The sequence below is a fragment of the Lacisediminihabitans sp. genome, from assembly GCF_036404185.1.
Taxonomy (GTDB): domain Bacteria; phylum Actinomycetota; class Actinomycetes; order Actinomycetales; family Microbacteriaceae; genus Lacisediminihabitans.
Window position 1 is genome coordinate 1 of record NZ_DASWPB010000080.1, and the last position, 53,759, is coordinate 53,759.

Below are 53,759 nucleotides of genomic sequence, written 5' to 3' on the forward strand. Positions count from 1 at the left end.
GGCGATGATCTGGGCCGTGCGCCGCAACCCCACGGTGAACGCCCAGTGGACGGACTCGGAGATCATCGTCAAGCACTACGTGAACCTCGGCATCGCCGCGGCCACCCCGCGCGGCCTCATCGTGCCGAACATCAAGGAGGCGCAGGCGCTCCCCCTGCGCGCACTGGCCTCGGCGATCGAGCAGCTGACCATCACGGCAAGGGACGGCAAGACCCAGCCGTCGGAGCAGTCCGGCGGCACGATCACCGTGACGAACATCGGCGTCTTCGGCATGGACACCGGGACGCCGATCCTCAACCCCGGCGAGGTGGCCATCGTCGCCCTCGGGACGATCAAGCAGAAGCCCTGGGTGGTCGACGGCGAGGTGCGACCGCGCTTCGTCACCACCCTCGGCGCGAGCTTCGACCACCGGATCGTCGACGGCGACGTGGCGAGCCGATTCCTGGCGGACGTCGCGAGCGTCATCGAGGAGCCCGCGCTGCTGCTGGACTGACCGGCGGTTTCGTCCTCGGTCCGTCGCGACGCCGTTGCCGGTCGTGGATTGGCTGACGCGGGACGACGCTCGTGGCGGGAGAAACCATGTCGCGGCGGGGGTCGTGTCTCCCGCCGCGGTGGAGTTCAGCCGCCGCGAGAGGCGATTACTCCCGCCGCGACGTCGTGTCTCCCGCCGTCGCGACGGAGAGGGGCTCGTGTGACGTGCCGGTCTCGCTTGAGACTGCCATCGCCCTGACCAGCGGTTTCGTCCTCGGTCTCTCCATCGGGTAGCATTGCCGCTAAGTGATAATGATTATCACCGTCAGGTCTCCTGATACACCCTTGGATTGGATCGTGTAGCAGTGCGCGCACAAACAGTAATCGTCGGCGGAACCCTCGCCATCGGCCTCCTTCTCGCGACGGCGGGATGCTCGTCGTCGCCGGCATCCGCCGGCGGCAAGATCGTCGCCGTCGGGGCGGAGAACGAATACACCAGCGTCATCTCCCAGATCGGAGGGAAGTACGTCGAGGCGAGTTCGATCATGAGCAACCCCAACACCGATCCGCATACCTTCGAGGCCAGCGCCAAGATCGCCGCGACCGTGAGCGCGGCGAAGCTCGTCGTGCAGAACGGCCTCGGCTACGACGACTTCATGACGAAGATCGAGTCGGCATCGCCGAACTCCGACCGGGTCGTGGTGAACGCGCAGAAGGTCCTCGGCCTGCCCGACGACACCGAGAATCCACACCTCTGGTACGACCCGGCCACCATGCCCGCCGTCGGCAAGGCGATCGCCAAGGGGCTGTCGAAGATCCAGCCGGCGCACGCCTCCTATTTCGCCGCCAACCTGAAGACCTTCACCCGTTCGCTCGGCACTTGGACGGACGCGATCGCGGCCTTCAAGTCGGCGCATCCGGACGTGCCGGTGGCGACGACGGAACCGGTCGCGGACTACCTCCTGGACAGCGTGGGGGCAAACAACCTCACCCCGTGGACGTTCCAGGCGTCGATCATGAACGACACCGACCCCGCACCGCAGGACGTTGCGACCCAGGCGAGCCTGTTCACCGACAAGAAGGTGAAGGCCTTCCTGTACAACCAGCAGGTCACCGACGACATCACCACCACCTACCTGACCATGGCGAAGGACAACGGGATTCCCGTCGTCGGTGTGTATGAGACGATGCCTACCGACGGCTTTACCTACCAGACGTGGATGGAAGCCGAGCTCGACGCGCTGCAGAAGGCGGTCGTCGACGGCACCTCGACCGCAAAACTGTAAGACGATAGGCCTCATGCACAACGATTCCAGCGAGCAGGGCCAGAACACCGAAGCCCCCGACGACCTTCTGGTCGTCGGGGGTCTCGACGTCTGGCTCTCCGGCCGGCCGATCCTCCGGGACGTCGATTTCACGGTGAAGGCCGGCGAGTTCATCGGGCTGATCGGATCGAACGGCGCGGGCAAGACCACCCTCCTCCGGGTGATTCTCGGGCTGCAGCGCCCCTCGGCGGGGACGGTCACCGTCGGCGGCCGCCGACCCGGCAGGGGAGGAGAGGCCATCGGCTACCTTCCCCAGAAGGTGAGCCTCGACCCCGACCTGCCCCTTCGTGCCCGCGATGTCGTCGCACTGGGCCTCGACGGGCAGAAGCTGGGTATACCGCTCCCGTCCCGTGCGCGCCGCGAGCTGGTCGAGGAGATGCTCGAGGCGGTCGACGCCACCGCCTTCGCCGACTCCCGGGTCGGTCTCCTCTCCGGCGGCCAGCAGCAGCGGGTGCTGCTGGCTCACGCGCTGATCGGCAGGCCGCGACTGCTACTGCTCGACGAGCCGCTCGCGAATCTCGACATCCGCAGCGCGCAGGAGGTGGTCGAGCTCCTCGCGAAGCTGTCGAGGGAAAGGGGCATCGCCGTTCTGCTGTCGGCCCACGACATGAATCCCCTCCTGCCCGTCATCGATCGCATCGTCTACGTCGCCGGTGGCAGGGCCCTCAGCGGGACGACCGAGGAGGTCGTGCGGTCAGAGGTGCTCTCCGAGCTCTACGGCAGCAAGGTCGACGTGCTGCGGATCGACGGACGCGTGCTGGTGATCGCCGGCACGGAGGGCTACGACGCCCCCGGTGGCGGCCGCCCGTGAACGACATCCTCCCCTATGTCTTCGCGCCAGGCCTGTTCGAGAGCGAGCCGGTCAGGTCGGCGATCATCGTCGGCGCCCTCGTGGCCATCGTGTCTGGACTGGTCGGGGTCTTCACCGTCATGCGGAGGCAATCCTTCGCCGGGCACGCCCTGGCCGACCTCGGCGCGGTCGGCGGATCGGCCGCCTACCTGCTTGGGATCAGCCAGCTCTGGGGCTTCGTCGGCGCGGGCATCCTCGCGGCGGGGCTCATGGAGCTTGTCGGCATCAAGCGCGCCCAGGGGCGGGATGTGGCGACCGGCATCATCTTCGGGTTCGGCCTCGGCCTCACCGCCCTGTTCCTCTACTGGGACACCACCCTCGCCGGAAGCAGCAACGCCGCGGTCTCCGTGCTCTTCGGCTCTCTGTTCGTCCTCAACCCGGCGGTGATCCCGCTCGTGCTCGTGCTCAGCCTCATCGCCTGCGCGATCATCGTCCTGATCTACCGCTGGCTGCTGATCGATTCGATCAGCCAGGACCTGGCGGCCGTCAGGCACGTCCCCGTGCGGCTGACGGGCATCCTGTTCCTTGTCGCCCTCGCCCTCGCCGTCGAGCTGTCCGCGCTGACGATCGGCGCCATCCTCTCCACGGCCCTGCTCATCGGGCCGGCGGCGACGGCGTTCCGGCTGACGAAGCGGGTCGGGATGGCCGCGATCCTGGCTCCCGTCATCGGCGTGTTCTGCGCCTGGCTCGGCATCGTCGTCTCCTACGACAGCTATCACTGGTTCCATGCCGATCGGAGCTGGCCGGTGAGCTTCTGCATCGTGGCCGTCGTCTTCCTGGTGTACCTGGCCGCCGGGCTTCCGCGGGGACGCAAGGGGGTCGTCGCCCGTGTTCGCTAGCTTCATGATGAACACCTGGATCAGCGCGACCATCGTCGCGCTCATCGCCGGGATCGTCGGATTCTTCGTCGTCCTGCGCGGTTCCTCGTTCCTCGCGCACGCCTTGCCGCACGGCGCGTTCGCCGGCGCCGCGGGGGCGACGCTCATCGGAGTCAACCCGGTGCTCGGCATGGGGATCTTCGCCGTGGCCGGCGCTCTGACGGTGACGACGCTCGGGCGGCGTGGCAGGAACGACGTCGTCACCGCCCTCGCCCTGGTCGCCATGCTGGGACTCGGAGCCCTCTTCCTCAGCCTGGGCAGCCAGTATTCGGCGGAGGTCTATGCGCTGCTCTTCGGTCAGATCCTCGGAGTCAGCTCCACCCAGCTGCTCCCGATCCTCGTCCTCGGCATCGCCTGCGTGCTGGCCATCGCGATCGGTTTCCGGCCGCTCATGCTCTCCTCCGTGCTCCCCGACATGGCGGCGGCGAAGGGCATCGGCAACCAGGCGGTCGCCGTCTACTTCTCGCTCGTCGTCGCGCTGGCGACGGCGATGAGCGTGCCCGTGGTCGGCGCACTGCTCATGTTCAGTCTTCTCGTCGGGCCGCCTGCCGCCGCCCGGTCCTTCACCTCGAACCCGGGCAGGTCGATCGCCCTCTCCGTCGCCTTCGCGCTGGTGACGGTATGGGCGGCGATCGCCGCGGCCTATCTGTCCGACTGGCCGGTCGGGTTCTTCGTCACGGCGGCCAGCGCGCTGCTCTACGGGATCGGCCGCGGCTGGTTCGCCGTCCGGACGCGGTGGGCGCATGTATCCGTCCGCTGATCGTCCGTCACGCTGCCGGCGAACCGGCTGGTTTTTTGCGGGGCGGCCACCTAGCCTTGATGCCGACGAAAGGTCGCGGTACACGTGAAGCGCAACACCTGGCAGCGCGAGGCGGTTCGCGAGGCGCTCGGCACCAACGAGGGCTTCGTCAGCGCGCAGAGCCTGCATTCCAGTCTCCGGGAGGCCGGCTCCCCCATCGGACTCGCGACGGTTTATCGCGCGCTCGCGGACCTCTCCGTGGAGGGCGAGGCCGACTCGCTGCAGTCTCCGGAGGGCGAGAGCCTCTACCGCGCCTGCACGCCCGGCCAGCACCACCACCACCTCATCTGCCGCAATTGCGGGCTCACGGTGGAGATCGAGGCGGATGCCGTGGAGCGCTGGGCGCAGACAGTCGCCGCCGAGCACGGCTTCACCGAGGCCAACCACGTCGTGGACGTGTTCGGGCTGTGCGCGGACTGCACCGCGCAGGCCGCGTTCGCGCGGTCCTGACCGGATGTCCGGGCTTCCGCGCAGGGCGACGGTGGTCGTCGCATCCGTGGCGCTGCTGTTCGCCGTCACCGGCTGCGGCGCCTCGGCCCAGGACCAGTCCAAGGCCGCCGCGTGCGACGCGTTGCAGCGGTCGGTGAGCGCGGCCACGAGCGAGCTGAGCGCGAGCATGACGGACACCACCTCCGACCCGGCGAAGGCCGTCACGAGGATCGAGGCGGTCGCGACCTCCTTCGACAAGGGCCTCGGCGCGATCACCAACCCGGAGGTGAAGAAGGTGGGGGCCACCGCGGATGCGGCCCTCACGGCGATGGTGGCCCAGTTCACCTCGATGCTGGCCGATCCGGCGAAGGCGGACACGGTGACGCTCCAGGCGACCCTCGACGCCGTGGAGAGCGACTTCACGGCGGTCGGCGCGGTCTGCCCGGACTGAGCGCGCTTGCGTCGGCTCTCCGCCTTCCGTAGTATTGGACGCTGCTGGGCGTCATCTACGCTCGCCTGTGCACAGATCCCCTTTTGTTTCGTCCGGGGATCGTGTGCGCCGACAAGAGACCTTGGGTAGAGAGCCGCATCCTCGATGCGGAGCACCTCTCTACGGTAATGATGGAGGAAAGACCATGGCCGCAGTTTGCCAGGTGACCGGCGCCGTTCCCGGCTTCGGACACACCATTTCGCACTCGCACCGCCGAACGAAGCGCCGCTTCGATCCGAACGTGCAGAAGAAGACGTACTACGTGCCGTCGCTCAAGCGCACGGTCACCCTGACCCTGAGCGCCAAGGGCATCAAGGTCATCGACGCCCGGGGCATCGAATCCGTTGTCAAGGACATTCTCGGACGAGGGGTGAAGCTCTAATGGCGAAGCAGCAGGACGTTCGTCCGATCATCAAGCTCCGCTCCACCGCGGGCACCGGATACACCTACGTGACCAAGAAGAACCGTCGTAACGACCCAGACCGCCTGGTGCTGAAGAAGTACGACCCCATCGTGCGTCAGCACGTCGAATTCCGCGAGGAGCGCTAACACATGGCCAAGAAGAGCAAGATCGCCGCCAACGAGCGGCGCAAGATCGTGGTCGCCCGGTATGCGGCCAAGCGGCTCGAGCTGAAGAAGGCTCTCGTCGACCCCACCTCCACCGACGCCGAGCGCGAAGCCGCTCGTCTCGGCATCCAGAAGCTGCCGCGGAACGCCTCTCCCGTCCGCGTTCGCGGTCGCGACGCCATCGACGGACGCCCGCGCGGTTTCCTCAGCCAGTTCGGCGTTTCCCGCGTTCGTTTCCGCGATATGGCGCACCGGGGCGAATTGCCCGGTATTACCAAGTCGAGCTGGTAAATTACAGGCGGCTAGCAGGGCGCGAGCGCTGACAGCCGAATACCGACCCCGCAACAGAACTGTTCTCACGAGCAGGAATGTTTGTTCTGCAAAGCACAACGTCCGAGGAGGACTTCAATGGCTGACAAGTCACTAAACCGTACCGAGCTCGTCGCGGCAGTTGCCGCGGAGTCTGGCCTGAGCCAGGCCGCAGTGAACGGCGTCCTCGACGCCCTGTTCTCCACCCTGGCGACCTCGGTCGGCGAGGGCACCAAGGTCACGATCCCGGGCTGGCTCGCGGTCGAGCGCACCCACCGTGCCGCTCGTGCCGGTCGGAACCCGTCCACCGGTGAGGCGATCGAGATCAAGGCCGGTTACGGCGTGAAGGTCAGCGCCGGCAGCAAGCTCAAGGCCGCCGCGAAGTAACTCACATCGTTCGGGAGGGGATGTCGGCCAGAGGCAGGCATCCCCTCCCGCCGTTAAGCGCCGGTCGTTCCGCCCCGGCCGGGCTCGTTTAGGCTGGATGCCGTGCCGAGGCTCGTGAGGATCGCCGGGCCAGCCGCGCTGCTGCTGGTCGTCGGTCTCGTTTCCCTTCTCGCCGCCCTGCGCTTCGGCGGTGCCGCGGATGCCCCGCTCGTGTTCGATCCGGGTGCCGTCGTCCGCTACGGGCTCCCGGTGGCCACGATGCTCGTCAACCTCGGGGTGGCCGTCACCATCGGTTCGCTCGTCCTGGTCTGCTTCGCCCTGAGCGACAGGGAGAAGGAGTTCGTCCGCGCGCTCGACATCGCCGCAGCCGCAGCGGCCTTCTGGACCATCGCCTCGGCGGCGACCGGCTTTCTCACCTTCATGAACTACTACACGAAGCCGATCACCCTCGACTCGACCTTCGGCGCGGTGCTCGGCCAGTTCATCACGGGGGAGCAGATCGGCCAGGCCTGGCTGATCATCACCCTCGTCGCCGCGGCGGTGACGGTGCTGTGCTTCGCCGTGCGCAATCGCACCCTGCTCCTGTTCGTGACGTTGTTCTCGGGCGTCGGTCTCGTGCCCATGGCCCTTCAGGGCCATTCCGCCGACTCTGCCGGCCACGACGCCGCCGTGACCTCGCTCGGCCTCCACCTCGCCTTCGCGGCGGTCTGGCTGGGCGGCCTGCTCACCATCGTCCTCCTCCGCAGCTCCCTCGAGTCCGGACGAATCGGTCCGGTTCTCTCGCGCTATTCGAGCCTGGCGATCGTCTGCTTCATCGTCGTCGCGGCATCCGGATACGTGAATGCCGCCCTCAGGGTCGGGACCTTCGGCCAGCTGCTCACGCCGTACGGCATCCTCGTGCTCGTCAAGGTCTTCGCGCTCGGGGCGCTCGGCATCTTCGGGCTCATTCAGCGGAGATTCCTCGTGGCCAGGATGCAGAAGTCGGGGAACGGAGGCAGCCGCTTCTTCTGGGGTCTCGTCGCCGCGGAGCTCGCGTTCATGGGCATCGCCTCCGGGGTCGCCGCCGCGCTGGCGAAGACGCAGACGCCCGTCGGCACCAGCAGCACGCCGACGACCCCGGCGTGGATCCTCACCCAGGCACCGCTGCCGCCAGAGCTCACCTTCGCCAGGTACTTCACCGAGTGGAACTTCGACCTGCTCTGGATCCTCGTCGTGGGCTTCCTCGCCTTCTTCTATCTCGCCGGGGTCTGGCGACTGCGTCGGCGCGGCGACAGCTGGCCGTGGTATCGAACGGTGCTGTGGCTCGCCGGTCTCGCGCTGCTCTTCTACGTGACCTGCGGCGGGGTCAACCTCTACGAGAAGTACCTCTTCAGCGCCCACATGCTCGGCCACATGATCCTCGGCATGATGATTCCGCTGCTGCTCGTGCCGGCCGCCCCGGTCACCCTCGCCCTGCGGACGATCGCGAAGCGGACGGACGGCAGCCGGGGACCGCGCGAATGGATCATGCTGGCCACCCACTCGCGCGTGGCCGGCGTGCTCACCAATCCCGTCGTGGCTGCGGTGGTCTTCGCCGGATCGCTCTGGGCCTTCTATTACACGCCGCTGTTCAGCTGGGCGACCACCGACCACATCGGTCACACCTGGATGATCGTGCACTTCCTGATCGCCGGCTACCTCTTCATCCAGTCCATGATCGGCGTCGACCCCGTTCCGCGGCGTGCTCCCTATCCGCTCCGGCTGCTCATCCTCCTGGCGACCATGGCCTTCCACGCCTTCTTCGGCCTGTCCCTGATGACCGGAACCGGCCTGCTGCTCGCCGACTGGTACGGGGCGATGGGCCGCACCTGGGGTCCGAGTGCGATCGCCGACCAGCAGACGGGAGGCGGCATCGCCTGGAGCGTCGGCGAGATCCCGACCGTCATTCTCGCGATCGTGGTGGCCATCATGTGGAGCCGCAGCGATGCGAAGGACGCCAAGCGTCTCGACCGCAAGGCCGACCGCGACGGCGATGCCGACCTGATCGCCTACAACCGGATGCTCGCCGAGCGGGCCAGGCGCGACTAGCCCCCGACGGCCGAGGTCGTCACTCTGCTCCAGCCGGCCCCGCGCCGTCCCGCGCGCTCCGGACGAGGGGCAGGAACAGCTCGTCGAGGATGGACTCGATGCGGGCCCGGCCCACCGGTTCGAGGGTCATGAGTAGGTCGTGGCGCACCAGGTCGAACGGCATGGTGAGCACCGCGGGAGGGATCCGGCCCAGGTCGATCTCGGCGCGATCGTGAGCCCGCTGGTAGATGATCTCGGCGCGCGAGCGCGCCTGATCGCCCAGGATCCGATCGCGTCCCTGCGCGAGGGTCAGGCCGTTGCCGGCTGCGAGCCCGGAGAAGGCGGCGGTCGCGGCGACGGTGAAGAAGGCCGTGCGGATCTCGCCCATGCCGATCAGCGAGGCGAGCAGATCCCCACGCAGGCTGCCGGTGTCGGGGAGCTCCACCGGATGGCTGTTCCGGTAGTGCTCCAGGGCGGCGAGCACCAGCTCGTCCTTGTTCGCCCAGCGCCGGTAGAGCACCGCGATCCCGGTGTGCGCCCGCGCGGCGATGGACTCCATCGTCAGGCTGGTGTACCCGACCTCGACGAGTTCGTCCCACGCGGCATCGAGCAGCGCGGAGTGGAGCTGCTCGCCGCGCCGACGGCGGGCCGGCTCCGCAACGGGTGTGGTCACATCCCCATATTAGAGAGACTTGTGTTCCTTATCAAGGACGCCTAGTCTCATAAGAGAGCCATTCCACTCTTAATGAAAGCGATCAAGCCCATGACCGAGACGCGTGCGGAAGCCGAGACCAGATTGTCGCCACAGCTGCGGATGGCGGTGGTGGCGTTGATCGTCGGCGGGATCGCGGCGATCCTCGACTCGACGATGGTGACGCTGGCGATCCACACGCTGGCGGTCGATCTGCACTCCAGCGCCGACACGATCCAGTGGGTGACCACCGGCTTCCTGCTGGCGATGGCCGTCGCGATCCCGGTCACGGGGTGGGCGGAGCGTCGCTGGGGCGGCAAGCGGGTCTGGATGGCCGCGCTGCTGCTGTTCGTGGTCGCCTCTGTGCTGTGCGCGACGTCGTGGAACGATGCCAGCCTCATCGGCTTCCGGGTGCTGCAGGGCCTCGGTGCCGGGCTGATCTTCCCGCTGATGCAGACGCTCGCGGTGAGGGCGGCGGGCGGGCGGGTCAGCAGCAGGCTGATGGCGACCGTCAGCCTGCCGATCGCGCTCGGCCCCATCCTCGGTCCGGTGATCGGCGGGGTCATCCTCAACTGGTTGAGCTGGCGCTGGCTGTTTCTCGTCAACGTGCCCGTGATCGCGGTCGGGCTGCTGCTCGCCTGGCGGTTCCTGCCGAAGGACCGCCCCGAGTCCTCCGACGGGCGCCAGAGCCTGGACTGGGTCGGCCTCGCGCTGCTCGCGCCGGCACTGGCCGGCATCCTTCTCGGCCTGTCGCAGCTGTCCGAGGTCGGCGGCATCGGCCATCCGGCCGTGCTGGTGCCGCTGGTGGCCGGGATCGTCCTGCTGGTGGCGTTCGTCCTCTGGGCGTCCCGCTCCGGCGCCCGACAGCCCATCGTCGACATCCGGCTGCTGCGCCTCCGATCGCTCGGCAGCGCATCCACGGTCCTGTTCACCGCCGGGGCCACGATGTATGCCGCGATGTTCCTGCTGCCGCTCTACTTCCAGCAGCTCCGGGGCGACAGCGTGCTGGATGCCGGCCTGCTGCTCATTCCGCAGGGGATCGGCGCGCTCGCCTCGCGCTTCGTGGTCGGCGCGCTGGTGGAGCGGTTCGGCTCACGCGCCGTGACGATCGTGAGCTTCCTCCTCACCGCCGCCGCGACCGTCCCGTTCGCGCTCGCCGGACCCCATACCAGTCTCTGGTGGCTTTCGGTCGTGCTGCTGGTCAGGGGCCTCGGGATCGGCGCGGCGCTGATCCCGGCGATGTCCGTCGCCTACCAGGACATTCCGCCTGCGGACATCCCGCATGCCACCATGAACACCCGCATCACCCAGCAGGTGGGGGCCTCGTTCGGCACCGCGATCGTCGCCGTCGTCCTCCAGTCGCTCCTCGGACAGGGCGCGATCGGTGCCTTCCACGGCGCGTTCTGGTGGGCGATCGGCATCGCGGTCGTCGCGGTCATCCCCGCCATCGCACTTCCGAGCGGGAGGTCCGGCGGGGATCGCTGATCCCGCCGGACGGCGCGAGAATCGCGCCGGGCGATCGACGCGCCGACCCACACCGGCGGCAGTGCGGCTGCGACGCCCGCCCCCACCATGGCCACGATGGTGATGGCGGGAGAAAGTGGGTCACGGCGGGAGACGCGCCTCCCGCCGTGACCCACTTTTCCCGCCGCGACGGGCGGCCTCTCCCGCCGTGACGCATCATCTCCCGCCGCAGCCAGGCCAGGACGACCGTCCCGCGGGGGTTAGTCGTACTGCGCGGTGATGAGCGGGGTGCCGTCAGCTTGGAAGGTGATGAGGTAGCGCACGGTGAACGGGACGTCCTCGTCCAGTTTCGAGACGGTGCCGTCGAAGATCGACTTGACCGTCACCACGAGGTGGGCAGTGGCCGGTGTGTCCGGGACGAGCCAGCTCCCCGGCTGGTCGCCAGGGATGATCGTCACGGTCGGGTAGGTCACCATCGACCAGGTGGGATCGTCCTGGATCCGGTCGGCGATCTGTTTGCCCATCGGGCATCCGGTCGGCAGCAGCACCTTCTGGGTCACGCAGTCGGCGAGATACGTGTGCAGCTCCTTCTGCACCTCGCGCACGAAGGCCCGGTTCGCGCGCACGTCGACATCGGCGGCCACCGAGACGCCGACCCGATCGACGAGCACGGTCTTGGTGGTCGCCGTGAGGTAGGTCGACGAGTGGCCGAGGGCAACTCTGGACGGGACGAAGACGAGCAGCTTGTCCGGTCCTCCCGTGCCGGCGGGGGAGACGAGGTCGAGACCGTTCGCCGTGAACGCCGCGTCGTGCTGCGGGGTCACCTGCAGGATGCTGACCGGGCTCGTGACGAAGCGCCAGGAGGAGAAGAGGCCGAGCAGCGAGCCGGAACGCTCCACGTGGAAGGACGTGGTGCCCTTCTCGGAGCCGAAGGCATAGCCGTAGACGACCGTGTGCGTTCCGTCGCGGTTGCCCGTGTCGCTGACCAGATGGATGTCATCGAAGTGCTCGAGGGCGGCGGGGGCGGTCAGCTCATCGGTCGCCTGGTCGGAGCGGAGCACGCCGTTCGTCGCGAGCACCCCGTCCGTGTCGCCCCTGGAGAGGGTGTGCAGATAGGAGCCGACGAAGCCCTTCGCGCTGTAGAGGGTGAGATTGAGGGTCAGGACCGTGGTGACGAAGGCGGCCACGAGGATGACCAGGAGCACAAGCCACCTGACGAGTACTCTGCGCTCCATTCCCACATCCTAGGCTCCCGTCCTTTCCCCACGGCGCCCGCGCGGGCCGCGACGGATGCGCGGCCCGGGTAGATTGGGACGAGGCGTTCGGCGACATCAGGAGGGGTTTCTCGTGGGCGGTTTCCAACTCTCCGCCGAGCAGGCCGCGGTCTTCGACACGATCGAGAACACGAGGGAGAACATCTTCGTCACCGGTCGTGCGGGCACCGGCAAGTCGACACTGCTCAACCATCTCTCCTGGAACACCGACAAACAGGTGGTCATCTGCGCGCCGACCGGGGTGGCGGCCCTCAACGTCGGCGGTCAGACCATCCATTCGCTGTTCCGCCTGCCCATCGGGGTCATCGCCGACCACGAGATCGAGCAGAGCGCAGAGCTCAAGAAGCTGCTCAACACCATCGACACGCTCGTGGTCGACGAGGTCTCGATGGTCAACGCCGATCTCGTCGACGCCATCGATCGCAGTCTGCGACAGGCGAGGCAGCGGCCGCTCGAGGCCTTCGGGGGTGTGCAGGTCGTCCTGTTCGGCGACCCGTACCAGCTCGCCCCCGTTCCCGGCGACGTCGATGAGCGGGCCTACTTCGCCGACCAGTACCGGTCCATGTGGTTCTTCGACGCGAAGGTCTGGCAGGAGACGGAGCTGCGCATCTTCGAGTTGACGACCATCCATCGTCAGCACGAGGCGGAGTTCAAGTTCATGCTCAACGCCGTGCGGCACGGTCAGGTCACCGCGGAGATCGCCGCCCGCCTCAATGAGACCGGGGCGCGTCCCGCGCCGACGGACGGAACCATCACGCTGGCGACACGCAATGACACGGTCAACCGGATCAACGCCGCGGCACTGGCCCGGCTGCCGGGCAGGGTGCTCACCGCGAAGGCCGAGATCACCGGGGAGTTCGGCGGACGGGCCTATCCGGCCGACGAGTCGCTCGAGCTCAAGGTGGGGGCACGGGTGATGTTCCTCCGCAACGACAGCGGCACGGACGGCGGTCAGCGCTGGGTGAACGGCACGGTCGGCACGGTGACCAAGATCGCCTCGACGGTCTTCGTCGAGGTCGACGGCGAGGTGCACGAGGTTCAGCCGGCGATCTGGGAGAAGTTCAAATACACCTACTCGCCGACGACCAAGCAGCTCCGCAAGGACATCGTGGCGGAGTTCCAGCAGTTCCCCCTGCGGCTGGCCTGGGCGGTCACCATTCACAAGTCGCAGGGCAAGACCTACGACAGGGCCATCGTGGACCTCGGTTCCGGCACCTTCAGCGCCGGCCAGACCTACGTCGCGCTCAGCCGGCTCACGGAACTCGAGGGCCTCTACCTGAGCAGGCCGCTTCGCCCGTCGGACATCCGGGTGGATCCGGATGTGCAGCGCTTCATGAGCGGGGCCGTTGCCGTGCCAGGGATCGACGCCTGAGCGTCCCCTGCGCCTAGCGAGACCCCTCGCGGGCGAGCGCCGGCCGGTCCGTCGTCTCGGTGCCGAGGCCGACGCAGAGCAGGAACACCGCGCTGCCGAAGTGCAGGACATGGTCGACCGGCCCGAGCGCCAGCACGTTCGCGGCCGTTCCGGCGACGAAGAGGCCGAAGATCCCGAGGACGAGAAAGAAGGTCCCGGCGGTCGTGTTCGCCGTGCGCGCTCCGCGCCCGGTGAGCCCGGCGACCAGGAGCGCAACGCCCACGACGAGATGGAGGAGATCCTGGGCGAGGTTCACCTCGAGAACGCCGAACAGGAGGCCGTGCGAGGCGACGAGCAGCCCGAGCAGACCGACGGCGAGATAGACGGCGCCGACGATGGTCGCCAGCAGGCGATTGGGGGATGTTGGCACAAAATCTACGGTAGCCGGTCATCCGTCGGCGGCACCATGGGATCATGCCGATCATCCCCGATACAAAAGACTGGACCTGGGTCCTCGAAAGACCGTGCCCCGAGTGCGGCTTCGATGCCTCCGGTATCTCGGGCACCGATGTGCCCTCGATCCTCCGGGCGAACGCCGCCGCCTGGCCCGTCGTGCTCCGGCGGACGGATGTCGCGGTGCGGCCGGACGAGACCACCTGGTCCCCGCTGGAGTACGCGGCGCATGTGCGGGACGTCTTTCGCGTCTTCCATGCCCGCCTTGGCCTCATGCTCGACCAGGACGATCCGCTCTTCCCGAATTGGGACCAGGACGAGACCGCCGTCGCGGAGCGCTACAACGAGCAGGATCCGGCGGTGGTCTCCGCGGAGCTGCTGGAGTCGGCGGAGAGGCTCGCCGCCGCCTTCGGCTCCGTTCCGGACGATTCGTGGCCGCGGCCCGGTCGTCGAGGCGACGGGGCGAGCTTCACGGTGGCGACCCTGGGGAGATATCTGGTCCACGATCCGATCCACCACCTGTGGGACGTCCGGGGTTAGTCGACCAGGTGCTCCTCGAGGAAGGACGCCGTGCGCACGAAGGCCAGCTCCGCCGCGGGGACATCGGTGGTGCGCGTGACGGTCGCGTTGGCGAAGGAGTGCACGGTCCCCGGATACACAAAATCCCTCACCGGGGTGCCGTGGTCCTTGAGCCGGTCGAGGAAGGACTCCGGGTCGTCGCCGTCGCCCCACTCGTCCGTCTCGGCGAACTGGAGCAGCACGGGGCACGGGATGACACCGTGCTGATCGGCCCCGAGGGTGGCGTAGTAGGCGACCACCGCATCCGTCGCACCCCCCTGGGCGTGAAGCAGGGCGAGCCAGCCGCCGAGCGAGAAACCGACGACGCCTATCCTCTGCGAGCCCTGGGCACGCGCGGTCTCGACGATCTCGTCGAGGATCGCCAGGGCCGTCGCCACGTCCAGCCGATTCATCAGCTCGCTCGCGGTGGCCTCGTCGATGGTCGCCACACCGTCGTAGAGGTCGGGGACGACCACTCGGTAGCCTTGATGTTCGAGGCCCTTCGCGTAGTTCTCGAGCCAGGGCAGGCGTCCGTACCAGTCGTGAACGAGCACGATCAGCGGATCTCCCGGTCGCCCGTAGTACAGCGGCACTCCCGGTGACGGGATGGGAACCAGCTCCGTCATGCTCCGCCGCCTCTCGTCACCGCCCGAGGAATCGCTTCCGCCTCAACGATAACGTCGAGGAGGGGCGTGGTCGATCGACCACGCCCCTCCTGTGAACGGGGATCACGAGGTTGCGATGCCGGTTTTCACTACTGGCGGCCAGAGGCGCCGAACGATCTCCTGGAATTCGAGGTCGACCAGATGGTCGTCGGAGTACACGATGTCGGCGAATCGCTCATCGACCGGCTCTTCGATCGTCGAAGTGCAGACCTTCATCTCAATCACCGTCCTTCAGTCGTGGGAGGGATTCCCCCCGAACTCGGCAGCGCGCCGGAACGGGCGTCACGCGTCGATCTTCTGCTGCTCCTTACCCGCGTGCCGCGTGCCGCTGCTGATCTCGATCTTGCGCGGCTTGGCGTTGGCTGCGATGGGAACACGCAACGTCAGCACACCCGCGTCGTAGTGGGCCTTGACGTTCTCGGTGTCGAGAGTGTCGCCCAGAACGAGCTGACGGCTGAAGACGCCCCACGGACGTTCCGCGGTGACCGCCTCGGACGCATCGGGGAGGTTGGCGAACCTCTCCGCCTTGACGGTGAGCACGTTGCGCTCGACGTCGATGTCGATCTTGTCCTGGTCGACGCCGGGAAGATCGAGCTGGACGACGAATTCATCACCCTCTCTCCACGCGTCCATCGGCATGGAGCTCGGCCGGGTGGCCGTCCCGAAAACCTGCTGGGCGAAGCGGTCGAGCTCGCGGAACGGGTCATTACGAATCAACATTGTTAACTCCTCCAATCGGTCTCAGGTTGTTGCCGATCTGTGTCGGCTGATATAGATTTTTATAACTCCGATTCGAATCGGGTGCAAGCCGTTTTCAGCGAATCTGAAGATTGAGATTGGGGGAGAGGTGATGACAGCGAGCGCCGACGATGAGCTCGTCAGCGGCCTGTACGGCATCACCGCCGCCGCCGAGCTCGTGGGTCTCGGTGAGCAGACACTGCGGCTCTACGAGAGCCGGGGCCTGCTCACCCCCGCGCGGACGGCCGGGGGAACCCGGCGCTACTCGGAGTCGGATCTCGCCGTCCTGCGCCGGGTGACCGGCCTGCTCGAGCTCGGGCTGAACCTCGCCGGAGCGGCGATGGTGATGCGGCTGGAGTCGGAGAATGCCCGCCTGCGCGCGGAGATCGAGCGCGGGCGCCCCGGATCGGGTCTCAGGCGCGCCGGACCGCGAGTTCGGCCCTGATCGGCCAGTCTTGATCGTCGAGGATGACCTGGGCGGCCGTTCCGGTGGTCGCGTTGATGACGATCGGCGCCATGAGGTTCATCGTCGTTCCGCTCTCTCTGGGGGTGGCCACAACTAGGACAAGCGGCCGATCCGCCGTCTCCAGATCGAGCGCGAGGCGCTGCCCATCGGAGAGGCGAGGGGAGTAGTCGGCCAGATGCAGGGATGCGTCGAGCAGGAAGAGCCGCAGGCTCTCGTCGTCGAGGGATCGGAGGGAGTAGAGGCCGTCCGCCCCGTCCACCCCGTCGAGCGAGAAGTCGACAAACGGATCGAGCCCGGGGGGAGCGGCGAGGAAGCGGAGCCGCCTGCTCATCGGAGGTAGTCCATGAGCGTCGGCTGCAGGGTGCGCGAGGTGACCGCGAGCGCGGCCTGATAGCTGACCTCCTGCTGCTTGAGCTGGATCACGATCTGCGAGAGATCGACGTCCTCGACGCTGGAGCGCTGCGACTCGAGGGTGTTCGTCGTCTGCAGGTTCGTGTCCTTCGTCTTCTCGACCTGGGCCTGGCGGGCCCCGACGGCGCTCTGCTCGCCCTGGATGGCGGTCATAGCGGTGTCGATCGCCGTCAGGCGCGACCCGACGTTGACCCCGGCGCGCAGGTCAGCCGAGATGCTGTCGATCAGTGCGAAGACCGAACTGGTTCCCGTCCCGAAGACGGCGGACCCGTCGGAATCCACCCGCACGGTCTGGTTGCTGTCGATGCGTCGGAGCACGGGACTCGTGGACCCGGTGTAGTCGAGGTCCGCGGTGAAGGCGGCACCGGCATCCGAGTCGCCGGCGAAGACGGTACGACCAAGATAGGTGGTGTTCGCGGTGCTCAACAGGTCATCGCGCAGGTCGTCGAGCTCCATGGCTATCGCCTCCTTGGCGGCGGGGTTCAGCGAGCCGTCGTTGGCTCCCTGGACGGTCAGGTCCCGCACCTTGCGGAGGATGTCGGTGGCGTTGGTCAACGCGCCGTCGATGGTCGCGAGCCATCCGGTGCCGTCGTCGATGTTGCGGCCGTACTGGGTCGTCGCGCTCTGGGCCGCGCGGATGCGCAGCGAATCGGCGGTCCCGGTCGGGTCGTCGGAGGGGACACCGATCTTCTTGAGGCTCGTCGCCGTGTCCTGCATCTTCGCCAGCGCCGCGGCGCTCGCCTGCAGGTTGCGCTGCGCGTTGAGGACGCGGGTCTGGCTGGTCACACGATTGATCATGTCGTCACCTTCCGACCAGTCCGGTGTGGTTGATGAGCACATCGAGCATCTCGTCGACGGCCGTCATCAGTCGGGCGGCGCCCTGGTAGGCGGTCTGGAAGGTGACCATGCTGATGTTCTCCTCGTCGATGTCGACGGACGCGTTCGCGACCTGGGCGTCGCTCGCGGCCGATGCGGCGGAGTCGGCGAGCGATGCGCGCTGGAGGGCGCTCTTCGCCGAGACGCCGATCTTGACGACGAAGGAGGACCACATCGAGTCCGGGGAGTCGGCAGCCGTCCCGAGCTGGGCGATCGCATCGGCCGTGGTGTTGCCGAGCGCCCCCTCGCCGCTGCCCGCGACCGCGATGCCCGTGGTGTCGGTGGGCACGACGGTCAGTCCGAGAGCCGCGGGACCCGTGGACGAGATGGCGAAGAAGTCGAGGTCGGTGGCTCCGGTGCTCGTCGCGCCGGTGCGATGGACGGCGTTGACCTGGTTCGCCAGGTAGGTGGCGAAGGAGTTGAAGCCGGCCGCCGCCTCCGCGATCTCCCCGCCGGTTCCCGTCGCGTTGGCCGGGGCGAGCATCGCCAGGGAGCCGGCGATCTCGCCGGACTCGACCGCGACGGGCAGTCCCGGTCTCGTCGCCCATTCGAGGGTGACCGGCGGGGTTCCCGTCATGGTCGAGCTGCCGCTCACCGCCACGGCGTAGGAACGGTCGCCGCTGACCAGCTGGTTGCCGCCGACGAGCACGTCGACGGTCCCGTCCTGGTTGGTCTGCACGCTCGCACCGGTGAGCGCCGAGATCGATCCGAGCAGGACGCTCCGCTTGTCGAGGAGCTCGTTGGCCGACCCGCCCGCCGCCAGCGTCGACCTGATCTGCGCGTTCAGATCGGCGACCTGGGACCCGGCATCGTTGAGCTCCTGCACCATCCCGTCGAGCTTGGTGCGCACCTGGCCCCACTGATCGTTCACGGCGCTGTATCCCGCCGCGATCTGATCGGTGAGCGCCGTCGCCTTCTGCAGAAGCACGCCTCCGGCGGCGACGTCGCCCGGGCGGTTCGACACGTCCCCCCATGCCCCCCAGAAGCCCTGCAACTGGGTGGACAGGCCGTCGTCCCCCGGCTCGTTCAGGGCGGCCTGAACGGCGGTGAGAGCGTTCGAGCGAACGGCGAGGTTGCCGGAGGTCGCCGCAGTGCTGCGCACCTGCGCGTCGAGGTACTGGTCACCCAGCCGGGCGATGCCGTCGATCGACACCCCCTGGCCGACCCCGACCGAGCCGCCGGAGAACAGGCCGACCCTGGCGAGGGAACCGATGGCGCTCGTGGTGACGCGCTGACGGGTGTAGCCGTTTGTGGTGGCGTTGGTCATGTTCTGGCCGACGACGTCGAGCCCCTGGCGCGCCGCATTGAGGCCGGACGCGGCGGCGTTCAGCCCGCTGAATGTGCTCATGCTGCCTCCGTCACAGGGTGAAGTCGAACATCTGGGCACCGCTCGCCGTCGCGGTGCCGCCGGTGGAATCGTAGGTGCCGTGGGCCTTCTCGCCGTCGGCCTGGTTCTCCTGGACGAAGCGGATGGCGGTGCGCAGGTAGTGCACGTTGAGGTCGCGCAGCTCGCGGATGTGGTTCGTCAGCTCCGTGAGCGCGGCGAGGTGGGAGTCGAAGATGTCGGACCATGGCCCCTCAGGGGCATGGGAGACGAGCTCGCGCAGAGTCGCGTCCTCCGGGGCGCCCCACTCCTTCGCGACGACCGCGGACTCGATGGTGCGGGCCAGCTCGGTCTCCTTCAGCCGGTCCATGACCTGTTCGACCTCGCGGGTGGCGTACTGAAGCCAGCGCGACCTGCCAGAGGCCAGGAGGAACTGCTCCTCTTCGAGCTTGAAGGCGAGCAGGTCGAGCAGCTCACGCTCTCGCCAGAGACAGCTCGACAGCTCGTTCGCGCTCATATCAGCTCCGGATCGGTCGTCGGTCAAAACGGACGTTCCATTGGATCGTTCGGCCGACCGCATCGCCCCACCTCCGTTCGGAGAGGACTATCGGCAACGATATCTCGCGAGTAAGGAATTCGTCGAGATCGAGAGTAATGGACGTGTCCGCACAAAGGCGGACACAAAAACGGATATGTACCGTGAACTGGGGGTAGAAGATCAGAGATATTCATCAGAAACGCTGGTTGCGGGGGTGTTGCCCCCCGATAGAGTGGCACCAGATCGAGTCGTCCCAACCCGTCGTCCCGATCGCAAACGCTTCACCGTCTCCCGAAAAGTGAAAACGTTTTTCAAATAATTGAACCGTTTTGATTTCGATGACCTGCCTTCGGGCAGCCACATACAACGTGATGGGTAGACGGAGCAAGAGACGTGGACAGAGCACAGCGCAACAAGCTGGTCGTGGACAACCTCCCGCTTGTCGGGTATCTCGTTTCCGAACTCTGGGCCAGGGCGACGCACCTGTCGAGGGACGACCTCGCGTCGGCAGGAGCCCTCGCCCTGATCACCTCGGCCGATGCCTACAACGGCGAGCTCGGCATCCCGTTCGGCGCCTTCGCCAGGAAGCGCATACTCGGCGCCTTCGCCGACGAGATGCGATCGAGCGACTGGGCCGGCCGCGGCGCGCGGCGTCGGATCAAGGAGACGATGGCGGTGCAGGAGACGCTCGTCGCCGCCCTCGGGCGCACCCCGAGCATCGACGAGATCGCCTCGGCCCTCGGCGTCGACCGGGCGGAGGCGCAGGCGGGCCTGGCCGATGCCGCCAGGAGCGTTGTGCCCCTGGACGACGCGGTCACCGACATCCTCGTCGCCGATACCGCCCTCCCCGAGGACTCCCTTCTCGCCGTCGAGCGGCTCGGCTACCTCAACGCGGCGGTCGAGGCCCTTCCCGAGCGGATGCGCTCCATCGTCAGGCAGATTTACTTCGAGGATCGTTCTGTCAAGGAGATCGCCGAGGATCTCGGCATCACCCATTCCGCGGTCTCCCAGCAGCGCGCGGAGGCCATCCGACTGCTCCGCGACGGCCTCGAGACCCATTACTCGGACTCCTCCATCAAACACATCCCTCAGTCGCGGGTCTCCACGGCCGCGCGGAGCGCCTACCTCATGAACGTGGCCAACGTGGCCATGAGCACGATGTCGCATGTGGCACGGGCGTCGAGGGAAGACTCCGCCGCCTCCTGATCGCGGTTTCGCAAAAAGCTTCCGCCGCCGCCTAACGCCGAGGGTGGGGCGTGCCGATAGCTAGTGGTGTCGGACCACGGATGGGCCGACGCGAAACGACCCAATCACGGAGGAAAACACCATGGGTATGCAGGTCAACACCAACATTTCGGCACTCAACTCGTACCGGAACCTCACCAACACGCAGAACGATCTGGCGAAGTCGCTCGAGAAGCTCTCGAGCGGTCTGCGCATCAACCACGCTGCGGACGACGCGGCCGGTCTCGCCATCTCCCAGGGCCTGCAGTCCCAGGTCGGCGGCCTCACGGTCGCCAGCCGGAACGCGCAGGACGGCATCAGCGTCATCCAGACGGCTGAAGGTTCGCTCTCCGAGGTCCAGACCATCCTGCAGCGTGTTCGCGATCTCGCCGTTCAGTCGGGCAACGACTCGAACAACTCCGATTCGCGCAACGCGATCCAGACCGAGGTCACGGCGCTCACCAGCGAGCTCACGCGGATCGGGACGTCGTCGAACTTCAACGGCACCAAGCTCCTCGACGGCGCGGTCTCGCTGACGTTCCAGGTCGGTGCCGGCGGCGTCGCTGCCGACGACCAGATCGCCGTCTCGACGACCGATGTCGGCGCCATCGCCACCGCGGTCGGCGGCCTCTCGTTCGCCAGCGCGACCGATGCCCTCGCCTCGATCAACACCATCGACACGCAGATCACCGCCGTGTCGACGGCCCGGGCGAGCCTCGGTGCTCAGCAGAACCGGTTCGAGAGCGTCATCCGCAACCTCAGCGTCTCCACGGAGAACCTGACGGCGGCGAAGTCACGCATCACGGACACCGACATGGCGGCCGAGATGGTCAAGTACACCCGCTCGAACATCCTGTCCCAGGCGGGCACCGCGATGCTCGCACAGGCCAACCAGGCCAACCAGGGCGTTCTCACGCTGCTGCGCTAAGCGGTCACGACCGGCGCCCGGTGGCCACCGCGACGAGAACCAGACCTCTCGAGACGATGGCTGCCGGGCGTCAACCCCACCTGCACGATCACCCCGGCTGCCCAGAGACGGAATCTAAGGAACAGGCATGGCAATCTCCCTCGACGGTCTGTCCAGCGGGCTGGACACCACGGCCCTCATCACCACGCTCATGCAGGCGGAGGCGCAGCCGCAGACGCTGCTCAAGGCCCAGGTCACCTCGACCACGGCGGAGATCGCCGCCCTGCAGGGCCTGAACACGAAGCTCGCCTCCCTCGCCGATCTGGCCACCTCCACCGCCAAGAAGGGCGCGCTCGACCTGTATGCCGCCACCAGCAGCTCGACGGCCCTGACCGCGACGGCGGCGGCCGGCGCATCCGCCGGCGAGCTCCAGGTCGTCGTGAGCGCTCTCGCCCAGAGACAGGTCGGTGTCTCCGCCGCGATGGCGACCTGGCCGTCCCCGTCGACGCTGACGATCGTCGGCCACGACGGCACGCCGGTGGAGATCTCTCCCGCATCCTCCTCGCTCGACGACGTCGTCTCCGCGATCAACGCCGCCGGCGCCGGTGTCACCGCGACCAAGGTCGCCTCGGGCACCGACGCATCCGGCACCAAGCTCTACCGGCTTCAGCTGTCGAGCACGACGACGGGCGCGGCCTCCTCGTTCACCGTGTACCAGGGATCGGCCGCCGACGTCGCGGCGGGCACCGCCGTCGACGTGCTGGCGGCGCCGGGAAGCGCCATCATCAAGACGGCCCAGGACGCGAAGCTCACGCTCTGGGCGGGAAGCTCCGCGGAGCAGGAGATCACCTCCTCGAGCAACACCTTCACCGACCTGCTGCCCGGGGTCTCGGTGAGCGTGACCGCCACCTCGACGGATCCGATCACCGTCGCCGTCGGCCGGGACGTCCAGCAGGTGAGCGCGGTCGCGAGCAAGCTCGTGGACGCGTTGAATCAGGTCTTCTCGACGATCACGAGTCAATCGGCCGTCGCGACGACGACGGCCGCGGACGGCACCACGAGCGTGACGGCGGGGGTCTTCTCCGGCGACACCACCGTTCGCGACATCAACGACAAGGTCATCAACGCCGCCTCGGCGCCGATCGACGGCCATTCGCCGTCCGAGTACGGCATCAGCATCACCAGCAGCGGAACGCTGACCTTCGACGCCGACAAGTTCGCCGCCGCCCTCGCCGCGGATCCCGCGACCGTGAACGCCGCTCTGCAGACGATCGCCTCGCGGGTGGCGGACGTCGCCACCACCGCATCCGACAAGTACGTCGGCACCCTGACCGGCAAGATCACCGGGGATCAGTCGCAGGTGACCCGGCTCAATCAGCAGGTGGCTGACTGGGACATCCGCCTCGCCAGCCGCAAGGCGACCCTGGAGAAGACCTACTCCTCCATGGAGGTCACCCTGAGCAACCTCAAGGCCCAGCAGGCGAACCTCACCTCCCAGCTCGCAGCCCTCACCACCTCGACGGAAAGCTCATGACCATCTCCGATCTCGGCGCGCAGCGCTCCCAGTACACGACGGACGCCGTGCTGTCCGCCTCTCCCGTCCGGCTCCTCACCATGCTCTACGACCGGCTGCTGCTCGATCTCGACCGGGCGAGGATCGCCCAGCCGAGGCAGGACTGGCCGGTCGTGTCCGAGAACCTCTTGCATGCGCAGGCGATCGTCGCCGAGCTGGCCGCCTCCCTCCAGGTGGAGTCCTGGGACGGGGCGAGCTCCCTCCTGGCGCTCTACCACTACTGCCAGAGCCTGATGGTCGGGGCCAACGTCCGTCGTGAGCTCGCCGGCATCGACGAGTGCATCGAACTGCTCGAACCGATCAGGCAGGCCTGGCACGAGGCGGCCGGGCAGCTCTCTGCCGCTGTCCCGCCGGTCACCGGCCTCTCCAGGGAGCTCGGCGTTGCCTGAGTCGCCCGAGGGCGGATGGCCCGCGCTGCTCGCGGAGATGGAGGCCTGCCTCGTCGCGGCGGAGGCCGAGCCCCGGCCGGACGGATTCGCCGCGGAGCCGGTCTGGACGCCGCCCGACTCCATCGGCCCGCTGCCCGTGGAACTCGCCGAGCGGGCGCGGGCGATCGTGCGGGCGCAGGCCGCCACGATCGCACTGATCGAGGATCGTCGCAGACAGATCGGGCGGCATCTGGTGGCCCTGCGCAGCATTCCCCTGGCCGGCGACGGAGGCAGACCGAGCTATCTCGACACGATGAGTTGAATTAATTCCGTCCGACGCCTAACGCCTGCGCGCCGGCGACCGATAGCTAATGGTGAGCACGGATCGCTCGCCCAAGGGCCATGGATCGGCCATTAGTTCTCGACGAACGGATTACCGTGCTCGATTCGGTCACATCTGCGGCATTGGGAAGCGCTCTGGATGCCCTGTCGCTGCGACAGCGCACCATCGCCGACAACATCGCCAACGTCAACACCCCCGGATACCACGCCAAGAGGGTCGTCTTCGAAGACGCCCTGGCGAAGTCGGTGGCGGGCGGCGACGGGCACGTCACGGGCCAGATCGCCCGGTCGCTCGAGCCGACCCAGCTCAATGGCAACAACGTCAATCTCGACACCGAGACCCTCTCCAACGTCGACACGGTGCTGCGATACCAGTTCGCCAGCCAGGCGGCGGGCAACGAGTTCGCCGCCGTCCGGGCAGCGATCAGGAGCAACTGATGACCTTCGACGCCATCGGCATCGCCGGCACCGGCCTGACCGTCGACCGCAAGTGGCTCGACGCGGTCTCCGACAACATCGCCAACATCAACACCGTGAAGTCCACCGACGGCGAGGCGTTCCGCGCGCGGTACGTCGTCGCCAAGGAGGGAGAGGGCAATTCCGGTGTCTACGTCGCCGGGACCGCCTACGGAAGCGCGGAGGGACGGGTCGTCTACGAGCCCGATCATCCGCTCGCCGACGCGGACGGCTACGTGCGCTATCCCGACATCGACCTCGCCTCGCAGATGGGACAGCTGATCATGGCGCAGCGCAGCTATCAGGCCAACGCGGCGGTCGTCGACCGTGCCAAGGAGAGCTACCAGGCCGCCCTGCAGATCGGACGCTCCTGATGACCATCTCGCCGATCTCGGCCGTGCAAGCGGCCATGAACACGGTGGCGGCTCCGAGCGCCACCGCCTCCACGGGGGACGCGGGTTTCGCCGCCCAACTCGGCGGCGCCGTCGACGACCTGCAGCAGCTGCAGTCGACCTCGAACGACCTGGCCATCAAGGCGGTCACCGGGAGCCTGGACGACATCCATGACGCGACCATCGCGGCGACCCGCGCCCAGGTGACTCTCGAGCTCGTCGCGGCCATCCGCGACAAGGGCGTCGACGCCTTCAACGAGATCATGCGGATGCAGGCCTGATGCCTCGGCAGATCGGCTCGATCCTGCGCAGGCTCGGGGCGGGCATCCGTGAGTTCACCGTCGCTCAGCGCACGGTGGCGATCATCGGCCTGGCCGTGCTGGTGCTCGGGACCGTCGCGCTCGTCAGCTGGATGGCCAGGCCGTCGTACTCCCCGCTGTTCTCGGGGGTGAGCGCCGCCGATGCCAACAGCATCGTCGAACAGCTGCGGACCGACGGCGTCCCCTATCAGCTCGGCGACGGCGGGGCCACGATCCTGGTTCCGGAGAAGGACGTCTACGACGAGAGGCTCAAGTCGGCCGCGGCCGGACTTCCCTCCTCCAGCACGGGCGGCTACTCGCTGCTCGACAAGATGGGGGTCACCGCCTCCGAGTTCCAGCAGTCGGTCACCTACAAGCGGGCCATCGAGGGCGAGCTGGCCTCCACCATCGAGGCGATGAAGGGGGTCAAGACGGCCGCCGTGCAGCTGGCGATCCCCAAGGACACGGTCTTCGTGGAGACGAAGACCGACCCGACGGCATCCGTGTTCGTCGACGCCCAGAACGGCGTCACCCTCGACGACGATCAGGTCCAGGCCATCGTCCACCTCACCTCCGCGTCGGTCGACGGGATGAAGGCGGAGGACGTCGCCGTCATCGACTCGAAGGGCATCGTGCTCTCCGCGGCGGGAGCGGACCCGTCCGGCGGTGCGGACAAGCAGTCCTCCGAGTACGAGACGCGGGTGCGCACGGCCGTGCAGTCGATGCTCGACAAGGTCGCCGGTCCCGGCAATGCGACGGTCGTGGTGGCCGCCGATCTGAGCGGGGAGTCCGGTCAGAAGACGGAGGAGACCTACTCGACGCCGACCGATGCGCCGGCGATCAACGAATCGCTCAAGAGCGAGGTCTCCGGTACCGGCGGGGCGGATTCGTCGACCGGCGTTCTCGGCCCCGACAACATCGCGGTGCCCAGCGACGCGGCCACCGACGGCGCCTCGACCTCGCAGGAGGTCGTGAAGAACAACGCGGTCAACAAGACCACGCAGTCGACGACCATCCCGGCGGGCGAGATCAACCGGCAGACGGTGTCCGTGGCGCTCAACTCCGCGGTCGCCGGCGATCTCAACGTCACGAACATCGAGCGTCTCGTGGGCGCCGCCGCGGGCATCGACACCACGCGCGGGGACCAGCTCAGCGTGCAGGTGGTGCCGTTCAACCGGGCCGGAGCGCTGAACGCGGCCAAGGAGCTCGCCGCGGCGCAGTCCGCCGCCAACGCAGACAGGATCGCCTCGATCGTGCGGACCGGCATCTTCGTACTGGCGACGCTCATCCTGCTGCTGGTGCCGCTGATCGTCTTCGCCCGGCGTGCGCGTCGTGGCACGGAGGAGACCCTCGAGGACACCGAGTCCACCGAGCTCGCCGAGCTGCGGGCCATGCTCAACGGTCAGACGGTGCCGATGGCGCTGCCCGAGCCGCCGGCACCCCAGCCCATGGTCTACACCCAGCTCGTTCCCGAGAACGGCGACGCCGATCGACAGCGGGCGGAGATCGACGCCCTCGCGACGAAGGATCCGAAGCGCACCGCCGAGTTCCTGCGCGGCCTCATGGACGAGAGACAGTCGGTATGAACGACGCGGTGACGCTCACCGGCACCCAGAAGGTGGCCGTCGTCCTGATGAACATGGACCAGGCCCGCGCGGCGGACGTCATGAAACAGTTCACCGACGCGGAGGCGGAGGAGATCGCGGCGGAGATCATCCGCCTGCGTCGGGTCGACCGGGTCGTCTCCGACGGCGCCATCCGCGAGTTCCACGAGCTCGTCACGGCGGGCGGACGCAACTCCCACGGGGGCAAGGAGTTCGCCGCGGGTCTCCTGGAGGCGTCGTTCGGCTCCGAACGGGCGGCCAGCGTGATGAACCGGGTGGCCTCCTCGATGGCGGGCAAGGCCTTCGAGTTCCTCGACACCGCGGAGCCAGGACAGCTCATGGCGCTGCTCGATGGCGAGCTGCCGCAGACCATCGCCCTGGTCCTCGCCCATCTGAGGCCGGAGCACGCCTCGCCGGTGCTCGCCGGGCTCGACGACTCGCTGCGCACCGACGTGGCGCAGTGCATCGGGACCATGGGGACGGCGACGCCGGAGGCGGTCAGGATGGTCGCCGACACCCTCAAGGTGCGCGCGGGAGCCGTCGTCACCTCGCGCGACGCCGACGCGGTCGTCGGCGGTGTGCAGCCGCTCGTCGAGATCATCAACCGCGCCGACGTCTCGACCGAGCACGCGGTGCTCGACGGTCTGGACAGCCGCGACCCCCAGCTGGCGGAGGACGTCCGTTCGCGGATGCTCACCTTCGCCGACCTGGTCAAGCTCGACCGCCGCGACGTCCAGCTGGTGCTCAGGGGGATCGACGCGAGCGTGCTCGCCATGGCCATGAAGGGGTCTCCGGATGCGGTGATCGAGGTCATCCGTGCGAACATCTCCGAGCGCAACCGCGAGATCCTCGAGGAGGAGATCGACGTGCTCGGTCCCGTGCGGATGCGGCAGATCGAGGAGGCGAGGGCGGAGATCGTCCGCGCCGTCAGGGATCTCGAGGCCGAGGGTGTCATCACGGTCCAGCGGGGGGACGACGACGAATATGTCAGTTGAGGCCACCTTCTCGGAGATGCACTTCCCGATGCTGCACAGCACGCACGATGCGGCCAGGGAGGCCGAGGCGCGGGCATCCGGACACGCCGCCGGTTACGCGGCCGGCCTGCGGCGCGCCGAGACGGAACTGACCGAGCGCGCGGCGCGGCTGGAGGCGGACTACCAGGAGGCCAGCGGGCGGGCGCTGGCCAGGCTCGATCGGGCGGTGGAGGTGCTCGCCGCCTCCGCGCGTGCCGTGGCGGCGAGTGTCGTCCCCGTGATCGCCCAGGCACAGGATGTCCTCGCCGACTCCGCCCTCGAGCTCGCCGAGGCGATCGTCGGCGTCGAGCTCTCCGATGCGCCGAGATCCGCCGCGGCGGCCGTGAGGCGAGCCCTCGGCACCGTCGACCCGGCCCTCGTGCAGACCGTGCGGCTCAACCCGGACGATCTCGAGACACTGGACGCCGCGTGGGTCGCCGCCGCAGGGGTGGTCTTCACCGGCGATCCGGAGCTCGCCCGCGGCGACGCCATCAGCGAGCTCGAGGTGGGCTACCTGGACGCCCGCGTCTCCTCTGCGCTCGCTCGCGCGCGCGCCGCGATCGGGGGAGAGGCATCGTGACCCTCCTCCTCGGACCCCGGTTCCCGACGGCGCTGGCGACCGCCCGGCCGGAACGGGTCGGTGTCGTCTCGTCCATCGTCGGACTGGGGCTCGAGGTCGCCGGCCTCGACCTCGCGATCGGGGAGCTCGTCACGGTCGGCGACACGACGACGGTGGATGCCGTGGTGATCGCGGCGACCTCGGCGGGCATCCGCTGCATGCCGCTCGGGCGGACCACCGGCATCCGGGCCGGGGCGCCGGCCAGGCGGAAGCGGACTCCGGCGCTCGTGCCGACCGGCCCCGCCCTGTTCGGGCGGGTCGTCGACGGTCTCGGGAGGCCCATCGACGGCAAGGGGCCGCTGCATGCCGCCGCCATGGTCGAGCTCGAGGGGGAGAGTCCGTCGGCCATGAACCGCGCCAGGATCGACACGCCGCTGGAGACCGGCGTGCGGGTGCTCGACACCCTGGCCACCCTCGGCAGGGGGCAGCGGCTCGGCCTGTTCGCCGGCTCGGGCGTCGGCAAGTCGTCGCTCCTGTCCATGGTGGCCAGGGGCACCGACGCCCAGGTGTCGGTCATCGCGCTCGTCGGGGAACGCGGTCGCGAGGTCAGGGAGTTCCTCGAGGACGACCTGGGCCAGGAGGGACTCGCGCGATCGGTCGTCGTCGTCTCGACCTCCGACGAGCCGGCCATGATGCGCCTGCGCGCGGCATCCCTCGCCACCAGGATCGCCGAGTCGTTCCGCGACGACGGTGCTGACGTGATCCTCATGATGGACTCGCTGACCAGGGTCGCCATGGCCCAGCGCGAGATCGGGCTGTCCGCCGGCGAGCCCCCGGCGACCCGGGGATACCCGCCGTCGACCTTCTCGCTGCTCGCCCGGCTGCTGGAGCGCGCGGGAACCGCCGAGGTGGGCTCCGTGACGGGCATCTACACGGTTCTCGTCGACGGCGACGACCACAACGAGCCGATCGCCGACGCGGCGCGATCCTTCCTCGACGGGCACGTCGTCCTCGACCGGAAGCTCGCGGTGGCCGGCCACTTCCCGGCGATCGACGTGCTCGGATCCATCTCCAGGGTCGCCTCCCGGGTGAACGGACCGGAGCGGATGCGTCTCGCCGCGGTGCTGCGCAGAACCCTCGCCGCCCGCCGCGCGGCGCAGGACCTGCTGGATGTCGGCGCCTATCAGTCCGGCGCCAATCCTCTTGTCGACGCGGCCGTCGAGCACGAAGAGGCCATCAACGCCTTCCTCCAGCAGCGTATGGACGACCAGACGCCTGCCACGGAGTCCTGGGAACGCCTGGCCGGTCTCGCCACCGCCCTGGGGGGTGTGTGATGGCCAGGCCATTCCCCCTCGCGGCGCTGCTGCGGCTGCGGCAGATCCAGCGGGATCAGGCCGCGAGCGACTTCGCGGTCGCCGACGCCCGATACCGGGAGACCACGGCGCGGGAGCGGCAGGCGCGCACCGCCCTCGGGGCGACCTCGGCCGAGGTGGTGGACACGAGCACCCTCATCGCGGTCGCGGCCTCGCGGGCCGCCGCGCGAAGCACGCTCGCGGAGCTGACCGCGCTCGACGGTGTCCAGCTCGAGCGCCGGGAGAAGACCGCCGCGGAGTTCGCGGCCGCGAGATCGAGATCCATCGGGCTGGAGAAGCTCGAGCAGCGTCACATCGAGACGGTCGCGAGCGGGGAACTCCTCGCCGAGCAGGCCGCGCTCGACGAGGTCGCATCGACCGGGTGGCAGAGGCGGACGGGGGAGGGCGCACGATGACGCTCATCGGCCTGCTCGGCGGACGGGCGACCCCGCCCTCCTTCGGAGCGGCATCGACGGGGCGCGGGACCGCCGCTGGCTTCGGCGCCGCCCTCGCCGCCGCGCTGCCTCCGGAGACCCAGCTCTTCGCCGTGGCCGCCGCCCAGGTCGAGGCCTTCGCGGAGGCCGGCGCGGCGCTGCCCGCGGACGGTCAGGGCATCGACTCGACCGGGGCGCCCGCGCCGGCGACGACCCAGGGGGCGACATCGACCGACGTCTCGCCCGAGGATTCCGCCGATCCGGCCGATCCGGATGCGTCGGCGCTCGCCGCGCTCCTCCTGATGACGCCGGTTCCCGCGGCACCCCAGCCGCCGGTCGCTCCACCGCCGACCGGCGCATCCGTCGATCCTTTGTTCTCGGCGTCTCCGACGGCGGCCGCCGCGACCCTCCCGCCCGCTGGCCCGATCGCGGGCGCCGATCCGACGGGCGGCGATCTCGTGCCGGGAACGCCGTCGACCACCTCGCCGACCATCCCGTCGACGACGGGCGCGGGGTCCGCGCCCGTCCCGCCTCCCTGGGCTCCTCCCGCGGCCGCCATTCCGGCGGCCGGCCCTCTCCCCACCCCGGCTCAGCGGGCGCCGGCCCAGCAGACGACGATCCAGCAAACGGCGGCTCAGCAGCCCGTGGTGCAGCAGCCGACGATCGGGCAGCCCGCGCAGTCTGCCGAGGTGTCCTCGGCGGCGTCGGCGGTGGTGAGGCCACCGAGGGCTCACGGCGACGAGACGGCCCCCTCGATCCCCGCCACGATGGCGGTCGGCTCCACGACGGTCACCGCGCCGCCCGGACGGACGGAGCGCCCGACGACGGTCGCGGAGAACCCGCCGCTGGTGGCCCAGCTGGCCAAGCCGATCTTCACGCTGTCGAGCGCGGCCGGCGGAGAGCACACGCTCACGGTGAAGGTCGTCCCGGAGAACCTCGGCCCCGTGACCGTGCGGGCGCACATCGGGCCGGACGGTCTGCGGGTCGAGCTGTTCGCCCCGAGCGACCTCGGACGGGAGAGCCTCCGCTCGATCCTCCCCGACCTCAGACGCGACCTCGCCGACCAGGGATTGCCGGCGACCCTCGACCTGTCCTCGCAGAACCAGCCATCCGACCGCGGCGGCGACGGCGCGGCGCGGGAACGCATCCAGCCGGAGCGAGCGGAGCCGCACGCCCCGATCCTCGGGGGAATCACCCCGGCGGACCCGGTCGCCGGCCGGATGCCGGCGGGCGACGACTCCGCCCTCGACGTGATCGTCTGAAAGTAAAGGAAACGAGTATGACCGACCCCATCTCATCCGCCTCGTCGACCGGCCTCTACACGACCACGACGACGCGCACTCCCAAGCAGACCATGGACTCCGAGGTCTTCATGCAGCTCCTCGTCACCCAGCTGCGCAACCAGGACCCCAGCTCGCCCATGGACACCAACCAGATGATCTCGCAGACCACCCAGCTGTCGATGATGGAGGCGATGACGGAGCTCTCGGCGACGAGCACGGAGGACTTCTCCCTGCAGATGCGCATCGCCGCGGCCGGCATCGTCGGCAAGCAGGTGAGCTATCTGGACAAGGACGGGAAGTCCGTCACCGGCACCGCCAGCAGCGTCTCGTTCGCCGGCGCCGTCCCTCAGGTCACCGTCGGCGGCGTGGACGTCGCCCTCGATCTCATCTCCGGCATCACCGCATAGTCGGCCTCACCAGCACCGCTCACTCGTCACACAAAGAAAGGCAGCTCCCATGCTCCGCTCGCTCTACTCCGGCATCTCCGGGCTTCGCTCGCACCAGACCATGCTCGACGTCACCGGCAACAACATCGCCAACGTGAACACCACGGCGTTCAAGGCGTCCGCCGTGCAATTCCAGGACACCCTCTCGCAGCTGTTTTCGGGTTCCGGCGGCGCCCAGGACGGGGTCGGCGGCACCAACCCGGCCCAGGTCGGCCTCGGGGTCAGGGTCGCCGGCATCTCCACCAACTTCGCCCAGGGCTCCGCGCAGTCGACCGGCCGGGCATCCGACCTGATGATCTCGGGCGACGGCTTCTTCGTCACCCGATCCGGCGACCAGACCCAGTACACCAGGGCGGGCACGTTCGACTTCGACGGCGCCGGCAACCTGGTCGCTCCGGACGGCTCGATCGTGCAGGGCTGGTCCGCGACGGACGGCGTGATCAACGAGAGCGGCCCGCTCAGCAACATCGTGCTGCCGCGCGGGGTCATCGCTCCGGCCGTCACCACCACCTCCGCGACCTTCACCGGCAATCTGCCCCAGGAGGCCGCGGTCGGCACCGCGCTCGTCCGGGACGTCCCGGCGTACGACTCCACCGGAACATCCCGCACCGTCACTCTCACCTTCACCCGCACCGCCACCGGCTGGGACGTCGCGGGCGCCGATCCGGCGGGTCCGACGGGCACCACGGCCCTCGCATTCACCGACGGGGCCCTCACCACCGGCGGGACGTTGACGGTCGGCGGCATCGCGGTGGACCTCAGCAAGCTCACGGGCTACTCGGATCTGACCACGGTCGCCGTCTCCGACCAGAACGGCCGCGCCGCCGGGACCCTGCAGTCCTACGCGCTGTCCGCCGACGGCACCCTCGTCGGCTCGTTCAGCAACGGCACCTCCCAGGCGCTCGGTCGGGTCGTCCTCGCGACCTTCCCCAACCCCGGTGGGCTGGAGAAGGCGGGCTCGTCGTCCTACGTCGCGACCTTCAACTCCGGTGATGTGCAGATCGGTGCGCCGGGATCGGGAAGCCTCGGCAAGCTCACCAGCGGGTCGCTCGAGATGTCCAACGTCGATCTCTCCCAGGAGTTCACCAACCTCATCGTCGCGCAGCGCGGCTTCCAGGCGAACGCCCGCATCATCACCACCTCGGACGAGATGCTGGAGGAGCTGACGAACCTCAAGCGCTGACCCGGAAAAGCCGACCGACCAACGTCATTCCTATGATTGCGGTGTGGGGATGAGTCTGGTGAGCGCGCACCGCGGGGAATACGGGCTCATGCCTGCCGTCCTGGCCGCGATCGCACTGGGCCTCGGCTTTCTGTGCGGCGTTCTCTATCTGATCCTGTTCTCCGGGCAACAGAGCCACACGCTCGTGAGCTTCTTCGCGCTCGGCGCGGAGGTGTTTGCGGGACTCCTCGGCGCGTTTGTTGGTGGAGTGGCCGCGGGCGGGGCCGCGTTGGGCCACTACGTCATGAGCCGGCTTGGCCGCGGGTCGGTGCTTTCTCGCAGCCTCGGTGTGGCGCTCGGTTCCGGGCTGGTGGTCGTCCTGGTCCTCGATCTCGTGCTTCTGCCGGGGTCGATCGGCGCCGGCGGGGAGGGCAGCTCCCCGTCGTTTCTCGAATTTGACTCCGTGGCCTTCGTCATCGTTGCGGGAACCAGCGCGCTCGCTTTTGGTCTTGGCCTTGCGTGGAGGAGGACACACCCGAAGGCGGCGGCGCCGGCCACCTGACGCCGATGTCTGTCAGGGATTGCCCTCACGGCCCTGTTCGCCGCGCGTCGTCTCTCGCGACCACCCGCTGCCGTCCAGGTCATAGACGATCCGGGTATGCCTGCGGTCGGGAGAGCCCTGCCAGAACTCGATCCGGGTCGGTTGGATCCGCCACAGCACCCAGTCTCCCGCCGCTATCGTCGCCCGGGCCGCGGGTGAACGAGCTGCCAGATCGGCATCGCTCTCCGCCCGGGACGCCTCCTCTACGGGGCCACGCACCCGCACCGCGCGAGCGAGCGGCTGCCACCAGAAATTCAGCGCGGCGGCAGGATGCGATACGAGCTGCCCGCCCTTCCGGGAAGAGCGTTGACCCGCGACAGCCCATCCCCGTTCGCTCACGTCTTTGAGGAGGAGGGTGCGCGCGTCCGGCAGGCCGTCGGCGTCCACCGTGGCGAGGGTGGTGGCCTGCGGTTCGGGAACCTGCGCGCGCGCGGCGTCACCGATCCAGGTCAGAAACAACTCGACGGGATCGTCCGGTAGTGCCCCAAGGTCGAGCCGTGGCGGTGTGCCGAGAAGGGATGGCTGTGCTCGGAGCCAGTCGGCGACAGTGCTTGCGTCCATGCCGTCATCATGCCGCCGCCCCGTCCTGACGATCCGAGACACGCCAAGGGCGGGCTACGACCGCGAGGCCTTGCGCCCAGATGCCTTACCGGCCGAGCCCGGCTGCCGATAGTCCCCCGTAGCGGTCCAGGACGGGCCGATTCGGCTCAGCAGGGATGCGCTCATGATCGTTCTCACACGACTGAACGACAGTCAGTTCGCGATCAACCCCGACCTGATCGAGCGCATCCACTCCAATCCGGACACGACGCTCGTGATGGTGGACGGCGCCAAGTACATCGTCACCGAGTCGATGGCCGAGGTGATCGATCGGATCAGCCGTTATCGGGCGACCGTGATCGCCCTCACCAGGGAGATCTCGGAGAACGGCCCGGTTCCCGGTCCGCGGATCCTCGGCCTGGTCGACGATCCCCCGCACACGACTTCACCGCGACAGAGGAACGTCTGATGGATCCCGCGACCCTGATCGGCATGGCCATCGCCTTCGGCGCGCTCGTCGGCACGCTCGCGATGGAGGGCTCCACCATCTCGGCGATCCTGCTGCCCGCGCCGATGCTGCTCGTCTTCGTCGCGACCATCGCCGTCGGCATCGCGAGCGGGACCATCCGCGACCTGATGCTCGCGGTGAAGGCGCTTCCTCGCGCCTTCGTCGGGAAGCCCCCGAAGCCGCACGAGACCATCGACCAGGTCGTGGCGTTCGCGGAGAAGGCGCGTCGGGAGGGTCTGCTCTCGCTCGAGCAGGAGGCGGACAACGAGGCGGACCCCTTCCTCAAGAAGGCTCTGCAGAACATCGCGGACGGAACGGACGGCGAGGAGCTGCGCAACCTGCTCGAGGACGAGATCGCCACCCGCACGGCATCCGATCGTGTCGCGGGGAAGTTCTTCACGACCCTGGGCGGCTTCGCCCCGACCGTCGGGATCATCGGCACCGTCGTCTCGCTCACCCACGTGCTCGAGAACCTGTCGACGCCCGGCAAGCTCGGACCGCTCATCGCGGCCGCCTTCGTTGCGACCCTGTGGGGCCTGCTCTCCGCCAACTTCCTCTGGCTGCCGATCGGCTCGCGCCTGCGCAGGCTCTCCGACCTCGAGGCGCAGCGGATGACCCTGCTCATGGAGGGGGTGCTCGCCGTGCAGGCGGGCAGCCAACCGCGGCTGCTCGGCGAGCGGCTGCGTGCGATGGTGCCCGCGAACGCGCTGCCGAAGCTGTCGAAGGCCGCGTGATGGGGCCTCGACGCCGCCGGAGGGAGGACGACGAGGAGCCGGAGCGGGACGAGCGCTGGATGGCCTCGTACATGGACATGGTCACCGTGCTCATGTGCATGTTCATCGTGCTGTTCGCGATGTCGACGGTGGACGCGCATAAGTTCGACCAGCTGCGCAACTCCCTCGCCACCGGTTTCGGAGTCGAGGACGTCGGGAAGATCGACACCGCGAAGGGGACGGTCGTGCCGCCGAGCCAGGTCGACAAGGATGCGCAGGGCTTCGATCCGGGGGAGGCGGCGCTCGCGGAGGTGCAGACCCTCGAGGATCTGGAGCAGAGGCTGAGCGCCGCGCTCGCGGCCCAGGGGCTCGCCTCGAGCGTCCAGTATCAGGTCGACGAGCGGGGGCTCACCGTGCGGCTCGTCGACGGCCAGACCTTCTTCGAGACGAACAGCACCACCCTGGTCGGGATGGCGACCAGGGTGCTCGACACCATATCTCCCATCCTCGCCGCGACCCCGAACGACATCTCGGTGGAGGGGCACGCCGACTATCGGCAGTCCCAGGCGCCGTATCCCACCAACTGGGAGCTGTCGTCCGGCCGCGCCGTGCAGGTCCTGCGCCGCATGGTCGAGTTCGGCGGGGTCAGCGACCGGAAGATCGGCGCGGTCGGGTACGGGTCGTCGAGGCCGCTCACCGACGGGAGCAGCCCGGAGGCGCTCGCCCAGAATCGCCGGGTCGACATCGTGGTGCTGTCGAACGCGCCGGAGTCCGTGCGCGCGCTCATCCCGGACGTCGTCAGCGGGAAGCTCGTCGTCCCGCAGAAAAAAATCCTGGATTTCGTCTTACCGAAGGGACCGCCCAGCCGATAGTCCACTTCGTGACAGGTCTGGAACACACGGTGATCGGCGTGCCCGGGAGGACGGCCGCGACGATCGAGCGGTACGACTTCCGTCGGCCGACCACGCTCGCGCGTGAGCACGCCAGGGTGCTCGAGCTCGCGTTCGAGACCTTCGCGCGCCAGTGGGGCACCCAGCTCACGGCGAAGGTGCGCGTGGTCTCGCAGGTCGGCTGCGAGCAGGTCGTCATGCAGACCTACGACGAATACGCGGCGAGCCTGCCGCTCAGCACGGCCATGGTGCTCTGCACGATCGAGGGCTCCGAGGCGAAGGCCGTCATCCAGCTCCCCACGTCCGCGGCGCTCACCTGGGTGTCCTACATGCTCGGCAGCACCCACGCCCAGTTTCCTCCGGAGCGCAAGTTCACCCAGATCGAGCAGGCCCTGGTCCGCGGCCTCTTCGAGGACTCGCTCGACGACCTGCGGTATTCGCTCGGCTCCCTCCTGGTGGATGCGATCAGCGTCGACGCGATCCAGTACAACTCCCAGTTCGCCCAGGCTGCCGCGACCTCCGATCTCATGATCGTCGCGTCGTTCGCGATCCGGGTGGGCGACAGCTCGACGAACGCCACCCTCGCGCTTCCCGCCGAGGTGCTGCTCCGCCAGCTGGGCGAGCGGAACCCGACCAGCAGCACGGCGAACGCGGCCGGTCTCGTGACGGCCCAACTGGCCAGGGTGCCCGTCGACGTCGCCCTGCAGTTCGCGCCGGCGACCGTGCGCCCGGGGGAGGTCCTGGGGCTCGCCGTCGGAGACCTGCTGCGCATCCCCCATCCCCAGCATCGCCCGCTCGACGTCACCGTCGACGGCCAGTCCCTCGCTCGCGCGGCGGTCGGATCCAACGGATCCCGCCTCGCCTGCGTCATCGTCACCACCGAGGAGAACCAGTGAACGAGAACCGCGAATCCGAGATGCTGGCGGCCGCTGCGGACGCGCTCGCCGCCCTGCTGCCGAGCGCGGAGTCGCTGACGGCCGGTCCGCGACAGCGGCCCGCCGACGGGATCATCCCGCCCGACGAGGAGACGGTCTCCGCCGGCCTGTCGACCGCCGTCGTCGCCTCCTTCGTCGGCGAGGTCTCGGTCGACCTGGCCGTCGTGCTCGGCGACACGGAGACGATCCTGCCGGCCGCCGGGAGCGAGCCGTCTCAGGTCTCCCTGGCCGACGTCCTTCGACCAGCACTGAACGCCGCCGCGGCGGAGCTCGGGACGGGCGTGCTCGGCGAGGTCCGGGTGGAGGACGCCTCCGCCCTCTTCGACGACGAGGAGACGGCGATCTTCGCGCTGTCGACCGATGGCCGGGTGGCCGGATGGTTCGGCGCGCGCCTCCGCCGGAACGGCGTGGTCGCCGGGGCGCACCCGATCAGCCAGGAGGCGATGATCGGCAAGCTGGGGCGCATCAACAACGTCGAGATGACCCTCACCGTCGAGATCGGGCGGACGCGGATGGCCGTCAGGGACGTCCTCGCGCTGGAACCGGGGGCGGTGATCGAGCTCGACCGCTCCGCCGGCGCACCGGCCGATGTCCTGCTCAACGGCCGGATCATCGCCCACGGCGAGATCGTTGTGGTCGACCAGGACTACGCCGTGCGGATCACCAAGATCCTCGATGTCGCGGAGGGCCTCGTCTAGGTGGACACCATCTTCGTCGTTCTGCGGGTCATCCTCTCCCTGGCGGTCATCGTCGGGCTGCTCTGGATCGTGCAGCGGCGGGTCACGAGGGGGACGAAGGCGGGGCGTTCGGCGAAGCTCGTGAACGTCGTCACCAGGCAGGGCATCGCCCAGAAGGCCTCCGTCGTGGTCGTCGACGTCGAGGGCGTGCGCTACGTGCTCGGCGTCACCGAGCACTCGGTGACCGCGCTGAACATCGTGGGGCTCGCGCCCGATCCTCCCGAGGAACACGACGCAGGCGCCGGTGTCCGGGAGGACAGCGCCGCGGCCTTCGGTGCGATCCTCGAGGACACGAGGACCGGCCCCGCGCATCTGTCCGTCTCGCGGGCCGAGCTCAGGACGCGCCGGGCACCGACGGGCCCGCTCGACGGCTCGATCGTGTCGCCCGCCACCTGGAGACGTGCGGCCGCCGCCCTGCGTCAGGGGAGATGACGAACCTCATGCCCCTCCGGCTGCGATCGTTCTGGCGCTCTGCGACGATCGTCGGCCTCGTGCTCGGCGTCGTGCTCCTGTTCGTGGTGCTTCCGGCCTCGGTCGCACACGCGGCGGGTGTGCCGACGCCGACCCCCACCGACCCCGCGACGCCGAGCGACGGCTTCTCCGTGGACATCAACGGCCCGGACGGCAGCCCGTCGTCCGCGGTCGTCGCGCTGGTGGGCATCACCCTGCTGTCGGTCGCCCCGGCGCTGCTGCTCATGATGACCTCGTTCACCAAGATCTTCGTCGTGCTGGCGATGGCGAGGAACGCGCTCGGCCTGCAGTCCATCCCGCCGAACCAGGTCATCGCGGGACTCGCGCTCTTCCTCTCGCTGTTCATCATGTCGCCCGTGCTCAGCGACATCAACGTCCACGCCCTTCAGCCCTATCTCGCCGGGCACATCGACTTCACGGCGGCCGTCAACGCCGGCTCGGAGCCGCTCAGGCACTTCATGCTCGCCCACACCCGCCAGGAGGATCTCGCCCTGATGACGAGGGCGGCGGGTCAGGCCAACCCCAAGGACCCGTCCTCGGTGTCGCTGCTCACCCTGGTGCCCGCGTTCATGATCTCCGAACTGCGCGCGGCCTTCATCATCGGGTTCGTCATCTTCGTCCCCTTCCTCGTGATCGACCTCGTCGTCTCGGCCGCCCTCATGTCGATGGGCATGATGATGCTGCCACCGGTCATGATCTCGCTGCCGTTCAAGATCCTCCTGTTCGTCCTCGTCGACGGCTGGGGGCTCATCATCACCGCCCTCGTGACCAGCTATCGGGGGGGCTGATGGATCCCAGCGCCGTTCTCGACATCGGGCTGCAGGGGCTGCTGATCGCCGCCAAGCTGTCGGCGCCGATCCTCGTGACCGCCCTCGTGGTGGGCTTCGCCATCTCCCTCCTGCAGTCGATCACCCAGATCCAGGAGGTGACGCTGTCGTTCGTTCCCAAGGCGATCGCCGTCTGCCTCGCGCTGCTCATCTGCGGGCAATGGATGATCTCCGAGATGGTGACCTTCACCAACGCCCTGTTCGACAAGATCCCCTCGTTGCTCGGGGGTGGCTGAGGTGTCGTTCGCCCTGGACTTCTCGGCGATCGAGGCGGTGATGCTCGCTTCGGTGCGCATGGTGGCCTTCCTGGTGATCGCGCCGCCGTTCTCGCACAACGCCTTCCCGCTGCGCATCAAGGCCATGCTCGGGCTCGGGCTGGCGCTCGCCGTCGCCCCGAAGGTGACCGCGGGCTACGTCTCGCCGGACACCGGTGGATTCGTCGTCTCCCTGGTCCAGGAGATCGTCACGGGGGCGGTGCTCGGCTTCCTCGTCTCTCTCGTCTTCTCCGCCATCCAGTCCGCGGGCAACCTCATCGACCTGTTCGGCGGTTTCCAGCTCGCGCAGGCCTTCGATCCCCAGTCCATGGTCAACGGCGCCCAGTTCGCCCGGCTGTTCCAGATGACCGCCATCGCCCTGTTGTTCGCCTCCGACGGCTACCAGCTCGTGATCGGCGGGTTGACGCGGACCTTCACCGCCCTGCCCCTCGGCGGGGCGCTGCGGCTGGCCGAGCCGGTCCGCGCCCTCACCGACGCGCTCGGCCAGATGCTCGTGGCCGCGCTGCAGATCGCCGGCCCGCTCATCGTCGTGCTCTTCCTGGCGGATGCCGGTCTCGGTCTGGTCACCAGGGTCGCGCCCGCCCTCAACGCCTTCGCGCTCGGCTTCCCGCTCAAGATCCTCATTACTCTCACCCTCGGCTCCATCGTCTTCGTCGTGATGCCCCGGATCGTGGAGTCGGTCACCGGCAACTCGATCACCCAGCTGCTGGGGGTGGGCTAGGTGGCCGATTCCGGGGAGAAGACCGAGAAGGCCACCGAGAAGCGCCTCAAGGAGGTGCGCGGGAAGGGACAGCTCTCCCGCTCGCAGGACCTGACGGCGTGGGTGGGGGTCGGCGCCGCGGCCGTGATGATCCCCACGACGATCTCCGCGGGAACGGCCGCCGCCACGGCGCAGTTCCTCCGCATCGGCGACCTCGTGACCGACCCCGATCCGCAGGCGGCCGTGCGCCTGCTCGGAGACTCCCTGTCCTCGATCGGCTCGACGATGCTGCCGATGCTCGTGGCCGTGGCCGTCGCCGTTCTCGGGGCCGCCGCGCTGCAGGGCGGGATCCACTTCAGGAGGCTGAGCGGGAAATTCGACCAGTTCAATCCGCTCACGGGGCTCAAACGCACCTTCGGCATGGATGCGCTCTGGCAGGGCGCGAAGGCGCTGCTCAAGACGGTCGTGGTCGGGGTCGTGCTGTTCGCGGTCATCCAGGGCCTCATGCCGGTGCTGATGGAGGCGGGAGGCCTCCCCGCCTCCGAGCTCATCGCCGTCGCCGGCCGTGGGGCCGGCTCCCTGCTGGAGTCCGCGGTCGCGGCCGGGCTGGTGCTCGCCGCCCTCGACGTCTTCGTGGTCATGCGCCGCAACCGCAGCAAGACCCGGATGACGAAGAAGGAGGTCAAGGACGAGAACAAGAACTCGGAGGGCGACCCGCTCGTCAAGTCGCACCGCCGATCGCGTCAGCTGGCCATGAGCCGCAACCGGATGATGGCCGCCATCGCCGATGCCGACGTCGTCGTCGTCAACCCGACCCACTTCGCGATCGCGCTCCGGTACGAGCCGGGCAAGTCGGCCCCGCGGGTCGTCGCCAAGGGTGCGGGCACGGTCGCGGCCAGGATCCGCGAGCGCGCCGAGGCCGACCGGGTGCCGATCGTCAAGGACATCCCGCTCGCCAGGGCGCTCCATGCCGAGTGCGATCTCGGCCAGGAGATCCCCGTGGAGCTCTACAACGCCGTCGCCAAGGTGCTCGCCTTCGTCCTCGCCCTCAAGGCCCGCGGGGCGGCATCCGGCATCCACACCATGACGTCATTCACACCGGCATACGGAGGCACCTGATATGAAGAACCGCAACTTCGCGAAACTGGCCGTTCCCGTCGGCGTCGTGGGCATCGTGCTGCTCCTGGTGGTGCCCGTGCCGGCGTTCGTCCTCGACCTGCTCATCATCGTGAACATCCTGCTCGCGCTGGTGATCCTGCTCACCACGATGTTCGTGAAGAAACCACTGGACTTCTCCGTGTTCCCGTCGCTGCTGCTCGTGGCCACGCTGTTCCGGCTCGGGCTGAACGTGGCGTCGACCAGGCTCGTGCTCGGCCAGGGCTACGCGGGCGACGTCATCGGCGCCTTCGGCCACGTCGCGGTCGGCGGGTCGATCATCATCGGGGCGGTCATCTTCCTCATCCTCGTCGTCATCCAGTTCGTGGTGGTCACGAAGGGCGCCGAGCGGGTCGCCGAGGTCGGCGCCCGCTTCACCCTCGACGCGATGCCGGGCAAGCAGATGGCCATCGACGCCGACCTGAACGCCGGGCTCATCACCGACATCCAGGCCCGCGAGCGCCGGGTGGGCGTCTCGGCCGAGGCGGACTTCTATGGTGCGATGGACGGCGCATCCAAGTTCGTCAAGGGCGACGCGATCGCCGGCATCGTGATCATCCTCATCAACATCGTCGGCGGCATCGCCATCGGCATGATCCAGAACGGGCTGTCCATCGGGGACGCGGTGAACAAGTACACCCTGCTCACCATCGGGGACGGCCTGGTCTCGCAGATCCCCGCGCTGCTGATGGCCGTCTCCACCGGCATGATCGTGACCCGCTCCAACGCGGAGTCCGACATGGGCACGACCGCATCCACGCAGCTCACCCAGTCGCGCACCGCGCTCATCATCGCCGGCTGCGCGGCCCTGCTCATGGCCTTCATCCCGGGGATGCCCATCATCCCGTTCGCGATCGTGGGGATCGCCCTCATCGTGCTCGCGCAGCGGGTCAAGGCGAGGGCCGCCGTCGCCGCGCAGCGGGCGGAGCAGGAGACCGTCGCCGGGGGCGATCCGGCGCAGTCCGTCACGGCAGAGCAGCTCATGGACCAGATGCGCGTCCACGCCCTCGAGATCCTGCTCGCGTCCGATCTCGTGGACATCGTCTCCGACGCCTCCGACGACCTGCTCTCCCGGGTGCGCTCGCTGCGCCGCAAGATCGCCATGGATCTCGGCATCGTGGTCCCTCCCGTGCGGACCCGCGACAGCGTCGAGCTGCCCTCCGCGACCTACGTGATCAGGATCGCGGGGGTGGAGGCGGGCAGGGGCATCGCGCCGCGGGGACGGGTGCTCGCGCTGGGCGACGGTCTCGATTCGCTTCCTGGCGTCGAGACCGTCGAGCCGGTGTTCGGCCTCGCGGGCAAGTGGGTGCCGAGCGAGCTGCGTCACAGCGCGGAGATGACCGGTGCGACCGTGATCGATCGGGTCTCTGTCGTCGTCACGCACCTGTCGTCGATCGTCACGAACAACGCGGCGCGGCTGCTCACCAGAGAGGATGTCCGGGTGCTCACCGAGGGGGTGCGCGAGGTCAGCCCGGCGGCGGTGGAGGAGCTGGTCCCTGGCCTGCTCGGTCTCGCGGAGGTGCAGCGGGTGCTGCAGGGGCTGCTGCTCGAGAAGGTGCCCATCAACGACCTTCCCCGCATCTACGAGGCGCTGTCGTTGCGGGCCAAGGTCTCGCCGGAGCCGGAGGGGCTGATCGAGGCCGCCCGTCTCGCCCTCGGCCCCGCGCTCTCCTCGCGCCACCTCGACGACCGCACGCTCAGGGTCATCATGTTCGATCCCCTGCTCGAGCAGTCGATGCTCGAGGGGCTCCGTCCCTCCGAGCAGGGCACGCAGATCCTGCTGGGTCAGACGGAGCTCGAGGGGCTGCTCGGCTCGGTGCGCGATGTCGTCGCAACGGTCCAGGAGTCCGGACGGTCGGCGGTGCTGGTGTGCGCTCCCGCCCTGCGGCCCGCCGTCCGCCGCCTCGTCTCCTCGCAGCCGGACGGCCTGCCGGTGCTGTCCTACCAGGAGGTCACGTCGGCGAACGCGAACATCGAGACGGTGGGGGTGGTCCGGCGTGCCGAGTCGATTTCTGCTTGAGGGCCTCTCCGTGAAGGCGCTCGAGGCCCGGGTGATCGCGGAATACGGTCCGACCGCGACGATCGTCTCGATCACACCGGTCACCTCCGGCGGCCTCTGGGGATTCTTCGCCAAACGCCACTACGAGGCGACGGTCGATGTCCCCGACCACGGGGACGAGCAGCAGCGTCCCGGCCCGCCGATCTGGGGCGGCATCGGCCGCCTGCTCGACGGCGCCGACCGGGTCGAGGCGCTGTCGTTCGCGGACGACGTCCCGATCCTCTCGACCAGTTCCGTCGATTTCGACTCGATCATGGCGGAGCTCAGCTACCAGACCGCCGTGCCGGTCCCGGCCCCGGATCGGCCAACCGTCTCCCCCCGACCGCCCCTCCTGGGCCCCGGCGATCTGGTCGCGCTCGTCGGACTGGGCGACGACCCGGTGGACGTCACGAGGTCGATGGCGAAGGCATCCGGCCTGCGCTCGGTCGCGGTCGCGGGGGTCGCCGGCGGCCACGGGCTTCCCCGGCTGTCCGACCGGAGGGGGGTGCTCGCCGCGCGTGCGGCCGCGGTCGGGCGCGAGCAGAGCCTGCTCGTGGCCCTCGGGCTCCCGCGGTCGGGACTCGACGGGGAGGGCGTCCTCACGCTGCGACACCTCGAACCCGACCAGGTCTGGGTGGTCGTGGATGCCGGCCGCAAGCCGGAGGACACGGCCAGGTGGGTGCGCGCCGTCCAGGCGGTCGTGCCGATCGACGCCGTGGCGCTGATCGCCACCGAGTCCACGGCGACGCCGAGGACGGTGCACGACCTCGGCTTGCAGGTGGGCTGGACCGACGAGCTGTCGATAGGCTGACCGGATGCTGGTGTTGACGCGCAAGGTGGGCGAGCGAATCGTGATCGGCGACGACATCGTCGTCACCATCCTCGATGTCCGCGGCGACGGGGTGCGCATCGGCATCGACGCGCCGCGGGGCGTCAGGATCCAGCGCGAAGAGGTGTTGCAGGCGGTCGCCGAGGCGAACCTCGCGGCCAGCCGGAGCGACGCCTCGGCCGAGGCGCGCATCCGCTCCGACCTCGGCGCCTCCTCCGACTGACCCCGCTTCGATCGCCGGTCAGTGGGCCGCCGATCAGTATGCCGTCCAGGTCGCCCCGTTGGCCCTGGCCATCGCATCCGCGTTCTTCTCCATCGCGAGCACGCTTCCGAAGTGGGCGACGGTCTGGGCGTATCCGCCGTAGGTGCGTGACTGGATGATGTGCATGTACTCGTGGATGGCGACGCTGGCCACGCGGTCGGCGGGGATGATGCTGAGCTGCAGGTAGATGACCCTCCTGTTGAGGTCCGTCGCCGCGTAATGGCCCTGGGACTGCCCGGAGTTGTAGACCACGTTCGAGAAGCCGAACCGCGCGAACGTCGCCTGGGCGATCGCGAGCTTGTCGCCGCTCGCCGCCGGGGCGCTCACCGGAGCGCTCGTCGTCGTCCGCGACGCGGCTCTCGGCGCGTGGGCCCGTGCGGCGGCTCGTGCCGCGGCCTGGGCGGCGGCCTGCTGGGCCGCCTGCTCCGCGGCGGCGCGGGCGGCCGCCTCGGCCGCCGCCTTCGCCGCGGCGATGCGGGCCTGCTCCGCCTGCCACGCGGCGACCGCGGTGGTGATCGTGGTGGTGTTGGCGTTGAGAGTGATCCGGTCCGCGACGGCCTGCTTGTAGGCCTTCTCCGCCGCCGTCTGATACCGCTTCGGCGGCGGGGTCCCCTTGGCCGTGCTGCGGGCTACGGCGGTGCGAGCGGTGTCGATGGCGTGCTCGAGCCTCGTCTCGGAGGCGTAGGCCTTCGCCGCGGCCGCCGACGCCGTGCTGAGCACGGCCGGATCCAGCACCTTGCCCGCCGAGGCGGCGACCAGGGTGTCGATCGCCTTGGCGTCGGTGTCGATGTGAGCGATGAGCAGCTGCTCGTCGAGCAGCTGTTGGGTGGTCTTCTCGGCCAGCTGGCGGTTCGCCGTGGTCGATTCAGCGCCGTGCTGGTTCAGTATCGCGCCGCTGGAGAACACTCCAGCGGCGCCGATGGCGATCCAGGTGATGACGCGGACGGTCAGTGCGGTTCGTAGAGGTCTCATGACCTGAACAATCGACAGCCGCACGCCCGCGGTTACACGGCGACGGTTCGATGTCGGAGGGGCATCGGCCGCGCACGGGGCGACATCCGCTCGAGATCACGGACCGGCACGAAGAGCGAGACTTTCTAGATCAAGCTGAGGGTTTTGACCGGCGTGATCTGAAATGTTGTTTGAAGGAGCGAATCGCGCGGCTCTGACATTCTCTTGAGAGCTTCGCCAGCGCTGTCGTATGTCGACTAGGCCCAGTGCCTTGTGTCCATAATCCTGCACTCCTTGGGAAGGCAAGAGGGGCGGGAGTCGCCGCTCACCGGTTTCCCGGGATCATCCTTCGTCCACGGCTCGCCGACGAAGAGGCGCGCAAGCGCCAGCCTCGGAACGATGCCTAGAACCTTCGCGCCGCGAACGGGGGATGGTGTCGCCGTCGCGTTATGCCCTAGCGTTCAGCTATCCAACGCAAAGGTTTCCTCATGCCCGAAATCACTCCCGACACCTCCGCCAACGCCGATTCGACAGCAGAGCCGTCGCCGACAATCGCCGTGCAGGCCGGTTGGTATCCCACTCCGGATGGTGAACAGCGCTATTGGGACGGTTCTGCCTGGACCAACTTGCTGTGGAACGGCGATGTCATGGCGCGGCCGGCCCTTGCCCAAACGAGAAAGAGGCGTCGTGCATTGATCATCGCAGTCGCGGGCGTTGTGGTGGTTGCGGGCTTGGTAGTTGGCGGGTTGGCGATCAAATCGAACATCAACTCCCACAATGCGCAGGTTGCTGCGGCTGCGCACGCTGCTGCGGTGAAGAAGAAGGCGGCGGATGCGGCCGAGGTAAAGCAAGAAAAGGACGATGCGGAACGAGCCGCGCGAAAGGCCGCGATCCCGGGCATTCAGGACAGCGTGAAAGACATGGCGACGAAGGACGTCGGCACGGGCGTGATCGACGGTCCTATTCTCGGTGTCAGCTGCTCCCCAGTCGGGGGAGGATCGACAGACGACCTCACCGAACAGACCACTGTTTTTCAGTGCTTTGTCTCAAACAAGGACAACGCGGACGGCACGCAGACCGGTTATTACTTCAACGCGACCATGAACTGGAGCACTGGGGAGTACACCTACGGCTTCGGCAAGCCCTAGGCGAGAACGCGTCGTGACGAGATGCGTCACCCCATGTTGCCGTCTCCGGCCGCGACCTCACACGAAGAGCGAGTGACGGGAATCGAACCCGCGCTACCAGCTTGGGAAGCTGGAGTTCTGCCATTGAACTACACTCGCGCGGCCGCTCCTGGGATGCGGCTCTGCGCAATCCTATCAACGCACCGCCCGGGTAGGCTCTGTCTATGTTGCTCTCGGATCGCGATATCAAGGCGGAACTCGACTCCGGACGGGTCGCGCTCGAGCCGTATTCCCCCGAGATGATCCAGCCGTCGAGCGTCGATGTGCGCCTCGATCGCTTCTTCCGGCTCTTCGACAACCACAAGTATCCGTTCATCGACCCCGCCGAGGACCAGCCGGAGCTCACCAGGCTCGTCCAGGCCGCGGACGGACAGCCGTTCATCCTGCACCCGGGAGAGTTCGTGCTCGGCTCGACCTACGAGCGGGTCAGCCTGCCCGACGACATCGCGGCCCGGCTCGAGGGCAAGAGCTCGCTCGGCCGGCTCGGCCTGCTCACCCACTCGACCGCCGGATTCGTCGACCCCGGCTTCACCGGTCACGTCACGCTCGAACTGAGCAACGTCGCGACCCTCCCCATCAAGCTCTGGCCCGGCATGAAGATCGGGCAGCTCTGCTTCATGCGGCTGACCTCTCCGGCGGAGAAGCCATACGGCTCCGCGGAGTACAGCTCCAGGTACCAGGGGCAGCGCGGGCCGACCGCCTCGCGGTCGTTCCAGAACTTCCACCGCACGGACATCCCGCGCGAGGAGCTCGCCGACTAGAGACAGACGCTAGCCGCGTCCGAGCTGTTCCAGCTGCCAGCCGAGCCACGGGCTGAAGGCGAACGGCGCGGCCTCGACCGAGAGGCGCAGGGCGTGCGGATCCACCCAGGCGAACTCCGCGACCTCGTCCGGGCGCGCCTGGACGGCATCCGTGGTCGTGGCCCGGTAGACCGGGCAGATCTCGTTCTCGACGATGCCGGATGCGTCGATGGCGCGATAGCGGAACTCCGGCAGCACGATCTCCAGATCCTCGACACGGATGCCGAGTTCGGCCAGCGCGCGGCGACCGATCGCCTCCTCCGTCGACTCGCCGGGTGCCGGGTGTCCGCAGAAGGAGTTCGTCCACACTCCGGGCCAGGTGCGCTTGCCGAGCGCTCGCCGGGTGACGAGAACGAGACCCTCCGCGTCGTAGACGTGACAGGAGAAGGCGAGGTGGAGCGGGGTGTCGGCTCCGTGCACGGTCGCCTTGTCCGCGGTGCCCACCGGATGGCCGTCCTCATCGACGAGGACGACGAACTCCGCGTCGGCGGCGGTCATGCGCTGATGGTGGTCATGGGTGACACCCAGCCTAACCTCCGTGCCAGGCGAGCCCGGAGAATGCGGATCGTCCTGGATGGATGACCACTGGAGGGATGCCTACTATGGGCAGGGGCTCGATCGGGTCCGATCGGCGGAGGGATACGGAATGATGGCCAAGGCGCCGACCGTCTACGACGTCGCCGAGCTGGCCGGTGTCTCGATCGCCACGGTGTCTCGGGTCCTCCGCTCGCCCGGTGTGGTCAAGGAGTCGACCTCGGTGCGGGTGATGGACGCCGTCCGGGAGCTCGGCTACCTCCCGAGCGGCAGCGCGAGGGGTCTCGCCGCGCGGCGCACGAACGTCATCGGCCTGTTCCTGCCGGGACACGACGCCATCGACAGGACGGATTCGTCGCCCCTGCCCGCGGAGGACGGCGTTCGCTTCGTCATCGACCACGGCGAGTCGCCCGCGGAGTCGCGCGACCTCTACTTCGACGAGGTGCTGCGCGGGGTCGAGGTGGAGGCGTGGAGCCGCGGTTTCGCCCTGATGATCGGGGTGGGCAGGGGATCCAGCCGGGAGGTCATGGCCGGGAACGTCGCGAGCCTGGTCGACGGGCTCGCGGTGCTCTCGAGGACCGTGCCGGACGAACTGCTGACCCAGCTCGCCCGTCGTATGCCCGTGGTGATGCTGGCGGGCCCGCGTGGCGACGACCGGCTCGATCACGTCGGGGTGGACAACGCCGGCGGGATGTACGCGCTGACCAGGCACGTGCTGGTCGGCCACGGCATCCGGGATCTCGTTTATGTGACGGGCCCGGACGACTCGCCGGACAGCGCGGAGCGTCGCGCCGGCTTCGATCGGGCGCTGGCGGAGGCCGGGGTGCAGGCGAGGGTGCTGCCGGGCGACTTCCTGCGCGAGGGCGGTCGTGCCGCGGCGGAGCGGCTGGCCGCAGATCCCCCCAGGGCGATCGTCTGCGCCAACGACCAGACCGCGATCGGAGTGCTCGAGGTGCTGGAGCGGCACGGCGTCGCGGTCCCCGACCGCACCATGGTGACCGGTTTCGACGGGATCGCCGCCGGCCGAACCACGAGGCCCAGGCTGACCACCGTGCGCCAGCCGATGGCGGAGCTCGGCCGCGTCGCGGTGCAGGCGATCACGGCGCGCCTGGCCGACCCGCTGATGCCGCCGCAGACGTTCGTCCTTCCCGTCGAGATCGTGCTGCGCGAGAGCTGTCCCCCGGTCGGATAGTCATCGCGGACGCCCCGAGGGCGGAATCCGCGTGCGCCTGGACCGGCTTCATCCCGGCTTGCGCTCTGGAATGTATGCGCTTACAGTGGAGACCACGCCCAAGGAAGGGACCGGTGGCAACGATGCGCCCACGAACAATGCGTCCAGCGAGAGCGCTGAAATCCGCGACGTCGACGATGAGGATCGCCGCGATCGTGACGGCGCTCACCGTAGCCGCGGCGACGGCCGGATGCAGCATCCAGATCCAGAGCAAGCCGGATCCCTCGATCGGCGCCGACACCATGCTCGTCGCCGCCGACAACGGCTCGCCCATGTTCGAGCGCAACTTCAATCCCTACCTCGCGAACACCCGGATCGCCGCGAAGTACATGTACGAGCCCCTCGTCGTCGTGAACAACCTGGACGGTGCCGCGCATCCGTGGCTCGCGACCTCGTACTCGCTTCCGGACGCCCAGACCGTGAACTTCACCATTCGCAAGGGGGTCACCTGGTCCGACGGCACGAAGTTCACCCCGGCCGACGTCGTGTTCACCTTCGACCTGTTGAAGAAGTATCCGACGCTCGACATCACCGGGATCTGGCAGTACATCGACACGGTCGAGACCCATGGCGACGTCGTGACCGTGCACCTCAAGGGCCCGGACTCGCCCGCCGCGCTCATCATCGCCCAGGTGCTCATCGTCCCCAAGCACATCTGGAAGGACGTGGCCAAGCCGGACACCTGGCGCGATCCGAACCCGGTCGGCACCGGGCCGTACACGCTCGGCAACTTCTTCCCCCAGCAGTACTCGCTCGACAGGAACGCCTCGTACTGGCAGGCGGACAAGGTCGCGGTCAAGCACCTCGTCCTTCCGGCCTCGAACACCCAGCTGGACGTCGTGACCAAGGGCTACGACTGGGCGTACTCGTTCATCAGCGACGTGGACGGAACCTGGGTCGCCGCGAACAAGAACAACACCTACTGGTTCCCGCCGGGAGGGACGATCGCGCTCTTCCCGAACCTCACGAAGGCGCCGTTCACCAACGTCGACTTCCGCAGGGGCCTCTCCCTGGCGCTCGATCGCACGGCGATCGGCGACGCGGCCGCCGAAGGATACATGCAGCCGGCCGGCCAGAGCGGCCTGCTGCTGCCCGCCCAGCAGAAGCTGCTCAACCCCGCGCTGCCCGACTCCGGTCTCGTCACGCAGAACACCGCGGATGCGCTCGCCTCCTTCGCCGCGGCCGGATACACCCAGCAGGGCGGCAAGCTCGTCGACGCCAGCGGAAAGCAGGCGAGCCTCACGATCGTGACGGCCAACGGCTACACCGACTGGCTGCGCGGCGTGCAGCAGGTGGAGAAGGAGCTCTCCGCCGTCGGCATCAAGGTGGAGGTCAGCCAGCCCCAGCCGGCCGCCTACCAGCTGGCCCTGCGCAACGGCGACTTCGATCTCGTCATGAGCGGCTACGGCGGGACCGGCTCCGTGTACCAGGACTTCAACAACCTGCTCTCGAGCGAGTTCCTCAAGCCCGTCGGCACGGAGGCGTCCAACAACTTCGAGCGCTACAGCGACCCGACCGTCGACCGTCTGCTCACCGACTACAAGACGACGACGGATGCCGCGAAGCAGAAGCAGATCGGATTCGAGCTGCAGAAGGTCATGTACGACCAGCTGCCGATCATCTCGCTCTACTACGGCGGATCGTGGGGGCTCTTCAGCACCCAGAAGTTCACCGGATGGCCGTCGGCGAAGGATCCGTACGCGAGCCCGAAGACCTACGACTCGACCCCGCTGCTGATCTTCACGCACCTGAAGAAGTCGGGAGGGGAGAAGTAATGAGTCACTTCCTCAAGAAGCTCGGGCTGTTCGTGCTCACCCTGTGGGCAGCGGTCACCCTCAACTTCATCCTGCCCCGGCTCATGCCCGGCACCCCCGCCGACGCGGCGCTCGCCAAGCTGTCGCAGAACGGTCCGGTCTCCGCGGCGACGCGAACGGCCATCGAGGCGCAGCTGGGGGTGCCGAACGGAAACCTCTGGGACCAGTACGTGTCGTACCTGCACCAGATCCTCACCCTCGACTTCGGCGTGAGCTACACGTTCTTCCCGCAGTCGGTGTCGTCTCTGGTCTCCCAGGCGCTGCCGTACACGATCGTCCTCGTCGGGGTCGTCACGATCATCGCCTTCATCGGCGGCACCCTGCTCGGTGTGCTCGCCGCTTGGAAGCGCGGGACCTGGCTCGACACCCTGCCGACGCTCGGCGGCAGCTTCGCCAGTGCGTTCCCGTACTTCTGGACAGCGCTGCTGCTGCTGTTCTTCCTCGGCTACGTCGGCCACCTGTTCCCGACCTCCGGAGCGTACGGCGTCACCTCGACGCCCTCGTTCAGCGGTCCATACATCCTCGACGTGCTCTATCACGCGGCCCTGCCGGCGCTCACGATCCTCATCACCTCGCTCGGCGGCTGGATCCTGGGGATGCGCAACACGATGATCAACACCCTCGGCGACGACTACGTGACCTTCGCCGAGGCGAACGGTCTCAAGAGCCACACGGTCGCCATCCGCTACGCGGCCCGCAACGCGATCCTGCCGAACCTCACCTCGTTCGGTCTCGCCCTCGGCGGGGTGGTCGGCGGGTCGCTGCTCGTGGAATCGGTGTTCGGATATCCGGGCATCGGCTATCTCCTGCTCAAGGCGGTCACCAACCAGGACTACCCGCTCATGCAGGCGCTGTTCCTCATGATCACGGTCAGCGTGCTGGTCGCCAACTTCCTCGTCGACATTCTGTACGGCGTACTCGACCCAAGGACACGACGATGACGTCTCCAGTACTCCTCAACCCGGTCCCGGAGAAGCGGAAGGAGAGCCGGATGGATGTCGCGGCCGCCCCGTCGCGCTGGCGTGTGGTCTGGCGCATCGTCAGCACCGTCTGGAGCAACCCGAAGGCGCGCATCGGCCTGGTCATCCTCGGGGTCTTCGTGCTCGCGGCGATCTTCGCTCCCCTCATCGCGCCGTACGGGGCGAGCCAGAACGGCTTCCCCCGTAGCGCAGACGGAAGCGCCGCGCACTGGTTCGGCACCACGGCCGCCGGCGAGGACGTGCTGAGCCAGCTCATCTACGGGGCGCGGACGAGCGTGCTCGTCGGGTTCGTCGCCGGTGTGTTCTCGACCGTCATCGCGGTGCTCATCGGGCTCAGCTGGGGCTATGTGCGGGGCTTCCTCTCCGACGTCATCAACTTCATCGTCAACCTCTTCCTCGTCGTGCCCGCGCTCCCGCTCATGATCGTCATCGCCGCCTACCTGCAGAACGGCGGTATCGGCATGATCATCCTCGTCGTCGTGATCACGGGATGGGCGTGGGGCGCCCGCGTGTTGCGCAGCCAGACCCAGTCGCTCCGGTCGCGCGACTTCGTCACGGCGGCCACCTTCAGCGGCGAGGGCTCGTTCCGCATCGTCTTCCGCGAGATCCTGCCGAACATGACCTCGCTCATCGTCGGCAGCTTCTTCGGTGCGGCGACCTCCGCCATCCTGGCCGAGGCGGGACTGGAGTTCCTCGGACTCGGCGACTCGTCGACGGTCAGCTGGGGGACGATGCTGTTCTGGGCGCAGAACTCGAACGCCCTGCTGACCGGTCAGTGGGTGCTGCTCTTCGCGCCTGGACTCTGCATCGCGCTGCTGGCCACCTCGCTCACCCTCATCAACTTCGGTGTCGACGGATTGAGCAATCCGCGCCTCCGGGAAGGAGCCGGACGATGACCGACATCCAGCCTCTGCTCGACGTCCGCGACCTCTCCGTGGTCTACGAGTCGACGGGAAGCGCGGCCGTCGAGGCCGTGAAGGGGGTGTCGTTCACCCTCCAGCGCGGGGAGTTCGTCGGTCTCGTGGGCGAATCCGGCTCCGGCAAGTCGACCCTCGGGTTCGCCCTCACCCGGCTGTCCAAACCGCCGGCCCGCATCAGCGGCGGCACCATTCTCTTCGACGGCCGCGACGTCGCCACGGTGGAGGGTGAAGAGCTGCGGGTGCAGCGTCACGGCGGCTTCGCGATGGTATTGCAGTCCGGGATGAACGCGCTCAACCCGGTGCGCAGCATCCGCAACCACTTCGTCGACATCTTCCGCGCCCACGGTCACGTCGCCCGCGCCGACTGGGAGGCCCGCGCCGCCGAGCTCGTCGGCAAGGTGGAGCTGCCGAGGCAGGTGCTCGACCGGTTCCCCGGCGAGCTCTCCGGCGGCATGCGGCAGCGGGTCTCGATCTGCCGCGCCATGCTCGGCGATCCCGACATCCTCTTGATGGACGAGCCGTTCGCCGCGCTCGACGCCTTCACGCGCGACGACCTCAACCTCGAGCTCCAGGCGAACTCGGCCCGCACGCAGGCGACGACCCTGTTCATCACCCACAACATCGACGAGGCGATCTTCCTCGGCGACCAGGTCGTGGTGCTCGACCGCCGGCCCGGCCGCGTGGCGCTCGTCCTCGACGTAGAACTCCCGCGGCCGCGGCCGCTCGCGGTGCGGGAGACGCGGGAGTTCGCCGATTATCGCGGCTTGATCCGGCGCACGTTCGAGGAACTCGGCGTGCTGAGGCGCGGCTCATGACGCGCGCGTCGTCCTGGTCCCGCCTGCGCGACCTCCTGCTCCCCGCGGCCGTGCTGTGCGGCTCCCTGCTGCTGTGGGAGGCCGCGGCCGACTTGCTCGCCGTGCCGGAATATCTCCTGCCCGCGCCCTCGCGGATCGCAGCCGCGATCGCGGCCGATCCTCAGCTCTTCGTGACGAACGCGCTCTACACGCTTCAGGCGACCGTCGGCGGCTTCGCGCTCGCCGTCGTGATCGGCGTCGCGCTCGCGGTGGTCATCGTCCAGTTCAGGTTC

66 protein-coding genes, 1 tRNA gene and 1 pseudogene are annotated in these 53,759 nt (G+C 68.5%); 54 read left to right on the forward strand and 14 right to left on the reverse strand.

All coding sequences use genetic code 11. The features are described from left to right. The 12 genes from VGC18_RS04630 to VGC18_RS04685 form a co-directional block, all read left to right on the forward strand. Window positions 1-493 (forward strand): 2-oxo acid dehydrogenase subunit E2 (locus VGC18_RS04630; RefSeq protein ID WP_331094709.1); only part of this gene is annotated, 493 nt, incomplete at its 5' end. A gap of 343 nt (window positions 494-836) precedes the next feature. Next, a complete protein-coding gene (locus VGC18_RS04635; protein WP_331094712.1) occupies window positions 837-1,757 on the forward strand; it encodes a metal ABC transporter solute-binding protein, Zn/Mn family in 921 nt (306 codons plus the stop codon). A gap of 13 nt (window positions 1,758-1,770) precedes the next feature. Next, entirely contained in the window at window positions 1,771-2,607 is an 837-nt protein-coding gene (locus tag VGC18_RS04640; protein ID WP_331094714.1) for a metal ABC transporter ATP-binding protein, read from the forward strand. Continuing rightward, window positions 2,604-3,485 (forward strand): metal ABC transporter permease, encoded by an 882-nt coding sequence (locus tag VGC18_RS04645; protein WP_331094716.1) that lies wholly within the window; start codon window positions 2,604-2,606, stop codon window positions 3,483-3,485. The genes VGC18_RS04640 and VGC18_RS04645 overlap by 4 nt, the downstream gene beginning before the upstream one ends. A gap of 4 nt (window positions 3,486-3,489) precedes the next feature. Next, window positions 3,490-4,284, forward strand: a complete 795-nt coding sequence (locus tag VGC18_RS04650; RefSeq protein ID WP_331094718.1) for a metal ABC transporter permease — start codon at window positions 3,490-3,492, stop codon at window positions 4,282-4,284. Window positions 4,285-4,368: 84 nt separating this feature from the next. Beyond that, window positions 4,369-4,773, forward strand: a complete 405-nt coding sequence (locus tag VGC18_RS04655) for a transcriptional repressor (RefSeq protein WP_331094720.1) — start codon at window positions 4,369-4,371, stop codon at window positions 4,771-4,773. 4 nt (window positions 4,774-4,777) lie between these two features. Further along, the gene (locus tag VGC18_RS04660) at window positions 4,778-5,203 is read left to right on the forward strand and encodes a hypothetical protein (RefSeq protein WP_331094722.1); all 426 of its coding nucleotides are present in this window, start codon (window positions 4,778-4,780) and stop codon (window positions 5,201-5,203) included. Between the two features lie 184 nt (window positions 5,204-5,387). Then, window positions 5,388-5,624, forward strand: a complete 237-nt coding sequence (gene rpmB, locus VGC18_RS04665) for a 50S ribosomal protein L28 (RefSeq protein WP_331094723.1) — start codon at window positions 5,388-5,390, stop codon at window positions 5,622-5,624. Next, a complete protein-coding gene (gene rpmG, locus VGC18_RS04670; protein WP_325519819.1) occupies window positions 5,624-5,791 on the forward strand; it encodes a 50S ribosomal protein L33 in 168 nt (55 codons plus the stop codon). Before rpmB ends, rpmG begins: the two co-directional genes overlap by 1 nt. A 3-nt stretch (window positions 5,792-5,794) precedes the next feature. Then, complete coding sequence (gene rpsN, locus VGC18_RS04675) at window positions 5,795-6,100, forward strand: 30S ribosomal protein S14 (protein ID WP_331094729.1); 306 nt, start codon at window positions 5,795-5,797, stop codon at window positions 6,098-6,100. Window positions 6,101-6,217: 117 nt separating this feature from the next. Beyond that, entirely contained in the window at window positions 6,218-6,505 is a 288-nt protein-coding gene (locus VGC18_RS04680; protein WP_331094731.1) for an HU family DNA-binding protein, read from the forward strand. 102 nt (window positions 6,506-6,607) lie between these two features. After that, the gene (locus VGC18_RS04685) at window positions 6,608-8,572 is read left to right on the forward strand and encodes a cytochrome c oxidase assembly protein (protein ID WP_331094733.1); all 1,965 of its coding nucleotides are present in this window, start codon (window positions 6,608-6,610) and stop codon (window positions 8,570-8,572) included. A 19-nt stretch (window positions 8,573-8,591) separates the two neighbouring features. Here the strand turns inward: VGC18_RS04685 and VGC18_RS04690 are convergent, their stop codons facing one another. Beyond that, on the reverse strand, window positions 8,592-9,224 hold the full coding sequence (locus tag VGC18_RS04690) for a TetR/AcrR family transcriptional regulator (protein ID WP_331094735.1): 633 nt from the start codon (window positions 9,222-9,224) through the stop codon (window positions 8,592-8,594). A gap of 90 nt (window positions 9,225-9,314) precedes the next feature. On the opposite strand from VGC18_RS04690, the gene VGC18_RS04695 reads away from it, so the two are divergent. Further along, window positions 9,315-10,727 carry an MDR family MFS transporter gene (locus VGC18_RS04695; RefSeq protein ID WP_331094737.1) on the forward strand — a complete coding sequence of 471 codons (1,413 nt, stop codon included), beginning with the start codon at window positions 9,315-9,317 and terminating at the stop codon, window positions 10,725-10,727. Between the two features lie 239 nt (window positions 10,728-10,966). Here the strand turns inward: VGC18_RS04695 and VGC18_RS04700 are convergent, their stop codons facing one another. Then, window positions 10,967-11,941 (reverse strand): hypothetical protein, encoded by a 975-nt coding sequence (locus tag VGC18_RS04700; RefSeq protein WP_331094739.1) that lies wholly within the window; start codon window positions 11,939-11,941, stop codon window positions 10,967-10,969. 112 nt (window positions 11,942-12,053) lie between these two features. On the opposite strand from VGC18_RS04700, the gene VGC18_RS04705 reads away from it, so the two are divergent. Further along, complete coding sequence (locus tag VGC18_RS04705) at window positions 12,054-13,352, forward strand: ATP-dependent DNA helicase (RefSeq protein WP_331094741.1); 1,299 nt, start codon at window positions 12,054-12,056, stop codon at window positions 13,350-13,352. Window positions 13,353-13,365: 13 nt separating this feature from the next. Here VGC18_RS04705 and VGC18_RS04710 read toward each other — a convergent pair whose 3' ends face one another. After that, window positions 13,366-13,761, reverse strand: a complete 396-nt coding sequence (locus VGC18_RS04710) for a DUF4383 domain-containing protein (RefSeq protein ID WP_331094743.1) — start codon at window positions 13,759-13,761, stop codon at window positions 13,366-13,368. A 44-nt stretch (window positions 13,762-13,805) separates the two neighbouring features. Between VGC18_RS04710 and VGC18_RS04715 the strand changes: the two genes are divergently transcribed. Then, complete coding sequence (locus VGC18_RS04715; RefSeq protein ID WP_331094745.1) at window positions 13,806-14,324, forward strand: DinB family protein; 519 nt, start codon at window positions 13,806-13,808, stop codon at window positions 14,322-14,324. Here VGC18_RS04715 and VGC18_RS04720 read toward each other — a convergent pair. The 3 genes from VGC18_RS04720 to VGC18_RS04730 form a co-directional block, all read right to left on the reverse strand. Then, window positions 14,321-14,968, reverse strand: coding sequence for a dienelactone hydrolase family protein (locus tag VGC18_RS04720; protein WP_331094747.1), 648 nt, complete (start codon window positions 14,966-14,968; stop codon window positions 14,321-14,323). The two genes, VGC18_RS04715 and VGC18_RS04720, sit on opposite strands and share 4 nt — an antisense overlap. Window positions 14,969-15,070: 102 nt before the next feature. Further along, window positions 15,071-15,232 (reverse strand): hypothetical protein, encoded by a 162-nt coding sequence (locus VGC18_RS04725; protein WP_331094749.1) that lies wholly within the window; start codon window positions 15,230-15,232, stop codon window positions 15,071-15,073. Between the two features lie 57 nt (window positions 15,233-15,289). Then, window positions 15,290-15,727 carry an Hsp20/alpha crystallin family protein gene (locus VGC18_RS04730; protein ID WP_331094751.1) on the reverse strand — a complete coding sequence of 146 codons (438 nt, stop codon included), beginning with the start codon at window positions 15,725-15,727 and terminating at the stop codon, window positions 15,290-15,292. 130 nt (window positions 15,728-15,857) lie between these two features. Between VGC18_RS04730 and VGC18_RS04735 the strand changes: the two genes are divergently transcribed. Beyond that, window positions 15,858-16,190: a MerR family transcriptional regulator gene (locus tag VGC18_RS04735; protein ID WP_331094753.1), complete on the forward strand. Its 333-nt coding sequence runs from the start codon at window positions 15,858-15,860 to the stop codon at window positions 16,188-16,190. On the opposite strand, the gene VGC18_RS04740 is transcribed toward VGC18_RS04735, so the two are convergent. Genes VGC18_RS04740 through VGC18_RS04755 form a run of 4 tightly spaced genes read right to left on the reverse strand, consistent with a single transcriptional unit; the run spans window position 16,159 to window position 19,339 of the window. Further along, complete coding sequence (locus VGC18_RS04740) at window positions 16,159-16,542, reverse strand: flagellar assembly protein FliW (protein WP_331094755.1); 384 nt, start codon at window positions 16,540-16,542, stop codon at window positions 16,159-16,161. The two genes, VGC18_RS04735 and VGC18_RS04740, sit on opposite strands and share 32 nt — an antisense overlap. Further along, window positions 16,539-17,420, reverse strand: coding sequence for a flagellar hook-associated protein FlgL (flgL, locus tag VGC18_RS04745; RefSeq protein WP_331094757.1), 882 nt, complete (start codon window positions 17,418-17,420; stop codon window positions 16,539-16,541). The genes VGC18_RS04740 and flgL overlap by 4 nt, the downstream gene beginning before the upstream one ends. 4 nt (window positions 17,421-17,424) lie before the next feature. Next, window positions 17,425-18,846 carry a flagellar hook-associated protein FlgK gene (flgK, locus tag VGC18_RS04750; RefSeq protein WP_331094759.1) on the reverse strand — a complete coding sequence of 474 codons (1,422 nt, stop codon included), beginning with the start codon at window positions 18,844-18,846 and terminating at the stop codon, window positions 17,425-17,427. A gap of 10 nt (window positions 18,847-18,856) precedes the next feature. Next, on the reverse strand, window positions 18,857-19,339 hold the full coding sequence (locus VGC18_RS04755) for a flagellar protein FlgN (protein ID WP_331094761.1): 483 nt from the start codon (window positions 19,337-19,339) through the stop codon (window positions 18,857-18,859). Between the two features lie 414 nt (window positions 19,340-19,753). Here VGC18_RS04755 and VGC18_RS04760 point away from each other — a divergent pair, with 414 nt between their 5' ends. The 17 genes from VGC18_RS04760 (at window position 19,754) to VGC18_RS04840 (ending at window position 33,336) form a co-directional block, all read left to right on the forward strand. Further along, complete coding sequence (locus tag VGC18_RS04760) at window positions 19,754-20,566, forward strand: sigma-70 family RNA polymerase sigma factor (RefSeq protein ID WP_331094764.1); 813 nt, start codon at window positions 19,754-19,756, stop codon at window positions 20,564-20,566. A gap of 121 nt (window positions 20,567-20,687) precedes the next feature. After that, window positions 20,688-21,512, forward strand: a complete 825-nt coding sequence (locus VGC18_RS04765; RefSeq protein WP_331094766.1) for a flagellin — start codon at window positions 20,688-20,690, stop codon at window positions 21,510-21,512. A gap of 127 nt (window positions 21,513-21,639) precedes the next feature. After that, window positions 21,640-23,025, forward strand: a complete 1,386-nt coding sequence (gene fliD / locus VGC18_RS04770) for a flagellar filament capping protein FliD (RefSeq protein ID WP_331094768.1) — start codon at window positions 21,640-21,642, stop codon at window positions 23,023-23,025. Next, window positions 23,022-23,453, forward strand: a complete 432-nt coding sequence (gene fliS / locus VGC18_RS04775) for a flagellar export chaperone FliS (protein ID WP_331094771.1) — start codon at window positions 23,022-23,024, stop codon at window positions 23,451-23,453. Before fliD ends, fliS begins: the two co-directional genes overlap by 4 nt. Beyond that, entirely contained in the window at window positions 23,446-23,754 is a 309-nt protein-coding gene (locus VGC18_RS04780) for a hypothetical protein (RefSeq protein ID WP_331094773.1), read from the forward strand. The genes fliS and VGC18_RS04780 overlap by 8 nt, the downstream gene beginning before the upstream one ends. 116 nt (window positions 23,755-23,870) lie before the next feature. Next, window positions 23,871-24,212 carry a flagellar basal body rod protein FlgB gene (locus tag VGC18_RS04785; protein ID WP_331094775.1) on the forward strand — a complete coding sequence of 114 codons (342 nt, stop codon included), beginning with the start codon at window positions 23,871-23,873 and terminating at the stop codon, window positions 24,210-24,212. Next, window positions 24,212-24,604, forward strand: a complete 393-nt coding sequence (flgC, locus tag VGC18_RS04790) for a flagellar basal body rod protein FlgC (protein WP_331094777.1) — start codon at window positions 24,212-24,214, stop codon at window positions 24,602-24,604. Before VGC18_RS04785 ends, flgC begins: the two co-directional genes overlap by 1 nt. Further along, a complete protein-coding gene (fliE, locus tag VGC18_RS04795) occupies window positions 24,604-24,903 on the forward strand; it encodes a flagellar hook-basal body complex protein FliE (RefSeq protein WP_331094779.1) in 300 nt (99 codons plus the stop codon). Before flgC ends, fliE begins: the two co-directional genes overlap by 1 nt. After that, window positions 24,903-26,507, forward strand: a complete 1,605-nt coding sequence (fliF, locus tag VGC18_RS04800) for a flagellar basal-body MS-ring/collar protein FliF (protein ID WP_331094781.1) — start codon at window positions 24,903-24,905, stop codon at window positions 26,505-26,507. The genes fliE and fliF overlap by 1 nt, the downstream gene beginning before the upstream one ends. Next, the gene (gene fliG / locus VGC18_RS04805) at window positions 26,504-27,520 is read left to right on the forward strand and encodes a flagellar motor switch protein FliG (RefSeq protein ID WP_331094783.1); all 1,017 of its coding nucleotides are present in this window, start codon (window positions 26,504-26,506) and stop codon (window positions 27,518-27,520) included. The genes fliF and fliG overlap by 4 nt, the downstream gene beginning before the upstream one ends. Then, on the forward strand, window positions 27,510-28,118 hold the full coding sequence (locus tag VGC18_RS04810) for a FliH/SctL family protein (protein ID WP_331094785.1): 609 nt from the start codon (window positions 27,510-27,512) through the stop codon (window positions 28,116-28,118). Before fliG ends, VGC18_RS04810 begins: the two co-directional genes overlap by 11 nt. Continuing rightward, window positions 28,112-29,431, forward strand: coding sequence for a FliI/YscN family ATPase (locus VGC18_RS04815; protein ID WP_331094837.1), 1,320 nt, complete (start codon window positions 28,112-28,114; stop codon window positions 29,429-29,431). The genes VGC18_RS04810 and VGC18_RS04815 overlap by 7 nt, the downstream gene beginning before the upstream one ends. Beyond that, window positions 29,431-29,865 (forward strand): hypothetical protein, encoded by a 435-nt coding sequence (locus VGC18_RS04820; protein ID WP_331094787.1) that lies wholly within the window; start codon window positions 29,431-29,433, stop codon window positions 29,863-29,865. The genes VGC18_RS04815 and VGC18_RS04820 overlap by 1 nt, the downstream gene beginning before the upstream one ends. Beyond that, window positions 29,832-31,145: a flagellar hook-length control protein FliK gene (locus VGC18_RS04825; protein WP_331094789.1), complete on the forward strand. Its 1,314-nt coding sequence runs from the start codon at window positions 29,832-29,834 to the stop codon at window positions 31,143-31,145. The genes VGC18_RS04820 and VGC18_RS04825 overlap by 34 nt, the downstream gene beginning before the upstream one ends. 17 nt (window positions 31,146-31,162) lie before the next feature. Beyond that, complete coding sequence (locus tag VGC18_RS04830; RefSeq protein WP_331094792.1) at window positions 31,163-31,573, forward strand: flagellar hook capping FlgD N-terminal domain-containing protein; 411 nt, start codon at window positions 31,163-31,165, stop codon at window positions 31,571-31,573. A gap of 49 nt (window positions 31,574-31,622) precedes the next feature. After that, window positions 31,623-32,795 (forward strand): flagellar hook protein FlgE, encoded by a 1,173-nt coding sequence (locus tag VGC18_RS04835; RefSeq protein ID WP_331094794.1) that lies wholly within the window; start codon window positions 31,623-31,625, stop codon window positions 32,793-32,795. Between the two features lie 58 nt (window positions 32,796-32,853). Continuing rightward, the gene (locus tag VGC18_RS04840) at window positions 32,854-33,336 is read left to right on the forward strand and encodes a hypothetical protein (protein WP_331094796.1); all 483 of its coding nucleotides are present in this window, start codon (window positions 32,854-32,856) and stop codon (window positions 33,334-33,336) included. Window positions 33,337-33,348: 12 nt separating this feature from the next. Here the strand turns inward: VGC18_RS04840 and VGC18_RS04845 are convergent, their stop codons facing one another. Continuing rightward, on the reverse strand, window positions 33,349-33,936 hold the full coding sequence (locus VGC18_RS04845) for a pyridoxine/pyridoxamine 5'-phosphate oxidase (protein WP_331094798.1): 588 nt from the start codon (window positions 33,934-33,936) through the stop codon (window positions 33,349-33,351). Between the two features lie 163 nt (window positions 33,937-34,099). Between VGC18_RS04845 and VGC18_RS04850 the strand changes: the two genes are divergently transcribed. From VGC18_RS04850 to csrA, 13 genes are read left to right on the forward strand one after another with little or no spacing between them, the layout of a single operon-like run. After that, window positions 34,100-34,384, forward strand: a complete 285-nt coding sequence (locus VGC18_RS04850) for a flagellar FlbD family protein (RefSeq protein WP_331094799.1) — start codon at window positions 34,100-34,102, stop codon at window positions 34,382-34,384. Further along, a complete protein-coding gene (locus VGC18_RS04855; RefSeq protein WP_331094801.1) occupies window positions 34,384-35,157 on the forward strand; it encodes a motility protein A in 774 nt (257 codons plus the stop codon). The genes VGC18_RS04850 and VGC18_RS04855 overlap by 1 nt, the downstream gene beginning before the upstream one ends. Next, on the forward strand, window positions 35,157-36,008 hold the full coding sequence (locus tag VGC18_RS04860; RefSeq protein ID WP_331094803.1) for a flagellar motor protein MotB: 852 nt from the start codon (window positions 35,157-35,159) through the stop codon (window positions 36,006-36,008). The genes VGC18_RS04855 and VGC18_RS04860 overlap by 1 nt, the downstream gene beginning before the upstream one ends. An 8-nt stretch (window positions 36,009-36,016) precedes the next feature. Further along, window positions 36,017-36,922 carry a flagellar motor switch protein FliM gene (locus VGC18_RS04865; protein ID WP_414672854.1) on the forward strand — a complete coding sequence of 302 codons (906 nt, stop codon included), beginning with the start codon at window positions 36,017-36,019 and terminating at the stop codon, window positions 36,920-36,922. A gap of 20 nt (window positions 36,923-36,942) precedes the next feature. Then, window positions 36,943-37,659 (forward strand): flagellar motor switch protein FliN, encoded by a 717-nt coding sequence (gene fliN / locus VGC18_RS04870; RefSeq protein WP_414672855.1) that lies wholly within the window; start codon window positions 36,943-36,945, stop codon window positions 37,657-37,659. After that, on the forward strand, window positions 37,660-38,130 hold the full coding sequence (locus tag VGC18_RS04875; RefSeq protein ID WP_331094807.1) for a flagellar biosynthetic protein FliO: 471 nt from the start codon (window positions 37,660-37,662) through the stop codon (window positions 38,128-38,130). It begins immediately after the preceding gene. Then, window positions 38,127-38,957 carry a flagellar type III secretion system pore protein FliP gene (fliP, locus tag VGC18_RS04880; protein WP_331094809.1) on the forward strand — a complete coding sequence of 277 codons (831 nt, stop codon included), beginning with the start codon at window positions 38,127-38,129 and terminating at the stop codon, window positions 38,955-38,957. Before VGC18_RS04875 ends, fliP begins: the two co-directional genes overlap by 4 nt. Continuing rightward, the gene (fliQ, locus tag VGC18_RS04885) at window positions 38,957-39,232 is read left to right on the forward strand and encodes a flagellar biosynthesis protein FliQ (RefSeq protein ID WP_331094811.1); all 276 of its coding nucleotides are present in this window, start codon (window positions 38,957-38,959) and stop codon (window positions 39,230-39,232) included. Before fliP ends, fliQ begins: the two co-directional genes overlap by 1 nt. Before the next feature lies 1 nt (window position 39,233). Further along, window positions 39,234-39,992: a flagellar biosynthetic protein FliR gene (locus VGC18_RS04890; RefSeq protein WP_331094843.1), complete on the forward strand. Its 759-nt coding sequence runs from the start codon at window positions 39,234-39,236 to the stop codon at window positions 39,990-39,992. Beyond that, the gene (locus VGC18_RS04895) at window positions 39,993-41,090 is read left to right on the forward strand and encodes an EscU/YscU/HrcU family type III secretion system export apparatus switch protein (protein ID WP_331094813.1); all 1,098 of its coding nucleotides are present in this window, start codon (window positions 39,993-39,995) and stop codon (window positions 41,088-41,090) included. 1 nt (window position 41,091) lies between these two features. Further along, entirely contained in the window at window positions 41,092-43,146 is a 2,055-nt protein-coding gene (locus tag VGC18_RS04900; protein WP_331094815.1) for a flagellar biosynthesis protein FlhA, read from the forward strand. After that, the gene (locus VGC18_RS04905) at window positions 43,124-43,975 is read left to right on the forward strand and encodes a hypothetical protein (RefSeq protein ID WP_331094817.1); all 852 of its coding nucleotides are present in this window, start codon (window positions 43,124-43,126) and stop codon (window positions 43,973-43,975) included. The genes VGC18_RS04900 and VGC18_RS04905 overlap by 23 nt, the downstream gene beginning before the upstream one ends. 4 nt (window positions 43,976-43,979) lie before the next feature. Next, window positions 43,980-44,216, forward strand: coding sequence for a carbon storage regulator CsrA (gene csrA / locus VGC18_RS04910; RefSeq protein WP_331094819.1), 237 nt, complete (start codon window positions 43,980-43,982; stop codon window positions 44,214-44,216). A gap of 33 nt (window positions 44,217-44,249) precedes the next feature. Here the strand turns inward: csrA and VGC18_RS04915 are convergent, their stop codons facing one another. Next, on the reverse strand, window positions 44,250-45,227 hold the full coding sequence (locus tag VGC18_RS04915; protein WP_331094821.1) for a hypothetical protein: 978 nt from the start codon (window positions 45,225-45,227) through the stop codon (window positions 44,250-44,252). A gap of 467 nt (window positions 45,228-45,694) precedes the next feature. Between VGC18_RS04915 and VGC18_RS04920 the strand changes: the two genes are divergently transcribed. Beyond that, window positions 45,695-46,354, forward strand: a complete 660-nt coding sequence (locus VGC18_RS04920; RefSeq protein ID WP_331094823.1) for a DUF2510 domain-containing protein — start codon at window positions 45,695-45,697, stop codon at window positions 46,352-46,354. 67 nt (window positions 46,355-46,421) lie between these two features. Here the strand turns inward: VGC18_RS04920 and VGC18_RS04925 are convergent. Next, window positions 46,422-46,492 (reverse strand) — tRNA-Gly (locus VGC18_RS04925). 65 nt (window positions 46,493-46,557) lie between these two features. Here VGC18_RS04925 and dcd point away from each other — a divergent pair. Beyond that, window positions 46,558-47,154, forward strand: coding sequence for a dCTP deaminase (gene dcd, locus VGC18_RS04930; protein WP_331094825.1), 597 nt, complete (start codon window positions 46,558-46,560; stop codon window positions 47,152-47,154). Window positions 47,155-47,163: 9 nt separating this feature from the next. On the opposite strand, the gene idi is transcribed toward dcd, so the two are convergent. Then, the gene (gene idi / locus VGC18_RS04935; protein WP_331094827.1) at window positions 47,164-47,691 is read right to left on the reverse strand and encodes an isopentenyl-diphosphate Delta-isomerase; all 528 of its coding nucleotides are present in this window, start codon (window positions 47,689-47,691) and stop codon (window positions 47,164-47,166) included. Window positions 47,692-47,767: 76 nt separating this feature from the next. Between idi and VGC18_RS04940 the strand changes: the two genes are divergently transcribed. The 6 genes and pseudogenes from VGC18_RS04940 to VGC18_RS04965 form a co-directional block, all read left to right on the forward strand. Next, entirely contained in the window at window positions 47,768-48,919 is a 1,152-nt protein-coding gene (locus VGC18_RS04940) for a LacI family DNA-binding transcriptional regulator (protein ID WP_331094829.1), read from the forward strand. A 122-nt stretch (window positions 48,920-49,041) separates the two neighbouring features. After that, window positions 49,042-50,733, forward strand: coding sequence for an ABC transporter substrate-binding protein (locus tag VGC18_RS04945; protein ID WP_331094845.1), 1,692 nt, complete (start codon window positions 49,042-49,044; stop codon window positions 50,731-50,733). Further along, window positions 50,733-51,713 (forward strand): ABC transporter permease, encoded by a 981-nt coding sequence (locus VGC18_RS04950; protein ID WP_331094831.1) that lies wholly within the window; start codon window positions 50,733-50,735, stop codon window positions 51,711-51,713. The genes VGC18_RS04945 and VGC18_RS04950 overlap by 1 nt, the downstream gene beginning before the upstream one ends. A 50-nt stretch (window positions 51,714-51,763) precedes the next feature. Further along, on the forward strand, window positions 51,764-52,648 hold the full coding sequence (locus VGC18_RS04955) for an ABC transporter permease (protein WP_414672856.1): 885 nt from the start codon (window positions 51,764-51,766) through the stop codon (window positions 52,646-52,648). Then, window positions 52,645-53,487 (forward strand): ABC transporter ATP-binding protein, encoded by an 843-nt coding sequence (locus VGC18_RS04960; protein WP_331094835.1) that lies wholly within the window; start codon window positions 52,645-52,647, stop codon window positions 53,485-53,487. The genes VGC18_RS04955 and VGC18_RS04960 overlap by 4 nt, the downstream gene beginning before the upstream one ends. Next, a pseudogene (locus tag VGC18_RS04965) lies at window positions 53,484-53,759 on the forward strand (hypothetical protein); the annotation flags it as partial. The gene VGC18_RS04960 and the pseudogene VGC18_RS04965, both read left to right, overlap by 4 nt.

What these genes read in the sequence shown, in the direction of transcription:
- VGC18_RS04640 (WP_331094714.1), top strand. Translation starts at nt 1,771, where the DNA reads ATGCACAACGATTCCAGCGAGCAGGGCCAGAACACCGAAGCCCCCGAC.
- VGC18_RS04650 (WP_331094718.1), top strand. Translation starts at nt 3,490, where the DNA reads ATGATGAACACCTGGATCAGCGCGACCATCGTCGCGCTCATCGCCGGG.
- VGC18_RS04660 (WP_331094722.1), top strand. Translation starts at nt 4,778, where the DNA reads ATGTCCGGGCTTCCGCGCAGGGCGACGGTGGTCGTCGCATCCGTGGCG.
- rpmB (WP_331094723.1), top strand. Translation starts at nt 5,388, where the DNA reads ATGGCCGCAGTTTGCCAGGTGACCGGCGCCGTTCCCGGCTTCGGACAC.
- rpmG (WP_325519819.1), top strand. Translation starts at nt 5,624, where the DNA reads ATGGCGAAGCAGCAGGACGTTCGTCCGATCATCAAGCTCCGCTCCACC.
- rpsN (WP_331094729.1), top strand. Translation starts at nt 5,795, where the DNA reads ATGGCCAAGAAGAGCAAGATCGCCGCCAACGAGCGGCGCAAGATCGTG.
- VGC18_RS04680 (WP_331094731.1), top strand. Translation starts at nt 6,218, where the DNA reads ATGGCTGACAAGTCACTAAACCGTACCGAGCTCGTCGCGGCAGTTGCC.
- VGC18_RS04695 (WP_331094737.1), top strand. Translation starts at nt 9,315, where the DNA reads ATGACCGAGACGCGTGCGGAAGCCGAGACCAGATTGTCGCCACAGCTG.
- VGC18_RS04700 (WP_331094739.1), bottom strand. Translation starts at nt 11,941, where the DNA reads ATGGAGCGCAGAGTACTCGTCAGGTGGCTTGTGCTCCTGGTCATCCTC.
- VGC18_RS04715 (WP_331094745.1), top strand. Translation starts at nt 13,806, where the DNA reads ATGCCGATCATCCCCGATACAAAAGACTGGACCTGGGTCCTCGAAAGA.
- VGC18_RS04720 (WP_331094747.1), bottom strand. Translation starts at nt 14,968, where the DNA reads ATGACGGAGCTGGTTCCCATCCCGTCACCGGGAGTGCCGCTGTACTAC.
- VGC18_RS04730 (WP_331094751.1), bottom strand. Translation starts at nt 15,727, where the DNA reads ATGTTGATTCGTAATGACCCGTTCCGCGAGCTCGACCGCTTCGCCCAG.
- VGC18_RS04735 (WP_331094753.1), top strand. Translation starts at nt 15,858, where the DNA reads ATGACAGCGAGCGCCGACGATGAGCTCGTCAGCGGCCTGTACGGCATC.
- VGC18_RS04740 (WP_331094755.1), bottom strand. Translation starts at nt 16,542, where the DNA reads ATGAGCAGGCGGCTCCGCTTCCTCGCCGCTCCCCCCGGGCTCGATCCG.
- flgL (WP_331094757.1), bottom strand. Translation starts at nt 17,420, where the DNA reads ATGATCAATCGTGTGACCAGCCAGACCCGCGTCCTCAACGCGCAGCGC.
- flgK (WP_331094759.1), bottom strand. Translation starts at nt 18,846, where the DNA reads ATGAGCACATTCAGCGGGCTGAACGCCGCCGCGTCCGGCCTCAATGCG.
- VGC18_RS04755 (WP_331094761.1), bottom strand. Translation starts at nt 19,339, where the DNA reads ATGAGCGCGAACGAGCTGTCGAGCTGTCTCTGGCGAGAGCGTGAGCTG.
- VGC18_RS04765 (WP_331094766.1), top strand. Translation starts at nt 20,688, where the DNA reads ATGGGTATGCAGGTCAACACCAACATTTCGGCACTCAACTCGTACCGG.
- fliD (WP_331094768.1), top strand. Translation starts at nt 21,640, where the DNA reads ATGGCAATCTCCCTCGACGGTCTGTCCAGCGGGCTGGACACCACGGCC.
- fliS (WP_331094771.1), top strand. Translation starts at nt 23,022, where the DNA reads ATGACCATCTCCGATCTCGGCGCGCAGCGCTCCCAGTACACGACGGAC.
- flgC (WP_331094777.1), top strand. Translation starts at nt 24,212, where the DNA reads ATGACCTTCGACGCCATCGGCATCGCCGGCACCGGCCTGACCGTCGAC.
- fliE (WP_331094779.1), top strand. Translation starts at nt 24,604, where the DNA reads ATGACCATCTCGCCGATCTCGGCCGTGCAAGCGGCCATGAACACGGTG.
- fliF (WP_331094781.1), top strand. Translation starts at nt 24,903, where the DNA reads ATGCCTCGGCAGATCGGCTCGATCCTGCGCAGGCTCGGGGCGGGCATC.
- fliG (WP_331094783.1), top strand. Translation starts at nt 26,504, where the DNA reads ATGAACGACGCGGTGACGCTCACCGGCACCCAGAAGGTGGCCGTCGTC.
- VGC18_RS04810 (WP_331094785.1), top strand. Translation starts at nt 27,510, where the DNA reads ATGTCAGTTGAGGCCACCTTCTCGGAGATGCACTTCCCGATGCTGCAC.
- VGC18_RS04820 (WP_331094787.1), top strand. Translation starts at nt 29,431, where the DNA reads ATGGCCAGGCCATTCCCCCTCGCGGCGCTGCTGCGGCTGCGGCAGATC.
- VGC18_RS04830 (WP_331094792.1), top strand. Translation starts at nt 31,163, where the DNA reads ATGACCGACCCCATCTCATCCGCCTCGTCGACCGGCCTCTACACGACC.
- VGC18_RS04835 (WP_331094794.1), top strand. Translation starts at nt 31,623, where the DNA reads ATGCTCCGCTCGCTCTACTCCGGCATCTCCGGGCTTCGCTCGCACCAG.
- VGC18_RS04845 (WP_331094798.1), bottom strand. Translation starts at nt 33,936, where the DNA reads ATGGACGCAAGCACTGTCGCCGACTGGCTCCGAGCACAGCCATCCCTT.
- VGC18_RS04850 (WP_331094799.1), top strand. Translation starts at nt 34,100, where the DNA reads ATGATCGTTCTCACACGACTGAACGACAGTCAGTTCGCGATCAACCCC.
- VGC18_RS04855 (WP_331094801.1), top strand. Translation starts at nt 34,384, where the DNA reads ATGGATCCCGCGACCCTGATCGGCATGGCCATCGCCTTCGGCGCGCTC.
- VGC18_RS04860 (WP_331094803.1), top strand. Translation starts at nt 35,157, where the DNA reads ATGGGGCCTCGACGCCGCCGGAGGGAGGACGACGAGGAGCCGGAGCGG.
- fliN (WP_414672855.1), top strand. Translation starts at nt 36,943, where the DNA reads ATGCTGGCGGCCGCTGCGGACGCGCTCGCCGCCCTGCTGCCGAGCGCG.
- fliP (WP_331094809.1), top strand. Translation starts at nt 38,127, where the DNA reads ATGACGAACCTCATGCCCCTCCGGCTGCGATCGTTCTGGCGCTCTGCG.
- fliQ (WP_331094811.1), top strand. Translation starts at nt 38,957, where the DNA reads ATGGATCCCAGCGCCGTTCTCGACATCGGGCTGCAGGGGCTGCTGATC.
- VGC18_RS04900 (WP_331094815.1), top strand. Translation starts at nt 41,092, where the DNA reads ATGAAGAACCGCAACTTCGCGAAACTGGCCGTTCCCGTCGGCGTCGTG.
- csrA (WP_331094819.1), top strand. Translation starts at nt 43,980, where the DNA reads ATGCTGGTGTTGACGCGCAAGGTGGGCGAGCGAATCGTGATCGGCGAC.
- VGC18_RS04915 (WP_331094821.1), bottom strand. Translation starts at nt 45,227, where the DNA reads ATGAGACCTCTACGAACCGCACTGACCGTCCGCGTCATCACCTGGATC.
- VGC18_RS04920 (WP_331094823.1), top strand. Translation starts at nt 45,695, where the DNA reads ATGCCCGAAATCACTCCCGACACCTCCGCCAACGCCGATTCGACAGCA.
- dcd (WP_331094825.1), top strand. Translation starts at nt 46,558, where the DNA reads ATGTTGCTCTCGGATCGCGATATCAAGGCGGAACTCGACTCCGGACGG.
- idi (WP_331094827.1), bottom strand. Translation starts at nt 47,691, where the DNA reads ATGACCGCCGCCGACGCGGAGTTCGTCGTCCTCGTCGATGAGGACGGC.
- VGC18_RS04940 (WP_331094829.1), top strand. Translation starts at nt 47,768, where the DNA reads ATGGATGACCACTGGAGGGATGCCTACTATGGGCAGGGGCTCGATCGG.
- VGC18_RS04945 (WP_331094845.1), top strand. Translation starts at nt 49,042, where the DNA reads ATGCGCCCACGAACAATGCGTCCAGCGAGAGCGCTGAAATCCGCGACG.
- VGC18_RS04950 (WP_331094831.1), top strand. Translation starts at nt 50,733, where the DNA reads ATGAGTCACTTCCTCAAGAAGCTCGGGCTGTTCGTGCTCACCCTGTGG.
- VGC18_RS04955 (WP_414672856.1), top strand. Translation starts at nt 51,764, where the DNA reads ATGGATGTCGCGGCCGCCCCGTCGCGCTGGCGTGTGGTCTGGCGCATC.
- VGC18_RS04960 (WP_331094835.1), top strand. Translation starts at nt 52,645, where the DNA reads ATGACCGACATCCAGCCTCTGCTCGACGTCCGCGACCTCTCCGTGGTC.